The following is a 49,668-nucleotide window of genomic DNA, read 5'->3' on the forward strand; positions in this document are numbered from 1 at the left end:
AAAAAAATTGTCTGCACTACCGCAAAAAAACGTTTTTGTTCACGCGGTGCAAGGTGTAAGGAAAATTATTGACGCCGCTTTGCGGCTCACCTTGCAAACGTTCACAAAAGCCGTTTTTTTGCTCTCGTTCCGACAATTTTTTTTGTCCACTTACCAATAATGCGGAATCCCTGTGGACGCGTTACGGAAACTGATTGCCATGAGGACGCGTGCGTGCCATTGTTTTTGAACCCTGAATATAGTAATGTATTAGTGGGCGGCTAAAAAATATCTGAAAGTTTTTTAGAAGCCCTCTCTAATTCAAAAAATCAAGGAGAAAAAAAATGGCACGTCCACTGATTTGTCTTTGTCTTACCGGGGCGACACTCGAAGAAGACCTTGCAATTGCAGAGCAGTACCGTCAGTATATCGACATCGTTGAACTTCGCGTTGACTTTCTAGAAGACGATGAGCGACTTAATATCCGAAATTTTCCTTCAATGGTAAAAATCCCCTGCATACTGACGATTCGTCGTGTGATTGACGGTGGGCGTTACAGCGAAGGCGAGGCTTCCAGAACAATGCTTTTTGCGCGTGCGCTTGCATTTGCCGAGCAGAATTCCGCTAAAAACTTTGCCTACGTTGATTTTGAGGAAGATTTTAACGTTCCAAGTTTGCAGGATGCGGCAATGGCATTCGGAACAAAGATTATTCGTTCTTATCACAATATGACGGAGCCTGTGAGCAATATTGTTGAGCGTGTGAACAAAATGCGCGTTACGGGGTTCGAAATCCCTAAAATTGCATTCATGCCACACTCTTTGCAGGACGTTACCGACCTTTTGGTTGAAGCTGAAAAATTAAAAAATTCAAATCAGATTTTATGTGCCATGGGACCGCTGGGACTTCCAACAAGAATCCTTGCAGCCCGCTTCCATTCATATTTGACGTACACATCTCCGTCTGAGCTAATCGGAAATCTTGCAGAAATCGGTCATATTGACCCAAAAACTTTGGAGACGAGATATTATTTTCATTCACTTGAAGTCAGAACAAAGATTTTTGGAATCACAGGCTATCCTTTAAAAGTCACTTCAAGCCCAAAAATCCACAATGCATATTTTAAGAAAAATTGTATGAATGCGGTCTACATTCCGTTCCGTTCAGAGTCTGCGCAGGATGCGTTCCACTTTGCAAAGACTGCTGACATAAAAGGATTCAGCGTAACGATTCCGCACAAAGAAAATATAATGGCGTTCCTGGACAAAATTGACCCGAAAGCTCAGGAAATCGGAGCTTGCAACACGGTGATAAATGACGGCGGAGTTTGGACTGGTTTCAATACCGACTGTACCGGATTCCAGCGTGCGCTTCTTGAATTTACTTCTCTTTCGGACCTGAAGGGCAAGAACGTTGCGATAATCGGTGCGGGCGGGGCTTCAAAAGCGATTGCGTTCGCCGTTCACGAACTTGGGGCAAAGGCCTGCGTTTTTAACAGGACGATTCCAAAAGCTAGAAAACTTGCCGAGCAATACGGATTTGACTATGCGCCTCTTGACGCGGCTTCCCGTGAAAAGCTCAGGGAATATTCCGACATCATAATTCAGACGACTTCAAAAGGAATGGGCGCGACATCGGAATCGGACGAAACGAACGACCCGATTTGGTTCTACGAATTCTTGGGAACTGAATTGCTTTTTGACATCGTTTACGAACCTGAAGTTACGCCTGTAATGCAAAGGGCTGCGGCTTCGGGCTGTAAAGTCTGCAATGGTTTTAAAATGCTTGAGTATCAGGCAGAAGCTCAGTTTGAACTTTACAAAAAAGTTTACGAGCAGAATTAAAAATATCAGACCGAATTTTGAGTTTTCTGGCATGCGAGGAGAGCGCACTGCTGTCATGCTGAACTCGACCGCTTTCGTTTTCGCGGTCGCCTTGATTCAGCATCTACGCCCCCTGCAACGTTGGAAGAGATTCCGAAACGAGTTCGGAATGACGGGCTTTGTAAAAACTCGAAATTGAACCTAATAATTTAACGGGCATTGAGCGGAGTCGAAATGACAAGCACTGTGGTTTTGCTCCAGCTCAATCACCACAAAATTTTAAAAAAAATAGAGGACAAAATGACAAAAGACGAACAGAAAATCCTTGCGGCTAGCACTGCAATCGATACGTTGATTTCAGAAAAAAAAATATTTTCAGGCATGAAAATTGGTCTTGGAACCGGCAGTACGGCTCTTCCGGCGGTAAAGCGGCTTTCTGAGAGAATTTGTGACGGAACTTTACAAAATATAAAAGCGGTGGTTACGAGTTTTCAGACCGAAAATTATTGTAAGGAATTGGGAATTCCAGTTTTTACGTTGAACGACCGCGAAATTGGCGGCGAGCTTGACCTTACGATTGACGGAGCGGACGAGATTGACGGCGAGAATAATTTGATTAAGGGAGGCGGGGCTGCCCTTCTTCTCGAAAAAATTGTCGCTTACAACTCAAAAGCCTATGCAATCGTTGCCGATGAGTCAAAATCTGTAAAAACCGTGGGAACAAAATTCCCTTTGCCTGTAGAAATTATTGGTTCTGCACGAATTTGCGTGGAAAAGGCATTGAACAAACTTGGTGCAAAGTGCGTTCTTCGCGAAGGTGTAAGAAAATGTGGGCCGGTTATTACCGATAACGGAAATCAAATTTTGGACTGTCTTTGGGAAAATCCAGTTGACGCGCGCGAAATGGAAGACAAAATTTCAAAAATCGTGGGCGTTGTTGAAGTAGGATTTTTTACAAAACTTAAACCTGTAGTGTTTATTGCAAAATCAGACGGTTCTGTTGAAATCCGTTAGAGATTTTAGCGGATTTTAGCGTATGAAAAAAAATTCAAAAGAACTTTCCAACGGAAATCTGTTTTTTTTTATTTTTTCTCAAATCATTGTGATTTTGGCATTATTCTGCATATTTTTTGTGTCTTTCGCCCATTTTTACCGCATTGCAAAAAAAGATGCGATTTCGATTGGCGAAAAAAATCTTTATGAGGCGAGCGAAGAAATAAATGGTTTTTTGAATGGCTGTGTTGAATTCTTGAACGGCATAGAAACCTCCGTGAATCACATGGCCATAAAAAAAGTTCCTTCGGAAACTCTTCAGGAGTATTTTTCATACGTTACGGCAGAATGTAAAAATCGGCTGAACGATGCTTCTTACGGTCTTTATGGCTATATTGGCGGTGAATATTTTGACGGGCTGGACTGGATTCCAGACGAAAAATTTGTACCGACCGACCGTGAATGGTACAAGGCCGCAAAGTCGGCTGGCGGAAAAACAGTAATCTGTCAGCCGTATTTGGATGCGATGACCCACCATATTATAATTTCGGTGAGTTGCCTTTTGGCGGACGGGGAGAGCGTTCTTGCCATGGATATTTCCATGAACTCTCTTCAGGAATACGCGAAGAATCTAAACCTTGAGATGAACGGAACTGTTTTTATAGTGGACAAGTCTGGGCAGATTCTGGTTCATTCGGATTCGCTGGAGCGTGGAAAAAATTATCTTTTGCGCGGATATAATTCCGAGGAAAAAGCCCTTACAGAAAAAATCTTTTCGGCGGAAAACGGTATTTTTGAGCAAAATCATAAGGGGCGGGACTGCCTGATTATTTCCCAAAAAATTTTTGATGACTGGCGGATTGCCTTGATTGTAGATAAAATGCAGGTCTTCAGGAATTTACAGGTTACTTTTTGGCTTGCAATGGGCTCGCTCGTGTTCGTTATGATTTTTATTTTCTATCTGAGTTTTTCGAATTTTCAGACACGAAATAAAGTCAGCAAATATGCGCGCATTTTACGCGATTACAAAAATCAGCTTGAACTCAAGGTTTCTGAGCAGGTGAGCCAGCTTCATAACCAGACTCAGGCGCTCGTAAAAATTCAGGAATCTGTAATTGACGGTATGGCGACGTTGATTGAATATCGGGACGCAAATACTGGCCTGCACGTTCAGAACACAAAAAATTACGCTCTGATGATTTCTAAATATCTTTATGACCACGGTTTGCACAAAGACGAAGTTGACGAGCGTTTCTTGAGCATGATTGGCAACGCGGCTGCCATGCACGATATTGGAAAAATTTCCATAAGCGATTCTATTCTCAATAAGCGCGGAAAACTCACCGAGGAAGAATTTGAAATTATGAAGACTCATACGAGCGTTGGCTCGCTTCTCGTTCGGCAGGTTTTTGGCGACAGCATTGAGCCTGACATGCTTCGTATGTGCATTGACGTTGTGCTTTATCATCACGAAAAGTGGGACGGATGCGGCTATCCGTTCGGTTTTTCCGGCACGCAGATTCCTTTGAGTGCCAGAATTCTTGCCATTGCGGATTGTTTTGACGCCATTGCCTCAAAGCGAATTTACAAGGAGGCAGTTCCTGTTGAAGAGGTTTTTGTGATAATCGAAAAAGAGTCTGGAACCCATTTTGACCCTGAACTTGCAAAAATCTTTTTGGGAATGCGTGAAGAAATCATCGCGTACTTGCAAAAAGTCAAGGACGAGCAAAATAACGGCGCTCCAAAAGTTCAAAAATCCGCTTTGGGAAATGTCGCTCTTAATCCCAAAAAAGGCGATGCGTCAGGTGATGCGGTTTCTGTTGACGAGGTTGAAGAACTGGAGCCGGTTTAACCTTAATCGTTTTTTGTCTGGCGTGCAGACCATTTTTGCATGCTTTCCGTCATGCTGAATTTATTTCAGCATCTGGATTCAGAGATTCCGAAACAGGTTCGGAATGACGGGCGACATTTACTTGTCATTCAATATATTAGTCCTGCTGGAACCAGGGCTTGTTCGTAAGTTCAATCTGGTCTAGTTTTTCGGAAATTCGTATTTTTGTTCCTTTGAAGTTTCCAGAAAGAATTTCAAGGTCAAAAGAAATTTCTTCATTCCGGTTTATTTTATAGCTTGCTTCAAACGTGTCCTTTGGATTTCCGAGATTTACGAAAGTCAGCTTGCCTTTGTCCTTAGAAGGCGACTTTTTAGGAATGAAAATATTCCTTTCGGTCGTATTTGCCTGCATCGCAGTACCGTTCATAAACATGAACGGACTTGTGGAGCCTGAGTTGTCTGAGTTGCATGCAAAAAATGCCATTTTTGCCGGAGTGAGCTTTGTGTTTTCCTTTAGAATCAGCTTTTCGCCGTCAAAAGTGTAGTCGTAGACCGCCGGTGAGTCCATTTCGTTTTCAAACAGGTACTTGAGATGTTTTGTGCCTTCTTTTTTTAGGCTGTCAACTTTCATTACGAGCATGTTTTTTATAAGAAGCTCGCTGTGGGCCATTTCGTCATCTGATTTCTTGAGAAAATCCTGAAGTTTTTTTGAATAGTCTTCTTTTGAATCGTAAGTCAAATTCCTTGAATTTTCATCTCTGTGCGTCAGTTGCGTAAACGTTATGATATTGTATGCCGTGTTCTGCCAGTCAGGAGAATCAAAGTCAATTTCGTTTTCAAATTGCTTCGGAAGTCCTAAATTTGAAAATATTAATTTTTTCTGATATTCCTTGCTCTCGATTATCGAAAGGATTTCTTTTTTTGTGTAAAGCTTGTCGCCTTTTTCTGCAGAATCAAAAAGCCAGCTGAGACCAGCTTTTGTGTAGGTAAGGGTGAGAGTTCCGCTTTTTGCTGTGGAATTTTTGTGAAGACTGTAGGTGCATTCGGCTTCAGTCCGCCCGCCACTTGTAATCGTCAGTGTGTTTTCTAAAAAAAAGTAAGTTGCTTCTGCCGTTTGCGAATCAGCAGATTTTACTTCAAACATCTTGTTTTTAAGGACATTTTCCGGCTTTGCCGCTGCTGAAAAAACGGCGGTAAGAAAAATGAACAGACTTCCAGTCAGTCTTTTTAGTCTAAAATTTTTCATATTTTTCTCCATTACATTTTTTAGAGTTACAGATTAAAATAAAAAAAATGTAATGTCAAAATAATGCGATACCCATAACTTTCAAATAATGGTAAAATCGTAATTCTAAAATTTATGGGGAGCTCGAAAAACTCTGTTAGTTTTTCAAGGTTCCCTTATGACATTACTAAAAAACGTCAAGCGAAAAAGGAGCTGAAACTAATGGATATTAGATATTCCACTGGAAAAGAACCGTTCAAAAGAATGACTACCGAAGAAATGCGAGATGAATTTCTCGTAAAAAACATCTTTGTAAAAAATGATGTTACTGCCGTTTACAGTCATATTGACCGCATTGTGACTTTGGGGGCAATGCCTGTAGATACAAAAGTAAAACTGGACAAAAATATTGATGCGATGAAGGATTTCGGAGTTGACTTCTTTTTGCAGCGCCGCGAACTTGGAATGATTAATATCGGCGGTGACGGAATCGTTGTTGTTGACGGAAAGACTTACGAAGTAAATCACTATGATGCCCTTTACCTCGGTGCAGGTGCAAAAGATGTTACTCTTGAATCAAAAGATTCTTCAAAACCTGCAAAATTCTATATGAACTCTACGCCGGCTCACTGCACATATCCAAGTCGCGTAATCACTTACGAGCAGGCTAACCACATTCACATGGGTTCTGCCGCAGAAGCAAACGACCGCACAATCAATCAGTACATTCACCCAGATATTCTCGAAACCTGCCAGCTTTCTATGGGAATGACTCACCTTGAGACTGGTTCTGTATGGAATACAATGCCTGCTCACACCCACGAGCGCCGAATGGAAGTTTACTTCTATTTTGACTTCCCGGAGGATCAGGTTGTGTTCCACTTTATGGGCGAACCTCAGCAGACTCGACACATCGTTATGCACAACGACGAGGCCGTAATCAATCCTTCATGGTCAATTCATTCTGGTTGCGGAACTAGCAACTATACTTTCATCTGGTCTATGGGCGGAGAAAACCGAACTTACACAGATCAGGACTGGATTAAAACTCCAGATTTGAGATAGTAAGAATTGTAGTGTTCTGTCTAAAAAGGCTGTTATGCCGAATATGTTTCGGCATCAGCACTGGCTGTAACGTATGAGATTGGGCTGACTAAAAGGCTCGATTTCGAGTTTTAAAACCAAACAGAAAAATGCGGTAACGAGAAAAAAAGTAAGCGACTGTGGAGCCATTCTGAAGGTTCGCGAGCGAGTGAAACGAGCGAAGTCGGATTCCTATTACCTTCAGCTTGGCTGGGCAGGCGCGCTTTTTTTGTAGTAGACGCATTTTTTTACGTTGACTTAAAAACTCGACATTCGACCTAAAAAGTATTGTCATGCAGAACTTGTTTTTGAATGACGCTGGACAACGGACTTTTTGGACAGTCCTTTGCGTGGGTGGGAGTTTTCATGCCGAAAAACAATAGATTTCGTGGAATACATATTCGAATCGTAAGCATTGTCATGCTTTGCATCGCCTTTATTCTCTTTGCCCTCACGATTATTGGAATTTTTGATTTTGCTTACAAATATAAAAAACATATTACGACTTCTGACAATTGTGCCCTTGCGGAAAGGGCAATTGACGAATTAAAGAATGGCTCGCTGTATCTTACGGAACAGGTTCGGCTTTACGTGCTTTCGGAACAGGTAGAATATTTGAGTTTGTATTTTGAAGAATCGGACGTAAAGCAGCACAGAGAAAAGGCTATGGAAACGCTCACCTCTATTTTGGATGAGCCTGAAATAAATGTTCTGTGGCTGGCTGATTCCGCCTTAAAAAAATCCAACGACCTTATGAAGACCGAAATCCATGCGATGAAGTTGCTTGCAATCGCAGATAATGTTTCTAAAAATATCCTTCCAAAATCACTTTTGGATTTTGAACTTCCTGCCGAAGATTTGCAACTTTCTGATGCGGAAAAAAGAGAACGCGCAAAGTTGCTGATTTTTAATGGCGGCTACAGAAATTCTAGCCGGCAGATTATAAGCCAGCTTGCCCATGCTTCGGAACTTATAAAAAACTATGCGCTGAATCAAAAAAACGAGAGCCGGGAGAATTTTAATAAATCTCTCTTGGTGATGGGCATTTACATTGTTCTTTTGGTTTGCCTGATTGTGGGACTTTTCCTTTTCATTGACTTTTTGGTTTTAAAGCCAATCAGAAGCTACATAAAAAGCATTCAGTCAGATGATTTTCTTGAAGAAATCGGACCTGCCGAATTCAGGTATTTTGCGTCGGCGTTCAACGAAATCTTCCGCCTGAACAGGCAAAAAAGAATAAAATTGCAGCATCTTGCCGACCACGACAGTCTTACCGGAATTTTGAATCGCGGTGCGTATGAGAAGATTTCGAATATGCTCGAAAAGTCAGACAAGCCGCTCGCTCTGCTTTTGGTGGATGTTGACCATTTTAAATACATAAACGACACTTTTGGGCACAAGACAGGCGATATTGCCTTAAAAGAAGTTGCCGAGAATCTTTCCCACAATTTTAATTTTACTTCTTGTGAATATGCGTTCAGATATGGCGGCGACGAGTTTGCAATCCTTGTTTCTGGTGTGTCTCCCGATGACAAAGATTTAATCAGAAAAAAAATAGAAGATTTGAACGAAAAATTACAGAACCCGAAGCGAAAAAATCTTCCTCCGTTCTCTGTGAGCTGCGGAGTGGCTTTTTCCTCCCACGGATTTTACGACGCGCTTTTTTCGAACGCGGACAAGGCTCTATATTTTACAAAAAACAACGGTCGTTGCGGATGCACTTTCTTTGAGGCCGGCGAAAAATAGATTCTTTGTGTCTGTGCAGACAATTTTTTGCACCAGCAAGTTCATAATGCGAAATCCCTGGATGTTGCGTAGCCTGCTATTGACTTATCATGCTATAATGTGCTTATGAGCGAAAGAAGAAACCTGCCTATTGGCATCCAGACATTTGAGGAAATCCGCATAAAAAATTGCGTTTATATCGATAAAACTCAGTTTGTCGAAAAATTAGTGCGTGTCGGAAAACCGTATTTTCTGAGCCGACCGCGCCGGTTCGGCAAGTCACTTTTTCTTTCCACGCTAAAGAGTTATTTTGAAGGCCGCAAAGATTTGTTTGAAGGTCTTGCACTTTCTGAGACTGAGACTGAATGGAAGAAATACCCGGTTTTGTATTTTGATTTTACTGGCAAAAGTTACGACAGCGTAGAAGATTTGATTGAAAAAATCGATGACTCGCTTTTGGAATACGAGGCGATTTACGGCAAGCGTACTGAGTCAAAAGATGTTGCGATTCGCTTTAGAAACTTGATAAAGGCTGCTTTTGAAAAGACCGGGAATCAGGTCGTCGTTTTGGTGGACGAGTACGACAAGCCGCTTTTGCAGCACGTTTTGAACAGCGAAGTTGAGGACAAAATCCGCTCCGTGCTGAAAGGCTTTTACGGCAACTTGAAGAGCGAAGACCAATACATTCGCTTTGCATTCATTACGGGTGTTACCCGATTTGACAAGGTGAGCATTTTCTCGGATTTGAATAATCTGAACGACATTTCGTTGAACAGCGATTTTACTTCTGTTTGCGGAATTTCGCAGACAGAACTTGAATCAAACTTTGTACCTGAGATTGTGTTTATGGCAGAAGAAAACGAAATCTCAAAAGAAGAATGTCTTGCTGAACTCAAGAAGAATTACGACGGCTACCATTTTTCTCAAGATACAGAAACCGATGTTTACAATCCTTTCAGCTTGATGAATGCTTTTTTCAATAATTCTTTCGGTAGCTACTGGTTCTCGACAGGCACGCCGACTTTCCTCACAAAGATGATGCTCGACGTTCAGTTTGATTACGAGTCTTTGGAATACGGAATTGACGTGGATTCCCGCTCGCTCGAAGAATATCGCCTGAACTCCAGCGAGCCAGTCCCGATGCTTTACCAGACGGGCTATCTCACAATCAAGAATTACGAAAAAGAATTTGGAAGCTACACTATTGCGATTCCGAACGCGGAAGTGAAATTCGGCTTGTACAAGCGGCTTTTGCCTTTGTATGCGGGCTACCCGAACGACGACAAGAAAATCGAAATCGTGAACTTCTTAAAAGAACTCCGCGCGGGCAAGGTCAACGAGTTCATGGAGCGAATCAACAAAATATTTGCCTCGGCTCCAAAAAAGTCAAACCAGAAATGCTACGAGCTTGATTGCCAGGCTTTCGTATGGCTCATCTTCAAGCTGATGGGCGAATTCGTGCTTTGCGAGGTACAGAACGGTCGCGGCAGAAGCGACGCTGTTGTCTGGGAAAAATCAGCGATTTATATCTTTGAGTTCAAGATGGACAAGACCGCACAAGAGGCGATGAATCAAATCAACAGCAAGGATTACCCGATTGCTTACAAGAGCGACGGCCACAAAATCGTCAAGGTCGCCGTAAATTATTCCAGCCAAAAAGAGCAGCTCGACGACTGGATTATTGAGGAAGACTAAGTTTTTGTGCAAGCGATAATTGCTGAGCGATTAAAACAAATTGGCTTGAACGGCAGGGTGCGGAAAATTGAAGGTAATGAAGAAATATTATGGAGACAAGTAAAATCATTTTGGCGACTGTTTTGACACTCCTGTTTGCGTCTTGCGCAACGACAAAATCAGCGGACACAGCGCAGAAGAGCGTAACGGAGAAAATCGATTTTCTCTTGCAGGACAAAGTTCTAGAACTGAACAGCGAGGAATTAAAGCCTTTCAAAAGCGAAAGTTTTTTGAAAACACTGATTTCCAGATTTGCTCCCGAAGCAGAAATGACGAGCGCGGTTCGGGATTATCTTGAAGTCGGGAATTATGAAATTTTAAACGCGATAAAGTTTGACGGAAAGATTTTTTTGAATTATCTGCTCCGTAGTCATTGGTCGATTGCGCCAAAAAACAAAAAGTCTACGGAAGTGCTTGGGCGCGATTTGTTGCAACATCACATATTTTTCTTGTGCGATGAAAAATCGAACGAGATTCTTGCCATAAACTACATTTGCACAAATTACACTCCGATTTTGTTCCACAGATACGAGTACGGAGGCAAAAGCATTTTGTACGGAATTGGCAACAATTCTTCCTCTGGAATGGCGACCACCGATTTGTATTTTGTGGCTGTTTCGGCGGAAAATCTTGAACTGCTATTTTCTGAGCGCGTAAAGTTCTCGCAGGCGTTTTTCTCAAACGAAGTAGACGACATTGCATTTGAGCGGGATTTTTCGTTTAGCAAAAACTCTGTCGTGATAAAAGGCAAAGACTTTGATTTTAACAATCGTAAATTGGTAGATTACGAAAAGACCTATTCTTTTTAGGGCGTTAAAAAATGCCTTGGAAGAATATAAGAGGGAGTCAACAGTTTCAAAGTAATAAACAGACTGTTTCATAGTACAAAAGACTTTGTTTCACAGTATTAAAAATACTGTTTCATCCAAAGAAACTGCCACAAGTTTTGGGATATTAGAGAAGGTTGCTTTTAGACGGTATGAAAAACAACCCTCCTGTTGGTGACAGTGAAAAACTCGTAGAAATTATGGAGAACTCGCCGTATAACTAAGGGGAGGTGCTGTAGGTTTTTCAAAAGCTTTACCGTTAGGAGAGGCATCCTTAATAAAATGGGATAATCAATTTGTGAAAGGGAACAATTTCTTTACGATTCAATCGTATTGTAACCCTATTTATGACCCATTTTCAAAAACCAACACTTATAGATTTGATTTTTTGTCTACAAAAGACAGAATTTTTGAACGAACTCTAAAAAAAGCAATAAAAAAATATGGAGAAAAATAATGAAGAAAATACAAATCTTGCTTGTTTTGTTTGTAGCAACACTGCTTTTGAACGCCTGCAAGTCGAATCCTCAGTCGAATTCCCCTGACCCTATGGATTATTGGCAACTTATTAACGATATAAATAATGGAGATATAGAAGCTGTAAAGGCGATGCTGGTTGAGAAACCTGAAGTTCAATTCGTTGCGCATGAGGATCCTGAAAAGGAGTTGTATTATCCCATTTTTGCGGCCGTATATTGCAACAATGTACAGATGGTTGAGTTGCTTGCTAATGAGAGAAGTGTGAAATTAAAATCTTCTTCCGGTGAGGAGGGGATGACTGCTCTGAATACTGCAATAAGTTTGAAGCGGGATCCTAAAATAATTGAAATTCTTCTACAAAATGGGGCAGATATAGAGAATGTTTACTACGGGGAAAATATTTTTATGCTTTTTTCTCATTTTAACGGCGGGGATTACGCTACATGGAATGTTATAAAAGATTATGCGAATGAAAAAAATATGAATTTTCTTGGCAGCTATGATATAAACGCGGTAACTTTTTTGGTTTATTATCATGTTAAGCAAAACATTCTGCATAGCCCCGAATCGCAAAAAATGCTCCGTGAGTATATTGAGAAAGGTGCAAACCCAAATTACCTTATAAACCTTGGCGAAGAGTGCGCCGTTTCTATAGCCGAGGGGCTTGCCGGAGATTCGTGGTTCAATGAGTACCGGAAAATTCTGCTGGACGGTATGAAAAACAACCCTCCGGTCGGTGACAGCGAAAAACTCGTAGAAATTATGGAGAACTCGCCGTATAACTAAGGGGAGGTGCTGTGGCGCAGACGATGCTGGACTTCGACTGGAACAACGCGCGGAGGGAGAGCGGCTGGGCGGAGCTTTCAAAGCCTTCCTGGGACAAGAAGTTGAGCCTGGAATATGGATTGATCCAGGATTTTAGGAGGAGAAAATGAGCATAAATGATTTTATTGAAAAAAATAATATTGCAATATTTGTAAAGGCTGATTTAAAAACTAAAAGAATGGAAATAATTAAAAGAAATGTTGAGCTTGAATCGTATGATTTATTTCAGCAACTGATTTTATTTGGTAATACAGACAATTTATGTGCAAGTATTGATGGGCAAATTTTACCTCGAATTTGGACTCAAGGTAATACAAAATGTATTGTTTGCAAGCCAAAGCAGGAACAGCTAGTTGCATTGTTTTATGATAATAATATGAATGCTACTGATAATTATTTTCATGCAAAAAAGTTAGATTTATTGTTGAAAGAACTGGTCTGATAGATTTTCTGTTCTCGGTACTGGCGTGCAGTTCACCGAGACAATGGGGGCTGTCGCCGCACACAGCGCGATGGCCGGTCTCATGATGGCCGACCCGTCGCACAGGTCCAATGCCGGAAAGCGTTCAGGCGGGTGCGGTTCCGTCAAAATATCCTTTTATCATCATATACGCCCCTCCAACAATAATAGTATATCACACTTTGCTTTTCGCATTGAATTTTCCCCATTTTCATTGAACCAACGGCCGGAAAATTCTATAATTGCCGATGTTAAGCAGGGCGGTGTGCAGAATTTTTTTGGAATCAAGAAGGTTCTGTGCATTGCCCTTTATTTATAAGATTGGCCCAGAGAGTTTTTGGGGCAGTCTTGACTATACAATCATTTTGGGGGAATTGATATGTCTAATGTACCTGAGCTTTTTGGTAGTTTGGTTTTCAATCAGAAAGTTATGAAAGACCGATTGCCAAAAGAAACTTTTAAGGCACTGAAAAAGACTCTTGACGATGGAGTCCCGCTTCAACTTGATGTTGCGAATGTTGTTGCACATTCAATGAAAGAATGGGCAATCGAAAAAGGCGCAACACACTACGCTCATTGGTTTCAGCCGTTGACAGGAATCACTGCCGAAAAGCATGATTCTTTTATCAACCCGCAGGATGACGGTACTGTAATCATGTCTTTTTCCGGAAAGGAGCTTGTAAAAGGCGAGCCTGACGCTTCTTCTTTTCCTTCTGGCGGTCACCGGGCAACTTTTGAAGCCCGCGGATATACGGTCTGGGATCCGACTTCTTATCCGTTCATAAAAGAGCACACTCTCTGTATTCCGACCGCTTTCTGTTCTTACACTGGCGAAGCTCTCGATAAAAAAACTCCTTTGCTCCGTTCAATGGAAGTTCTTGACCAGCAGGCAAAGCGAATCCTCAAATTGTTCGGAAAGAACGTAAAGCGTGTTGTTCCTACTGTCGGTGCCGAGCAGGAATATTTTATTGTTGACCACAATCTTTGGGCGCAGCGCAAGGACCTTCGCATGACGGGACGCACTTTGTTTGGCGCAAAACCTCCGAAAGGTCAGGAAATGGACGACCAGTATTTTGCAGCTCTCAATCCGCGAATCGTAAAATATATGGAAGAACTCAACGAAGTTCTCTGGAAGTACGGTATTTATTCTAAGACCGAGCACAACGAGGTTGCTCCTGCCCAGCACGAGATGGCCCCGATTTTCTCCACCACAAATATTTCTGTTGACCAGAACCAGCTCACAATGGAAGTGATGAAAAAAGTCGCAAAACGCCAGGGGCTTGAATGCCTTCTCCACGAAAAGCCTTTTGCCGGCGTGAATGGCTCTGGAAAGCACAACAACTGGTCTATGACGACGAGCGACGGCGAGAATCTTCTTGAGCCTGGAAAAACTCCTGAGTCGAACGCGCAGTTCCTTTTGTTCCTTACGGCGATTTTGAAGGCTGTTGATGAAAATCAGGATTTGCTTCGAATCACGGTCGCATCTGCCGGAAATGACCATCGACTTGGCGCGAACGAAGCCCCGCCTGCTATCATTTCTGTTTATCTTGGAGATGAGCTTTTTAAGATTCTTGAGTCAATAAAAGACGGAAAACCTTATGCTACTGACAAACAGGCAAAAATGACAATCGGTGTTGACGTGCTTCCGTCAATTCCAAAAGATTCTACCGACCGAAACAGAACGTCTCCTTTTGCGTTTACAGGAAACAAATTCGAATTCCGTTCGGCAGGTTCCAGTCTTTCCATTGCCGGTCCGAACACGACTTTGGACGCAATCGTCGCGTACGTGCTAAAAGAATTTGCGGACGAACTTGAAAAGGCCGATGATTTTGAAGTTGCCCTTAACGCTCTCATCGTTCGTGAAGTAAAAGCTCACTGGCGAATCGTGTTTAACGGAAACGGTTACGACGAGTCTTGGCGCGAGGAGGCTCACAAACGCGGTCTTTTGGAATTGAAGACTACTCCGGACGCAGTTGCGCACTATCTTGACGAGAAAAATATAAAGCTCTTTACCGAAACGGAAGTTTACACAAAAGAGGAGATGGAATCTCACTACGAAATCAAGCTCGAAAAATATGCGCAGATTCTGAATATTGAAGTTCAGACGATGCTTGAGATGATAAACAAAGATATCTTGCCTGCGGCATATAAATACATGGCGGCTGTAAGCAAGACTGTAATCGATTTGAAGGCTGTGGTTCCTGGGGCAAAGGCTCATGCGGAGACTTCGTTGCTTTCAAAACTTGATTCTCTTGTTGATTCGCTCGCACAGAAGGCCGAGGCGCTTGCCTCAAAACATGCTGAGGCAAAGATAAAGTCTGATGTTATGGCAGTGGCCCGCACGTATGCGGATGAGGTTATTCCGCTTATGAACGAGACTCGCGCGGTTGCCGACGAGATTGAGCCGCTTTTGGGCGAGGAATACAAGCCATTCCCTGTCTATGAAGATTTGCTTTTCCGTATTTAATGAATCCTGCCGTTCCGAAGCCTATGTTTCGGAATCTGTAAATACAGCTGGGGCTGTCCAAAAAGAATAAAGGCTGTGGTTGAGCGGAGTCGAAACTGATACAAATAGTGTGATTGGCACTTAGACTTCGCTCAGTGGCCGTATGCAACAAAGTTCCTGGACGGCCACAATTTGTCACCGAATATTTAAGGCTGTCTGCTGCCGTTGATTTTGGTTGCAGGCAGCCTTATTTTTTTGAGTGGAATTTTATTTGTCGTCTTCGTCTTTTCTGTTTTCGTCAGCAGTGGCGTTGTCAATTGTTTCCACAGAATCCGGATTTATTACGAGCGGGCGCTTTTTCCACTGTAAGAAAATAATTGCGCTTCCGGCCAGGATAAGAAGGAGGGCGATTATGAAAATGACCGTTTTGAATGCCTTAAAATTCATCATAAAAAGGAATGCGGCCAATATGAAGGCTGTAAGAATTTCAATCAAGGAATTTTTGATTTGTATTCCGTTTTTATAAAGGCGCAATGTCGTAAAAATCTGCATGAACGCCGAAATCAAAAAATAAATTCCGAGTATGTACGTTACGGCGTTGAACATGGTTTCGGCAAGATAGAGCGGGGACGAGACTGCGGCAAGACCGACAATCGTGCTTAGCACACCGCGCAAAAACGTAATGTTTGTGTAAACAGTATCGCGGGTCTGGCTGTGGGCCGAAATCATTGCCGACACTCCGCTTATGATTGCGGCAATTCCAAGAATGATGATTGCGAATTTTATGAAAGCATCTTGTGCCAATAAAATCAAAATTCCGATGATTAGTGTTAGTATTCCAATTAAAAAACTATTTTTATTCATACTATAACTATATTCAACAAGTTGTGAAAAGTCCATAAAAGTTTATTTGCAGGTTGCGAGAGTCCGAATTATGGGGAAACTGATTAAAAAAATTGTCGGAAAGAGAGCGAAAAAAATGGCTTTTGTGAACGTTTGCAAGGTGAGCCGCTTTGCGGCGTCAATAATTTTCCTTACACCTTGCACCGCGTGAACAAAAACATTTTTTTGCGGTACTGCAGACAATTTTTTTTTACACCTGTAAGTTTAGAATGCGGAATCCCTGAATTTATTTGTTGGGCTAAAAAATAAAAAAAATTAGCGAAAAAACGAAAACTTCTATTGACTAATTTTTTTATAAATTATATATTGTATGAGCGTCAAGCAAATGGAGCGATGGCAGAGAGGCTGAATGCATCGGTCTTGAAAACCGACATACGGGTAACCGTATCGGGGGTTCAAATCCCTCTCGCTCCGTTAACTGCCTAACTTAAATCACTAGATTTAGAACTGGCTTTGGAAGCGTGGTAGAGCGGTAATACAACGGATTGCTAATCCGTCAGTTCCATTAGGGCTGGGCAGGTTCAACTCCTGTCGCTTCCGATAGGAGCAAGATAAACACTTGCGAATATGAGATTGTAGCTCAGTTGGATTAGAGCGCCACCCTGCGGAGGTGGAGGTCGCACGTTCGAATCGTGTCAGTCTCAAAAAATGAAAGGTCTGTCGGTTTCGGTTATCTGTTAATCGACAGGCTTTTTTATTTTAATCATTCGGTTGAAAAATCGTGCGTTCAAAAATCAATTAAATTATTTGGTTAGGCGGTACGCTTTCATGGCTTTTCAAAGTTGCGTTGGGCGTTAAATCGTTTAATTAAATTTTTAATTGACAACCGAATTTTAGAAACTTGAACTGGTGTTTTCTTTGACTTCCAAAGAAAAGAGGTTCGATTCCTTTGGTTTCTTTTTGAGCCTGAGAACTATACAACATATCCTTCAAAACCCCGCGAGAGCCGGAAGGCAGCAACGGTATGAAGCCCTTATGTGTGCTATAGTATTCTCAGGCTCTTTTTTTGTTTGAGAGAGAGTTCTGGTTTTTAGACTCATTTGTTGTTGAAGTAGTTCTTTAGGGCAGTGTAATTTTTCTGCGAGAGATTTTTTCTGTTTTTGTTCATAAAATCCCAAAAATATTCAGAGTGGCTTACGCGAATCGGAATGCTGTCTTTGTAGTCTTCCAGAATTTCAAGAATCGTGTCGTAGTTTTTGAATTCATAAAAAGCGAAACTTTCGTCGTCAAAAACAAAAATCAATCCAAGATGGTAAGTGTAATACGAATGACTTTTTGATGTGTGTTTTTCTTTTTTTATTGTAAGCTCGATTTGTCTGGAGTCTGCTATTTGAACGGATTTTTCGATTCTGTTCGGAAAGCCGTATTTGACGATTTTGTCTGGGAACAGTTCTGTTCTAAAAATGAATGTGATAGGAATCGAAATGAGAAAAAATGCCACCGCTAAGTAAATTATAGTGCCATCTAACTTTTCAAAAATCTTTTTCAGGCCGGGAATTTTGTTTTTTAAGAACAAAAATATAAATGTGGCGACGACTGCGGAAGCGACTATTGCCAGAGGCACGGAAATTGCTGCGGAATAAAAGCCGACCGCATTCGAGAGCGTATAATAAAAGTATTCTTGCAGCCTGTGATATAAAATTTTACCTCCAAAAATGATTGCGATTAGAAGAAATGCTTGTGCCCACCTTTTGATTTTGTTGTTCGGTTCCTCTGCGGATTCGTCCGACGGTTCGTTGAATTCGGTTTCGTTTTTTTTGTCAAAAAAACTTGGGTATTCCGTAAGGTAATCACCGTAATTCCGGCGGAACATCCGTTCTTTTTCGATTTTCTCGTTTGTCTTTTCGCTCATTTTTTTTAATTTCCTGTAGGTGCCGAAATAAATTCGACATGAGTTAAGGTGGCTTAGGCTATGCTTAACCACCATTTTTGTTTTGAACTTAAAAAGCTGAGTTCCCTTATTTTTCAAGCGCTCTTATTCGTTCCAAAAGCTGCGGATGGCTGTGGAAGAACGCGCTGTAAATCTTTGGGCATTCAATTTCGCTCAGATTTTCTTTGTTGAGCTTTATGAGAGCCGTGACCAGTCCTTTTCCGCTTCCGCAAATTTCTGCGCTGAATCGGTCTGCCTCAAATTCGTGCTTTCGGGAAGCGAAATTCGAAATCAAATCAAAGAGGATGCTAAAACCGCCGAATGAGCTCATAAACAAACTAAAGCCGATGACGATGATTTTGTATGTTGGTGCGCCGTTGAGCGTGAATCCGAAATTTTCGTAAAGTGCCGGCATTTTTGTAAAAAGATTTATTACGAAGAGCATTACAAAAATCAACGGAATCATCGTTGCGAGTCGTTTTACGATGTGGTGCTTCTTGTAGTGCCCAAGTTCGTGCCCAAGAACGGCTTCGATTTCTTCTGCGGTGAGCTGGTTTATGAGCGTGTCGTACAACACGACGCGTTTGCTTTTGCCGAATCCCGTAAAATATGCGTTCGAGTGCCCGCTTCGTTTTGATGCGTCCATAACGAAGAGTCCGTTTGCCTTAAAACCGCATTTTTGAAGAAGGTTTTCGAGACGCGTTTTTAGTTCGCCTTCTTGGAGCGGAGTGAATTTGTTAAAAAGTGGCGCGATAAAAATCGGGTAGATTACGGAAAGGCCCAGACTGAATGCAACGTAAACGCTTCCGAGCAAAATCCACCACCAGTTTTCGGCGTGCTTAAAAAGCGCGAGCGCGATTGCCAAAAGCGGAAGAACGAGAGCCATTGAAAGTGCGAAGCTTTTTACTGAATCAAGAATCCACATTTTTAAAGTCATCTTGCTGAAGCCGAATCGTTTTTCAATGCCGAATTCTCGGTAAAGCGAGAAAGGAAGTTTTAAAATGATGGCGGGCAGGCTCGTGAGTGCGCCGTAAATCAGAATCTGGAGGAACGCGCTTTGAGTTTTTGCGCAGGCAAAGCCGTAAACTGCCGGCAAGAATCCAGAAAAAATTATGAAAAATTCCAGCGCGGTGGTGAGCGTAAAAGAAAAAATCCAGACTTTGTATTTTGAGTCCTCGTAGCGGCAAGTTTTTTCGAGCGTCGGTGCGTCAATGAATTCTTTGAGTTCATTCGGAACGTTTCTTCCGTTCGTTTTGCGGAACCTAAAATCCGCGAATTCAAGAATCATATTCAGACAAAAGTTAAAAATCGTACCGATTACAAAAAGGCTGATAAAAATATTTGATAAATTCATGCAACGAGTTTAGCGAAAAATTATGATTTTTTGTAGCACTCGGTGCAGCCTGTAATCATCACGTGTTTTTTGCCCGTGGTGCGGTTAAAGAGGCGCGCGATTAGGTAGCCTTCGGTTGGGACTGTTTTTCCGCAGACTGGGCATTTTCGCTGTAGCCCGGCTTTGACGACAGGATAGCAGTGCGGGCAGCCGGAAACCGTCATCCGTTGGTCAGGCGTGTTCATCGGCCGGTAGATTTTTGAAATCATGTTCTCGGACTTTGCGAGCGGCGTTGAGCAGAGCGGGCAGCGGACAAATTCTGTGCCGCCGTGTTCGTTTTTCTGCGTGCGGAGTTCATTTTTTTCGCTCTTTGAGAAACTCGGAAAAAATCGGATGAACATGTAAAATGCGGCGATTATGAGGACTGCCCCCACTAACATCAGTATTAAATTATTCATTTTTTTATTATTCCCCAGATATTCTTCATTATAAAATTGTCGGTATAAAAATCTGCTCTGCCGTCCGCTACGCCGCCTAAAAAAGGAAACGCAAAATAAAGCTTGAAATCGTAAAGCTAAAATTTAGCGTTTCCGTTTATTCGTCTGCGCTATCGTCAGAGCAGATTTTTTTGTCAGTTTTCATAATGTAGAATTCCTGATTATTGCCTTTAAAAAATTTGGCTTAAATTTCTTTGTATATTATAATGAATCAATTGCAAAAAAGTGAATCTAAAACTAAATGTTTGGGGTGGAAGCGTGGAACCTATCATTCAACGCAGGATAAGTGACGTTTCGTTTGTGATTGACAAAAATCTTAATGTTCTCAGTGCAAAGAGAAGTTTTTTGCGTCTGTTCAATATTACGGACTCGCAAATTCAGCTTTCGAGTTGCATGGACGAAAACGACGCTGCTAATTTTAAGTATTTTCTGGCAAATTTTTCTGAAAAAAGTGAGACTCCGTATTTTGTGGTAACGCTTCTTCCTGTGCGCTCGCGCATAAGATGTCTGTTTTATGTGGAGAAACAAGACGAGTGCTTTCATGTGGATGTGAAGGAGCTGAATTATTCAAGGGAACTTCTTGAGAACACGTTGATTGAAAGCCGGGAGTACATTGCGCTTCTTAAAAATTTTGATGTTTATTATTTTCTGTTTGACGGAACGAAATTTTCAATAAAAAATACGAAAGACTTTAACACCGTTTTTGAATGTGCCGCCGAAAATACTGGCGAGTTTGCCGAATTTGTAAAATCGACTTTTAAAATTGATTTTTTGAACGGTGACACAAAGGCGCAGTTTGATTCGTTGCTCGTTGATATAAAAAATTTTGATGACGGAAAAAACTACCTGTTTTTGCAGACCGACAAAAAACTTCTTTCAGTTCACACAACAAAATCCTGCACCCGGAATCAAAAAGTGATTGTGGGAAACATAAGCTACGGCATAGATTCCGTTCCGAGCGAGAATTCCTACAACGAAAAAATTGATTTTTTGACGGGACTGTACAACAAAAAGGCGATTACGGATTTGGCCCACAAAAAAATCAATGAAGAAAAATATCCTTGCACGATGATTGTTATGGACGTTGACAAATTCAAGGAATGCAACGACACCTGCGGGCATGCCTTTGGCGACAAGGTTCTTTCGGCGGTTTCTACGTGTGTAAAAGACGCGATTTCTGGAATCGGTTTTGCAGGCAGAATTGGAGGCGATGAATTTCTTATAATTCTTGATAAAACGAAAGAGGACGATGTTCGAAACGTTCTTAGAAATATTCGCGTGGGGATTCAGTGGAGCATTACGCCGGCTTCGCCTGATTGCGTTGTAACGTGTTCAATGGGCGTGGCCCGCTTTCCGATGAACGCGGCGAATTATGACGAGCTTTTTAGTTTTGCGGACAAGAGCCTTTATCTTGCGAAGAACAAAGGCCGAAACTGCTACATAATCTACAAACCTGAACTTCACGACAGCGTTATGGCGCAGGACGAGAAAAATGCGTTAAAAATTTCTTCCGGTGAGTTTTATGCTTCTAGTTCAGAAAAAGAACTTGAGATTACTGAACGACTCATAAAAAACACTGTTTCGCCAGCAGAGTTAAAATCCGTTCTGGATTTGCTCGTGGATTATTTGTCGGTGCACACAATAAACGTTTACGACAGAGATTTAAAGCTTGTTTTTCAGGCCGGAAAAGAGATGCTTGATATTCGGAACGATTATTTTGATTCAAAATATTTTGCCTTTTTTAACGACTACGGATTCTGCCATCTCGACAATACGAACGTGCTGAATTCTTTGGACAAGCGAAAATTCGAAATGTTTTTGAGCGTGAATATTTCGACGACGCTTGAAGTGATTTGCAATGACGAAAATGGCGCTAGGCGTGCGTTTGTTTGTTTTGACATTTACAAGCCGGCCCGGACTTTTTCAAAAGAAAAATTGATTTTTGCATTGCTTGCCGCAAAATTGATTGCAAAACACCTCTAAAAACTCAAAAAAGCCAAAAATGTGACTGTGAGAATCTCCAAAATTTTATATAATCAAAGCTACTTAAAACTAAATGGAGTGAATCATGAAAGTACTTGTTGTTGGTTCTGGTGGACGTGAACATGCGATTGCTTACAGACTTGCTTTAAGCTCAAAAGTTGATGAAGTAATTTGCGTTCCTGGCAATGGCGGAACAGAGTTTGAGGCAAAATGCCGCAACGTGAATCCAAAGGATTTCCCGCAGTATGAAAACCTTTCGCTTTCGAATGCCGTCGTAAAAATTTCTAAGGACGAGAAAGTTGATTTTGCGGTCATTGGTCCTGAAGACCCGCTTGCCGACGGAATTTCTGACGTGCTTTGGGCAGAAGGAATTTCTGTGGTTGGTCCAAAAAGCGCTGGTGCTGCACTTGAGGCTAGCAAAGACCTTTCTAAAATCTTCATGAAAAAATACGGGGTTGCTTGTGCCGATTCGGCAACATTTACTGACAAAGACAAGGCCCTTGCTTACGTTCGCGAAAAGGGCGCTCCAATCGTAGTTAAGGCTGACGGGCTTGCAGCAGGAAAAGGTGTCGTTGTTGCAAAGACCGTTGAAGAAGCTGAAAATGCCGTAAAAATGCTTATGGAAGGCACTTCCGTTGGGGATGCCGGAAAGAAGCTCGTAATCGAAGAATATTTGCAGGGCGTGGAGATTTCCGTTTTGGCGGCAGTTTCCGTAAATCCTGAGGATTCGTCTAAAGCCTGCATCAAAGCATTTTTGCCTGCCCGCGACCACAAGCGCCTGAACGATGGTGCCCAGGGACCGAACACTGGCGGAATGGGCGCGGTTTGTCCTCTTGAAGACGTTAGTGCCGAAACGATGCGTCTTTTTGACGAAAGAATCCTCCAGCCGACTTTAAAAGGTCTTGTGGCAGAAAAAATGGATTACCGCGGATTTATTTTCTTTGGGCTTATGCTCACGAAAGACGGTCCAAAAGCACTTGAATACAACGTGCGTCTCGGTGACCCGGAAACGCAGGCCGTGCTCCCGATGATGGATTTTGATTTTGCCGATTTGTGCAAAGCCATTATGGACGGTTCTTTAAAAGATTTTGACCTGAAGTGGAAGAGCGGATTCCAGGTGGCTCCTGTAATGGTGAGCGGTGGCTATCCGTTAAAATATCCAAAAGGACTTCCTATTTCTTTTGATGAAGAAGAAATTGAAAATTCTGGCGCGAAAGTCTTTATTGCAGGAGCAATAAGAGACCGCCGTGCCAAAGAAAAAGTGCTTATTACCAATGGCGGACGAGTTCTTGCTTGTTCTGCTCACGGTGGCACTTTTGACGAGGCATGGCAAAAAGCCTATGACGCATTGCGAGGAATCTCGTTTGACGGAGCTTTCTATCGCAAGGACATAGGTTTGCCTGGTGCCGCTGAATCCAACTAATTTTTTTTCGGGAACGCTAAAACGCTATGCGTGGTGTTCCCGGTTCCTTGCGGCGGCTTTTACGCCTTCTGCAAAGAGCGTGCTCTGGTCTGAGCGGAGCGGCGTGCTGAATTCCGGCGCACCCTCGTCGTTGGAAACGCGGTAGATTTTTGTGCCGTCAGTTGAATAGGCCGGGCTGTTCTTGTCGTTGACCCACCAATCCAAAACCGCAATAATGCACAATCCGTATTTTATAAGGTTCGCGTTCGTTGCTGCCGTTTCTGTCGGCGGTCTTTTTGCGCCCAAAAGCACGTCCATGCGTTTAGAAATTGGATTCGGAATGTCAAAATTGTATTTGTCCCACGGATTTTTGATTCCGAGAACCTGTCCCTTCGTTTTTGCCGACGCATCGATATTTTTTACGAGCGCGAGGAAGAAATTGTACAAAAATTCCGTGCGGAAACAAAGCGCGCGGTACTGGCTGTCGTTTTTCGGCTTTTCAAGAAGAATCTGCGTGAACTCAAAATGAGGCAAAAAGTTGTATTTTGTCTGCCAGAGAAGCGACGTGATGATTTTTTTGCCGTACAAACTCAGCCTAAAGTCTGTGGACGTGTACTGCTGGTCAACAAACTCTTTTAGCATTTCTCCGTACTGTTTTTCAAAAAGCACTTCGCGGTAAACAGACCATTCGCTCAAAACCACCGAAAGTTTTTCGTCCGTTTCGGTGTCCTCGTTTTCTTCGGTAAAAGTAATATTTCTGAACCCCTGGAACAAATCTTCGGTGATTCGGAGGAGCGTTACCGTAATTTGAAGCGGGTTGCTCGGAGAAAGCAAGTTGTAGCCCTCTCTGAACTGGAAAAGTGGCTGAAAGTACGGGTACATGTCCGGCATTGATTTTAAGTCTGAAAATCCGGCTTTTGGGAATAATCTGTCGAGCAAGTTGATTCCAGACTGAACGATTTTCATTTTAAAATCCTTAGCCTCATTTTTCTTCCTTTCGGCCTTTTCTTTTTCGGTTTCAGTTACCTGTCTCTCTCTCTTTTCCTCTTCTGTTAAGCGCGGTTCGTTAACAGAATCCAGTTCCTCGGTATGATTCTCTTTTTTCTTGCTAGGAATGATTAGGTCGTATTTTGTTATTTCGAGGAATTTAAAAATGTTTGCTGTTTGAGTGAGAAAAAAATCCTGAAAATATTCAAAATGATTGCAGCACATGCGCATTAAAAGCGGATAGAAACCTTTTATCATTTTGCTGTAAACGAAGAACCATTCAGTTATGCAGGCTTTTACGAGCTTTTGGATTTTCTTTTTGTCGGCTTTTGGATATTTTACTAAATCTGCATAAACTTCCTTAAAGTAATTAGGAATTTTCGTTTCGCCGATGTAGTAGATTTTTAAAAGATGCTGGTAGACCGTTTTGATGAACGGAATCATCATTACGACCGTAACTTCGTCAGCTTCGTTCTGCAAACTCGTTGCGAGCGTTCTGAGTTCTTTTTGCGTCCAGCTGCCAATCAGCCGCATGAGTCGGAATTTGTCTTCGTTCGAGGTGAGTATTTTAGTCTTGTACGTTTCCGGCGAGACTTGAATTACGGCTTTTATTGCCGTAAGAAACTCGTTGTAGTGGTCCAGGCTTTTCGGAATGTCATATTCGATGAATCCTTTGCGCACTTGCTCAAGACCGTTTTTTTTGAATCTTCGGACAAAGTTGAACACTCCGTAGTTTGACTTGATTCTGTAGTCGTCGCTCATCATCGTTTTGTCCATGAGAGCGCGTTCTTTTTGCGTAAGTTCCGGGAGCGTAGGATATCGTGGTTTTTGTTCTGGAACGGCGTAGCCCATAATGTCGCCGCTGCCGGCTGATGCCGTTTTGTTTCCGGTGACCAGATCGTTGGATTTTCTGCCGCCCACGGCGGTGTGCCGCATTTCTCGGTTTCGTGGAAAAGCGTCGTAATTTATTGGCGCGGATTTTTCGGTGAAAATTTCTCCGCCGAGAATTTTTGTCATCTTCTTGGCTTCTTCTTCAGAAATTACGCCTATGTTTTTTCTCGTGTTGTCGAGCGTTCCGGGTTCCCAGACCGCTTGTGGTTTTCTTGGTTCTGTATAATCGTTTTTCATAAAAAATCCTCGATAAAACCTTCCGATAAAATTGCTGAAAAAGTTGTCAGCGGACTAAAGCCGAATCGCCTGATTCCTTGCAATTCCGTCAAAATTGTGCAGGGCGATATTTTCGTTGTCTTTTGTTTTTACTGAGCCTTCGAACGTTCCGTAGAGCGTGTGAACTTGCGAACGCGTTATGAACAGCGTCATGTCTCTAAAATGGTCGGATGCTGGCGTAAAAGTTAGGTCTACCATGTTGTCAAAATCTTGAATTACCCACTTTTTTGCGATTCCGAACGGATGAGTTATTGTTACTGGCGGAAGCGGTGTGCATTGTCCGTTCACGCAAAGAATGTTGTTGTTCAGTTTTTCTGCGTCAACTGCATTTTCCATTGTCATAAAAATCTGGAAAGAAACTTGCTTGCCGTCTATAAGTCCAGATGCCATAACGAATTCCTGTTTTACATGAAAGTTGTAATACGTGCGATTTATAGAAAAAATTGCGTGTCCGCTTATGTCTTCCATTGTGATTGGCTCGGAGAGTTTTGTTTTTCCCAATGTGAGGGAGCCTCGGATTGCTGGAGTTGCCGTGTAAGTGGCGGAGCATCGGCTTTTTGTAGGTGAAGGAATTGATGAAGTGATTTCGGTCATTCCTTGTTCTGAATAGTGTGCCACGAAGGCTGCGCGTGCAGTTGGCCTTGAAGAATCGCCCTTTAAATTGAAGATTAGCGAAATGCGGTTGCGTGCGTGATCCCAGCTGATTCTTATGTATCTGTTCTTTGAAAAACTTGCGCAAAATCCGCTTTGCAGGCTGTGCGGAATAAAACGTCTTCGCGGACCCATTATGCTTCTGTAAGTGTATTTGCGTTTGTTCTCTTTGCTCCAAAAAACGACTTCGGCATAGCCCAGAATTTTCTGGTCAAAAAAATCGATTGTTCCAATGTACGGCCCGATATTGAACATGAATACGAGCGAACTTTTTATTCTGAAATTTGTTATTATGTGTGGAAGCGGAATCCCCGCGAACGGAGCTTCGACTCCACGAATATCGAGTTTCTCTGGAAAATTTTCAAATGTACCGAAAACCGGCTTTCCATTTTGCACGAGATGTTTTGGCGGTGTAAGAATGTCACGTGTATACAAAAAATAACCCTCGAAATTTTTATTGGGAGGCTCTAAAAATATACAGATTTCTTAGAGATGCCTCGTTCCCGAATTACAAATTTAAAGTATAGCCTAAGTAGAAATTGCTTGTAAATAAGGCTGTTCTAAATCGCTTCGGAATTCATGGTGGACGTTATTTTACTGCGGTGCCGAAGCAAATAATAAAAAGATTCTTCTATATTTATCGGAAAAATACGAAAAAATTCTAAGAAAACTCTGAATTTAAAACTAAAACAAAAATTTGCCGCAGGGGAACGAAGTTGAATAAAAGGTCTAATGTCGATTTTTTTTAGTCAACTTAAAAAATCCGTCCACTACAAGAAAAGCGCGTCTGTTTTTGTCATGCCGAATTTATTTGTGAATTCTAAATTTCCGTTTTAAACTCTAAATAACTTACAAGGGGCAAAAAATCAACTTTGGCTTGTCCCGGCCTGGGAGGTACTTATGTCTGTAACTTTATATTCTCTTGGCGCGGCTCAGGAAGTAACTGGCTCTAAACATATCTTTGAAATTGACGGTCGCTCGTTTATGATTGACTGCGGAGCTTTTCAGGGAAAGCGAGCTGAATCTGACGACAAAAACCGAAATTTTGAAATTGCTGTTGATAAAATTGAATCCGTAATTTTGACTCACGCTCATTACGACCACGTTGGGCTTTTGCCAATGCTGGTAAAAAAAGGCTACAACGGAAATATTTACGCAACGCCCGCAACTCGTGACCTTGCTGACCTTATTATGATGGACAGCGCGCGAATTCAGGCCCGTGACGCGGAATATCTTCGGAAGCAGGCTCAAAAAAAAGGCGAGAAATTCGCTTGGAAGCCTCTTTTTGATGAAGGGGACTGTGTAAAGGCCACGAACCAAATAATTACGCTTTCCTACAACCGAAAAATGTATATTGCACCGGATGTGGAGCTTGAATATTTTGATGCCGGACATATTCTCGGTTCTGCGTTTGCCTACGTTACGATAAAAGGACAGCGGGACGAAAACGGAAGACCGTTGAAGAACACGACAAAAGATAAGATTTCAATCTGGAACAAACTTTTTGGCTGGAAGAAAGATGAAAAGCGTTCAACTCCAGACCGCAGAAAGGCGACTCCGGAGGAAGCTGCCGCATACAAAGGCGAGGAGCGTCGGAGCGGAAAAGACCGCCGTGCTGGCCGCATCTTGTTTTCTGGCGATTTGGGACGCAAATTAAAGCCAATAATCCGTGACCCGTCAACGAACGTGCCGGCCCCGGATTATATCGTTCTTGAAAGCACCTACGGAAACCGCAAGCACGAGGATTCTGCGGTGGCGATGGACGAACTTCGTAAGACTGTTATCCGAACAATCGAAAAGAAAGGAAAAATTATAATTCCGTCATTTGCGATTGAAAGGACTCAGGAATTGGTTTATTACTTCCATCTTTTGGTTGACAAGAAAAAAATTCCGCCGATTCCGATTTACGTTGATTCGCCGATGGCCGTTAACGCAACGAGTATTTTCCAGGTGCATCAGGAATGTTACAGTCCTGATGTGCACGAGGCTTTCTTGCAGCATCATAAAAATCCGTTTGGATTCGGCTCTCTTTCGTTCGTAAATTCTATTGAAGAATCCAAGGCTCTCAACGAAAAAGAGGGACCGATGGTAATAATCAGTGCGGACGGTATGTGCGAATGTGGCCGAATCGTTCATCATATTGCGAATAATATTTCTGACCCGCGTAACACGATTCTTATCGTTGGCTACATGGCAGAGAACACGCTCGGAAGACGAATCCGAGACGGTGCGAAAGTCGTAAAAATCATGGGGGATGAATTTGACGTTAAGGCGAACGTTGAGACAATCAATGCGTTCAGTGCCCATGCCGACTACGAGGAATGCACGAAGTGGCTCAAAACAATTGATACGAGCAGACTCAAAAAAATATTCCTGGTTCATGGCGAAAAAGAGGCCCAGACGTTCTTCCAGCAATATTTGGTAGACCACGGTTTTCCGAATGTAGAAATTATAAAATATGGTGAAACTTATTCAGTCGAATGATTGTTTTATGTTAAAATATAGAAGGATGAGCGTTCACCCTTTTTTATCTTGCCGGTAATACGACATTTAGGGAGTTAGAATATGAAAAAACTTTTTGCATTGGTTTTGTGCATGGTTGTTTCTGCATCATTGTTTGCAGCAACTTTTAAAGCAGGACAGAAACTTTACGTTTCAAAAGACGCGACATTGAAAAATGACGCATCAAAGAGAATTGGTTCGCTTGAAAAAGGCGAAGTGGTAATTGTTGTTGAAAGTGACAAGAAAAAGTCAAAAATCACTGTGGAAGACAACTCTTCTGTTTCTGGGTGGATTGAGAACAAGTATCTTACAAAGAAAAAGGTCGTAAAAAGTCACTCTGGAAAGAAAGTTACTGCAGTTGCTGATGAAATCGCACTTTCAGGAAAAGCAAGCGTAAGTTCAAAATCTCTTGAGAACGCTGATGCCACTGTTGATGGAATGGCACCTGTTTCAGAGGCTGAAGCTGATAAAAAGATTGAAGAGGTTATTCCTCCGGCCAGTGAAGCGGCCCCTGCAAACTAAGGTCGTTTTTTTAGGAAAATATCGGAATTTCCTAAAATCACTCCAAAATCCTTACTTGACTGTATAACTTTGAGAATTTATCATTAATCAAATAAATTCTTGAAAAGGGGTGTTGTAATGCCTGAAAATAAGGTTCTTCAGTTCTGTCTTGGAATTTTGGCGCTTTTAGGAATTTTCGCTGTTGGATTTGCAGTATTTTTCTTGCTTGACATAGTTCTTCTTGATGCTGATCCAATCGGAAAACTTATTTCTGGAATTGCGGGAGCAATCTCAGGAAAATAAATTGAGTAGGTTGTTTGTTTTTTATAGCCGATAGCCTGTGATAAATGCCTGATTAGTCAATTTTGGCTGTCAGGCATTTTTTTTGCGGAAAATTATTGGTATTGCCGCATGAGAGAGTGCTGCGCTCGCGGAGAGTTTGAGTGCTTTTATAATTCCGTTGACCAGCGCGTCTTCTGTAAGCGAAAAAGCTTGTAACTTAAAAAGAACTTTTCCTTGCGGCACGAGTGCCGCCGAAAGAATCACAAAAATCCAGAGAAAAATATACGGAAGAATTTTTATTGTTTGCCCCAAAAATTTTTGAGCCGCAAGCGAAATTAATAAGGTGGTGAGCAAAAAAAGAAAGTTGTCTGTTATAAAAATAAAAGACGAAATCAAGAAAATTCCGAGCAGAAATAAAATCTTGGTTTTAGAAAAGGTAAAATCCCTAAAAAACAAATATAAATCATTTTTTAAATCAGATTTTTGGGTTTTGTCAGATTGATAAAAATCTTCATTTTCTTCTTTTTTTATCTTGCTGGCCAGAAATGCCGTCAGGGTTCCCGAAAAAATTGAAAAAATGAGCATTGGCGCAAGAAGAGTTTTTGAGCCAGTGCCCAAATAAAATCTGTAAAGAAAAATCTGAATGAACGAACTTGAAGCTGCCCCAAAAATTGAGATTCCGTAGAGCGAAATGATTTTTTTTGGCAGTTTTGCGGCAATGTACATTAAGAGCGCCGAAAAAATTGACTGAATGAGCGAAATCAGAAAAAAAGGTGAAAAAAGCGTTCCCGCGGTAAGGTTTGCCGCAACAGACTTAAAAACGGCAAGAAAAAAAAATGATTTTAGTGGAAAGTTCAGCGCACAAACTACCGTCGCGTTGGAAAGTCCGAACTTAAAAAACGGAAAAACTCGCGGTAACGCCGATTCTGCCCAGGCGTAAAAAAGTGTTTTTTGAACGAGATTCGCGAGTTTGTCGTTTGTGGCGGCCTTGTTTTTATCTGGAAATTGCATCGAATTCCTCTCCGGTAAAGCTTTCGTGTTTTTTTTGTCGGATAAAAACTTTGTTTGGCAAGCAGACTATTGCACCCGGAAAATGTTGCGTCATACAGATTTTGTTTGGGCAAGGGGAACTGATGATAAAAACGTTTTTGTCGCGGATGCTAAAAACTGTTTCGCCCAATGCCCCTTGCACGCGGTAAGTTGCATCTTGCAACGTGGAAAATTCGTAATCCCTGCCGTTGGCGGTAACGAGAATTTTGTCGCCTGCCTTCAAGGATTCCTTTTTTAAAAGGCAAGCGACAGTAAAAATGATTGCAAAGACAATAAAAAAATCTAGAGGCTTAAAAGCTAACTTCAATTTTTTTCGAGTCGGATTCTTGCTGCCCGTGCGTGTCCTGCAAGGCCTTCTGCGTCGCCTAAGTGTCCGGCTGCCGTTGCGCTGGCAATTGCACCTTTGCTTCCCTGTACGGTGCGCAGTGTGGTTACAGTTTTTAAGAATACTCTTACGCTTAATCCGCCTGTAAATCTTGCGCTTCCAGAAGTTGGGAGCGTGTGGTTAAGGCCGGCTGCATAGTCTCCAAAAACTTCTGCGCTTCCGTGTCCAATAAAAAGTGAGCCGTAATTATGGCAGAGCGAGGCGATTTTGTCGCGCTCAGTGCCTTCTTCCATTGCAAGTTCCAGATGTTCCGGGGCTTTTTTGTTCGCGGCTTTGGCTGCTTGTTCCAAAGTGTCGCAGAGAATTATTCTTCCGCAATTTTTAATGCTTTGTTCGGCAGTTGCTTTTGTTGGAAGGACTGCGAGCTGCTTTTCTATTTCTTCGCTCACGGCTTTTGCAAGATTTTCGTCGTTTGTCGCCATGACAGGTTGTGCTACAACGTCGTGCTCGGCTTGTGCGAGCAAGTCTGCCGCAACCCATGCAGGGTTCGCTGAACTGTCTGCAATTATGAACACTTCGGTTGGACCTGCAACCATGTCAATTCCAACATTTCCGTATACGAGTTTTTTAGCTTCGGCAACGAATTTGTTTCCTGGACCTACGATTACGTCGGCACACGGAATTGATTCCGTTCCGAATGCCATTGCTCCGATAGCTTGCGCGCCACCGCAGGCAAAGGCTTTTGTAACACCGCAAATGTAGGCCGCAGCCATTATGTTTTCGTCAGCGTATGGCTTTCCGCCAATGAAAGGCTTTCCAGGAATTCCTGCTCCGGCTTTTTCTGCGGCGGATTTGTCGTCTGGATGCACTCGCGGCGGCGTGCAGAGCACGATTTCTTTTACGCCGGCGGCCACGGCCGGAGTTATTGTCATTACGACTGTAGAAACGAGCGGAAATCTTCCTGCAGGAACGTAAACGCCTGCTCGGCTAACAGGAATGTTTTTTTGACCGGTGAACATTCCTGGCTCAAGTTCAACTTCAAAATCATCAAAACTTTCTGCCTGTTTTTTTGCAAAACGGAGTGCCAAATCGTGAGAATAATTCAAAGCCTCATAAAGCTTCGGGTTTTCGCGCTGCATTTTTTCTGCGGCGGCCTTTAGCTCGCTGTGAGGAATTTCGAGTGAACGCGGGGCTGAAACGTCGAATTTTGCACCGTATTCGCTAAGAGCAGTGTCTCCTCGTTTTTTTACGTCAATCAGAACGTCTTTTACGATGTCGATTGAATCGCCAAAATCACGACCGTCAAAAAATTCTCTCTCGATTTCTGAATACTTTTGAATTTTTATCATTTGTTACTCCGTTTTGTTTTTTGGGAAGTCTTGATTCTATATTTTTTCGATTAATGCCACTGCGGCATCGAGATAATCTGAATTCAAATTTTCGACTTCGCCTTCATCAATTGCACGTGAAATTTCCTGACTTATCGGAATTCTGGCAAGAACTGGAATTCCGTAATCTTTTGCAATTCCGTCAATGTTGCTTTCGCCGTAAATTTTTATTTCTTTGTTGCAGTCTGGGCATTTTACGTAGCTCATGTTTTCTATAAGACCGATAATCGGAATCTTCATTGCGTTTGCCATGTTTACAGCTTTTTCTACGATTACGCGGACGAGCTGTTGCGGGCTTGAAACCACGATGATTCCGTCAACCGGAAGCGACTGAAACACCGTGAGCGGAACGTCGCCAGTTCCTGGAGGCATATCTACGAACATGTAGTCAACGTCTTTCCATACAACGTCTGTCCAGAACTGTTTTACGGCACCAGCGATTACAGGACCGCGCCACAAAACCGGGTCGGTTTCATGCTCAAGAAGAAAGTTCATGCTCATAAGCTGAATTCCTGATTTTGTAGTGACAGGATAAATCGCGCCGGTTTTGTCTCCCATTGCCTTTTCTTCAGCAACGCCGAATGTCGTCGGGATTGAAGGCCCCGTGATGTCTGCATCGAGAATTGCCGTTTTGAATCCGTGCTTGGCGAATTTTGCCGTCAAAAGTGATGTTACGAGTGATTTTCCAACACCGCCTTTTCCAGAAACGATGCCGATAACTTTTTTAACGCAGCTTCCTGAATGAAGCGGCACTTTTAAATCTTTTTTATTGCAAGCGGAAGAGCAAGTTCCGCAGTCGTGTGTACAAGTAGAATTTTCAGCCATAAAATACCTCGCTAAGAGTATACTCCAAAAAGAAGATTGTTTTAATACGATTGATAAAAAGTGGCTGTAAATTTTTAGGAGATTGGAGTGAAAAAAAAGTGCCACTACCGGGCGAATCCAATAATGGCACTTGAGGTTAAATAGTGGTCAGCTCTAAAAAATCAAAATCTGGATGATTTAGAGCCTTCCGTAGTTTATTTTTTAGGAGCTGCCATTCTGTCATTAATAGAAGAAAGGTTGTTTACCATCAAAATTGGTTGACCTGTAGCGTCCAGTGCGTCTCGCCAGAATGCACCTTCTGGGTCAACAGTGTTTCGCTTGCGGGTAACTTCCGTAATTGGGATGTAAACATATTTGTCGTGAACGAGTCCTACTACGCACTTTGTTTTTCCGGCCATTGCTGCGTGAACGGCATTGTTGCCGAGTCGTTCGCAGTAGATTGAGTCGTTTGCTGTCGTAACTGCAGAGCGAACCTGATAGCTTGGGTCAACGTACTTCAAGTTGATGTGGATTCCTTTCTTTGAAAAGTACTCATTGATTTTGTCTTTGAGATACAAACCGATGTCCGCAAGTTTTTTGTTTCCGGATGCGTCTTTTTCGTTTGTTGACTGTAAATGCTCTTGACCGGCACCTTCTGCAACGACGATTACGGCATGCTTGCTTCGTTTGATTCTTTGTTCGAGGTAAGACAAGAATCCATTCGGACCGTCCATGTCAAATGGAACTTCTGGAATAAGACAGAAGTTTGTCTCATGGCTTGCGAGTGCAGTTGCTGTTGCGATAAAGCCTGATTCACGTCCCATGAGTTTTACAAGACCAATACCGTTAATCTGTGAGTGAGCTTCCATGTGGATTGCTGTTACAGCTTCTTTTGCTTTCTGAACGGCAGTTTCAAATCCGAATGAGCGGTCAATTAACGCAAGGTCGTTATCAACTGTTTTTGGAATACCTACAACGGCAACTTTCAATCCGCGGCGTTCAACTTCGTTCGCAACGTCGAGCGCACCGCGCTGAGTTCCGTCTCCACCGATGATAAAGAGCATATTTACGCTCAAAGATTCGATTGCGTCAACGATGTCGTTTACGCGGTTTCCGCCACCACGGGTTGTTCCAAGGAACGAACCACCGATTTTGTGGATTTCGTCAACCAAATCCGGGGTAAGATCCATTGTGTTCAATCCCTGCTCCGGGAAGAAACCTTTAAAACCGAATCTGAATCCTTTGATTCTCTTTACGCCGTAGCGATAGTACAAACATCTTACAACGGCACGGATAACATCGTTCAAGCCTGGGCAAAGACCACCACAAGTACAAATACCAGCAGTTACGTGTGCTGGGTTAAAGTAGATGAATTCTCTCGGACCTGCTTTTTGAAGAAGATTTGAAGGATCAAGATTGTTGTCGCGATAATTATCTTCAAAAACATTCACAAAATTACGTACGTATGAAGAGTCCTTTACATAGTTCGCCCTAAAATCTCCATGTTGTTTAGAAAGTTCGATAGGTGAAGGAACTTTGCACTCGCCGAGTTGGTCAATCGTAAAATCGTATTTTTCTGCCATGCTAACCTCTTAAAATATAGTGAATTCAAAAATTATCTTTTAGACTCACAAATCTTTCTCAAAAAAAAATTCGAGATACCTTTAAAGTGTAAGTCCAAATTGTTCATTTTTCAAACAAAATATTCTATTTTATTCAAAAATATTAATATTTTTTACTGGATTTTAATAAAAAAGGGATTGCATTGGCTTGCAATCCCTTTACAAAGAATTTGAATTTTCAGAATGTACTGTTAGTCAGCTTTTTGGCGTGCTACGACTTTTCCTGCGACGCTAAGGACAAGCTCGCTGTCTCTTGGAGCCGAGTACGGAATCGTTACGTTTCCGCCCGTATGGTTTATGACCGCAATTTCTACCGATTTCCCGTCCGGTCTTATTGCTTCGAGTTTTACTGAAACTGGGAGCGGAAATTCTGCAAGCTGTGCGGTGAACAAGTCTGTAATGTTGTCGCCGTTCTGTACCGACGGAACTGCAAATTCACAAGAGATTCTTGAGTAATTTTTTACAGTTCCTTCTGTCTGTGACTGTTTTACGACTTTTCCTGCGTTGGCTTCGTCCGTCGCGATATTTTTTGTAAAGTCAAATACGACTCTTGAATTCTTTAATTCAGAGAGAACTTCTGCAACGTTCTTTCCTACGAGATTAGGAATTGAAGTTGTGGTTTCTTCTGGTCCTGAACTTACGATAAGCCGGATTGCGGTTGGGCTAGAAACTTTTGTTCCAGGCTCAGGAGTCTGTGCCAGAATTGTTCCCGCCGCGCTGTTGTCGATTTTGAACGACGGTTCGCCAAGCGAAAGCATTGGTCGTGATGTTTTCTTGAACATTGTGTCGAATTTTTCTTTTACGTTTTTGTAATTCATTCCGACGAAATCTTCGACTTCGTTTGCAATTGCGCCTTCGCTCACTGTAAGGTTTACGCGTTCACCCGCTTTTCGGATTGAGCCAGGTTCCGGTGACTGAGTAAGAATCGTTCCCGCGTCATCATCGCTGTTCGTGTAACGGAGCTGGATTTTTGGATAAAGTTCCTTTGCCTGCATTTCAAGAAGTGCTGTGGTGAGCTGCTTTCCGACTACGTTCGGCACCATGACCTGCTCTTCACCTTTTACGGTTGAGAAGAATACGATTGATGCAGTGACGAACATTATAATCATTGCGATTACAACAACGATGAATAAATTAAAACTGCTCGTCTGCAACGCAAGAAGATTTTCTTTTGCAAATTGTTTCCATGAGATTTTCTTCTTTTTGTTTGCGGAATATGTCCCAGTTGATGATGAATCAACAGTGGAATTTTCAACATTCTGGTTATTTGTGTCGTCCATTATTCTATTTTCCTTATTTGAGCTAATTATAGTTCAACCTGACAGTTATCTGACTAGACTAATACAGAACCAATAAAATTTCTAGCACCATTCATAAAAGACTTGTAGTCCATGGCTTTTTTTGCCTGCCATTGAAGTTCCGTGGCGATTAAAATCGAACCGTCTCCGCAAGCAATCTCGATTCCGACTGATTTTTGGTACGGAAGGACCGTGCCCGGAATTATGATTTGCGGAATTTCTTTTGTGGTGCGTTCTGAAACTTTTGCCTTTAGAATCGTAAGTTTTGTTCCATTGCACTCGGTGTACGAAAGTGGCCACGGGGTATAAGCCCGTATTTGACGGTCAATTTGAGAGGCTGATTTTTTCCAATCGATTTTTCCGTCCTCTTTTTTGATGAAAGGCGTGTACGAAGCTTCGCCGGACTGAACTTTTGCTTCTGGCAGGCAGAATTCTTCGCCGGCGTTCTCAGTTATTTTTCCAAGGACTTCAAGAAGAAGATAAGAGCCAACCTCCGTCACTTTGCTTGAAGTGCCGTCTCCGTCCATAAGACTTTGTGTTGATTCAGTTCCGTCCAAAGGAATCTCGCTGAATGCAAGAATGTCGCCTTCGTCGGTTTGGAGCGCGATTTTTTGAACTGACACGCCGAGTTTTTCGTCCCCGTTCAGAATTGCAGCCGGAACCGGCGTGCATCCGCGGTATTTTGGGAGCGCGCTCGGATGCAAATTTATTCCGCCCAAAGGGAACATTCCTAGGAATTTTGGTCCGAAAATTCTGCCGTAATCAAAACAAACCATTAAATCTGCGTTGAGAGGCGTAATCGCGTCCCTTGCTTCTGATTTTAAATGGTCAAAAGCGAATACGGGAATCTGTTTTTCGGTGGCAATCTGCGCCGTTTCTGTAGGAATGAGCTCTTTGTGCCGTCCGCGAGGACTCGGAGGGTTTGTAAGGACTCCGACAATCTCAAAATTCAATTTTTCAGATTGAGCGTGCAGATTTTTTAGCACGATTGCGGAAGAAAGCGGACTTCCTGCATACAAAATTCTCAGTTTTCTCATGTTGAACGTTCCCTCCTGACCAAAAACTATTTTGTGCTTTTTGAGGCTTTTTTGGCTTCCTGAGCGGCGATTTTTGCGGCGATTTTTGCCATCTTTTTTGCTTTTTCGGCTTCTTTCTTTGCGGCGCGTTCAAGGCGTTTTGCCATTTTTGCCGTTACGTCGGAAGCGAAATTCGGGTCTCCGCGGTCAATGTAAATGATTCCGTCAAGGTGGTCGTTCTCATGCTGGATGATTCGTGCCAAAAGTCCGTCGGCCTTGAGTGTGAAAGGTTTTCCGAATTCGTTCAGAGCCTGGACTGTTACGCTTGCAGGTCGTCTGATTTTTTCGTTGAAGCCAGGAAGCGAAAGACATCCTTCTTCGTAATCTTCAAGTTCTGGGCTTGTTGCAATAATCTGTGGGTTTACAAAAACTCGTCTAACTTCGTCGTCGCTTATTAATACAAAGAAACGCTGTGAAATTCCGACTTGCGGGGCTGCGAGTCCAACGCCGTCGGCGGCAATCATCGTTTCAAACATTTCGTCAAAAATAGCACGAAGTTCGTCAGTAACTTCTTTTACAGGTTCGCATTTTTTGCGTAAAACTTCTTCACCTAATTTGTAGATTTTCATACTCAAAATCTAACATAAATCCAAAGGAAACGCTACAAGTCGACTTTGAGAATGCAAGTTAATTTGTGCGTTTCCCGCAAGTTTTCCTGGCGGAAAACTTGCGCTCTGGTGGGTGGGCTTGCAGGTGTTCATGAAACGCGGCGGCAAGGAAAGCCGCGTTTCATGGGTGGGGTTTTGTTGCTCGCGCGGAGCTCGCAACTTTCAGTTTTGTAAGAAAAATTCACTTGTGCGTTTATGGAAACGCTGCAAGTTGGCTTTGAAAATTTAAGTTTACTTGTGCGTTTCCCGCAAGTTTTCCTAGCGGAAAACTCGCGCTCTGGTGGGACTGTTTGCATGGGCTTCCGAGTCGCCGCGACAAGCACGGCGGCGACTCGGAGGTTTGGCTTTGTGCTCGCCGCAGAGGCTCGCACTTTCGAGGGAATACTTGCAGGGAAAAAGGCGGCGGCAAGGAAAGCTGCGTTTCGTGAAGGCAGATTTGTTGCCCGCGCGCTGCGTGCAACTCTGTAAGTGAAACTTCCCCAAATCGCGATTTGTTGTACTTGTTTATTCACCTCAAATTTGTACAATCTTCCAATTGCACTTAAAATGATTGCATGAAAATTTTCTTGGCTTTGGGCTTTATGTTTTTTGTGGCGGGGGCGGTTCAGTCCTGCCAACCTTCCCAGTACGCTCACACCCGACTGTACAGTATGGTCACTCCTGTCTAGACAGTACGGTCGCACCTGACTGTCCAGGACGGTGCCACCTGACTTCCTGGAACGGTCACTTCCGACTTCCTAGGCTGGTGACTCCTGACTGTCTAGGACGGTCTCACCAGACTGTCTAGGATAGTCACACCATACTGTACAGTGTGGTCACACCTGACTGTACAGTATGGTCTCAAAAAAATCCGAAAAAAAATAACTGATTTTTGTAACTAACACTTATTTTTATCATTTACAGATAAAATCCGACAGAAAAGGAGGGCAAAAGCATGTGCCGTATGAGCGTGTGAGGCCTGCAAAAAAAGAATGGCCTGAAACTATTGGCGTAGATTCAGGCCAGAACGGCAGGAATATGGAATTCATATCCCGGACAGGTTCTAATCCTACTCCCTGCCATATTTTTTTGCAACGGCCAGAATCCAGAAGAAAAATTAAAAAACTGAATCATGCATGGCATGAGCATTTCAAAACTCGGGTGACTGTTGCCCCAAAAAAACAGAAGGACAAAAAAATATGGAAAATATATCTACATTACAAAACAGCTCTTCTATTCTCACAGTGACATTGCACGAGAACAAGCTCACAAAAGACGGAACGTATTACGCGACGGTCAGCAGGAACACCGCATCGTTCAAGAACCTGCTTTCTGAAATCGCGGAGGACAATAAGGGAATGGATCCGTATATGCTCCAGTTCGCCTCAATCCTCATGCAGAAGAAGATCCTCAAGATGCTCGAGCAGGGAAAGGCAGTGAACGTCCTTGACCTCGGAACGCTGTACATCGCTATGAAGTGCAACGCGAAGGGAAGGAGCGACGTTTCCGGCAACGGAGACTTCTATATAAAATTCATGCCGACGCCTCTGGCAAACGAGGCTCTCGCAAAGCTCGGCGTGGACAAGGTTGTCTACGCGGACGGCAATCCCGAGATAACGGAAATCCTCGACCTCTCCCCGGAGCCTGAGGAGATGGTGCTCAAAAAAGGCTTCCCGTGCCGTATCCGCGGCGCGAGGCTCAAAATCGGCGGCGAGCGTGGCGGGATATATTTCGTGCCTGTCGGCGAGGACGGGAAGACGGAGACGGACGAGGAGAAATGGACTCTGGTGAACGAAAAATCCGTATTCAGGAACATGCCAACGGAGCTGAACTTTATAGTTCCTTCCACGCTTGATGAGGGAAACTACAGGCTCGTGATAAGAACCTCGTACATTTCCAAGGACAAGACGCGGAAGAGCTTCGCCGAGTGTATGGGGGGAAGAATTTCAGTGAAGGTATAGGGAAACTGTGATTTTGGCAGGCGGCTTTCGGGAACAGATGAAGAAAGCCTGCCTGCATATTCGATAAAAATATATAGAAAAAAAGACGGGAATGTGGTAGAGTCAGAAAAAACAATTAAAAATAAAGGACACCGCACATTCCATGAAAGAACTGCTGAGAAAACTGGGCGCAACTATCACATTATGCATATACATCACGGCAATGGCACCGGCACAGGTGCTTACGGATAAAATGGGGGCCGGAAAAGCACGTCTGGACCATTATATTGACCGGGCTGAGAAAGAGAAGGATGGCCGGGCTTGGGAAGAACTTGTTGCGGAAGGGGTCTTGGAGGCCGTAAGGGCGTGGGAACGAGAGAATGCATATCTTAAAGAAAACGCTCCCGAAATGTACGAAAAAGAAAGAGAATCTGCCCTCACATACTATGAAACACTGAAAACAAAAAGGTACGTGGAATGGGCTATCGAACGCTACTCGGCGGAAAGGGAGAGCCGCGCTCTCAGTGGCCTGAAGGCCGAACTCAGGGAGGCTGCGCGGGACTTCGGGACTGCGGGCTACGACTTGCAGGAAGCTTCCCGAATCGAGGGGGACTGGGCAAAACGCGCCGAAGCCATCATAAATGATTACATAGGCGAGCAAGAGACGGAAAATTTCCTTTCAATGCCTGAGATAACGGCACGCCTTGAGGACACTGGGCTTGATGACGGCTGGATGAGGTCGTTTGCGGAGGAAACGAGAAATCTCACGGACGAAAGGATAAGAGCCGAGTCTAGGATGCTCTCCAAAAAAGAAGGAAGCAGGCTCGTTGTCAACTTCCTCAGGGACAAGGACTCGCTGCGGGCTTCCGGCACCGAAAAAGCCGCGGCGACTATTGCAAGGGATATATCCGAGAGAACGTCACGCGAGAACTCCGAGAGCATGGAGTCCGTTTTCGCGGAACTAAAGAAAAACATAGAGGGCAGGACGGACGGTGACGTGCCGGCGGGGGAACTGCTGAAAAAATTCGAGGATTCGTTCGGCAGGGGCATCGCGAAATGGGAGGATGCCGAACTGGAATTCCTCTCGGACAGGGCCGAGTGGGAGAAAAACGCCGGGGAAGCATTCGCGGAAGGGCATGAATCCTGGGAGAAGGCTTTTGAGGAGCTGAGGTCAAAACGGCAGGAATGGGAGACCGAGATCAGCGACAAGATAGCCGAACTCTCAAGGCTGGCTGCCGAGAAGAACTCCGAATTCGAGAAAGAAATAAAAAGCAGCCTTGACGCATACGCGGCAGAATTAAAAACAAATTCCGAAGTGCAGCAGCAAATATTTTCGACGTACAAGAATATATATGACACGCTGCGCACCGCACTCGCCACGTCTAAAAAAGGAATAGAAAGCATCGTCGCAACCTGGGGCTCCAAGTATAACGGGGTGTACAGCTACTGGAAAACGGAGGACACGGATTCCGAAGACTCATACCTATGCCACCTCGTCTCAGGGACGGCGACCGTGAACGTCGCGACGGCGGAAGATGACAAAAGAAAAATAAAGGACTCCATAAAGGCATATCTCATAAAAGAGAGGGACATGCTCATAAGGGAGTATGAGGCCGCCGTAGCGGAGGCAAAAGATCAGGCCGGGGAAAAAGAAAAAAAACTTAACGCTCGTCTTGAAGAATATGAGAATACGGCAGAATTGAGCGGTATATCAGGATATCATCATATCAATCCGAATATGGATGAGAACCAGCTCATTCGGATTCTTGGCAGCAGATATGTGCCGCGGAATATTCTCAGCGCATACAGAGAATACAAAGAATCCCTGTCCAAATGCGAGGCTCTCGCAAAATATTCGGACATGGGTGAGACTCTTGCAGACTATACAGAGCGGGCAATAGCATTGGTGGACAATGACGGTGACAAGGCCGAGGCGGAAAAAGTCCACAGCGGAATCGAGCAGCTTGTAAGTAGCATAAAGACCGAAACAATCCTTTCCGGCAACGGAAACTTCGTTTATGAGAAAGAGCCAAAAATCGCATTCTACACTCTTGTGGACTGGTACACCCAGACAATAAATTATGCAAGAGAGCTGGACGAGACTCAGAATTCCCTCATGAAATTCATGGGCGGAATACAGGATTCTGGCACACCGACGGAACTGGATCTTGAGATAACAAGGGCAGAGTGTCTTAAGATGCGTGCCAGCGAGGAATACGAAATAGCAAAAGCGGTGAATCTGTATGCAGAAAGGGCTGACGCTAGCCGGGAAAGCAAGGACGAGACAAATGCAAGGCTTGCTGAGAGCGTCTTAGCGTATGAAAACGCATTCGCCGCCTATGAGGAAACTGCCTCAAAATTAACTTCATACTCAAACGAAATTGAAAAGGCGAAGAGCGAAATAAGCCTGGCCGAAAGAAAACTCTCGTCGCGACAAGCCGAACTTGAACGGCTAAAAACTGAGTATGAGTCAATGGAAGCTGCGGACGACAGCTCCGACACAAAAATCATCGGTTCCATGCTTAAAAGCTACCTCGGAAGGTTTGAGTCCCTCGTAAAACAACAGCAGGAGGCGGAGTCAGGCCTGAGCTATTCCGAATCAAAAAACGAAGAAGCAGGTGAGTACACTCTCATAAAGGATGCGGAGGAGAGGGAGGCCGAAAGCGTCAGAAGCAGAATCTCCGCCGCGCAGTCCGTGGCAAGTAAGCTTTCCGGGGTGGAAGACGGCCGCTTCACGGAAATGCTCGCAAGTGAATTGCAGGATATATTGTCGGATGAGCTCCTAAAAAAACAGTATGAGGCGGCAATCGAGCTCGGGGCAAAAATCGACTCCCTAAAAAATGACTCTGCGTGCAGTCCCGAATACAGGCAGTTTTACAGGGAAATCTATATATCGGAAATAAAATCCATTCTCGAATATGCAACTTGTTTATACAGGGAACGGCTCAACGGATTGCTGGATTCCGCAGAGACGAACGCACTGCCTGAAACACAGATGTCGTACATGGAGAAGGTGCGCGCCGTTCTGCTCATAGCTCCTGAAAAGAACAAGGCTTTGCTCGATGAGATTGACTCATATCTTTGTGTGGACGCGGAAAGCGAAAGAAAGAGCCTATTGAAAAAATGGGCGGATGAGGGAAATACCGGAATCCTCAGCATTATGAACGAAGCTTATGAGTTCGAGAACGCCGAGCAGCAAAAGGCATTTGGATATCTTGAAGGCCTTTGCGCAAGAAATACTGCCCTTCAGAATGAATTTGACGAAAAACGAAAGATTTTCTTTGACAGAGGTGCAGAGCACAATGCCGGCAAAATCATCGCGGGATATAACACAGCGAAAGAAAAAATTCGTAAATTAATAGAAGAAAACAATAACTCAAGAAAATCATCTAGGCACGGATATGAAGACGTCATAGATTATATAAGTTCTCTCTACGCTGATGGAAAGAACCTGTCTCGCACGGGCCTGCGGGCACTGGAAAAATATATAGACGCATATCTGTGGGCGGAAGCCGTTAGGTATGTCCATTCAGGCACAGACGAGGACGAAACAAAAAAAAGGTACGACCAGATTCTCTCGGAGCTTACGGCGGGCGAAAATGCCGACGGTGAGATGTCTGTGTCCGATAAAAAATATATAGAATCAAGATTCCTCGAATATGCGCTACAGGAACTCTCGGCAAACAGGACCGTGTGGGCGCAGAAACTTACAGAATGCAGATTTGTTGAGAGCGGAGTCTATGCCGGTGAGACCGAGATGGCGAACGCCAGGGAACTTTTAAAGAACGTAGACTCACAGCTTTTTTCCCTCGATGCGAATTCCGTGCGTGAATGCGCTAAATTCTTTAGCGGAGCGGATTCCGCAGTGCTTTACGATAATGACGGTAAAAAAAAGGAGAGTTTCCTTAAGGCTGAGGATGATCTCTTATCATTAATAAAGACGCTGAACGCTTATGCGACAATGTTCGTGGCCAGACAGGAGGGCGACTCTGGCAAGGGAAAAATCGCCAAGCAGGCAGAGATAGAGAAGGCTGCCAAGGAACTTGCGGCGGCAAGAAAAGAATATGATGCAGGACTCGACAAACTCGCCGCGGCGGGCGAAAACTACAATCATCATGTGGAATCCATAAACAGGCAGTACGGGGAGCTGGAATCTCTGAGGCTCTCGAAGAGAATCGCACAGGCTGTGCATGACTTTGCAACATCCGTATATTTTGAGGACATTGGGAAAAACTCTGACGAGGAATACGTCACTCCAAAAGAAGCCCTCTCTAAGGCCTCTTATGCGCTCCGAAAAGCTGAGAATGCCGTAGAGACGCTGAAGAAACTCAGAAATGAGTATGAGACGGCAGGAGCCTTCGCAGAAAAAAAAGAGACTGATGAATATATTACGGCCGAAAAGGAATACTACCACAGCCTTGTACTTGAACATGAGATGTACAAAATCCTGAACGGGGCACGGGAAAATCTGAACGTTGCGGAAAGTGAGGTTTTGGCGGATTACGAAAAAATCTCCGGCGGCTCGGAATATGAAAGAAATCCCGATGAAAGGAATTCTGAAAAAATCTCGGACGGACTACGTTATGATGAGAATTCAGCCGCAAGTAGGCTGGTGGAGATTTCTGTGGAAGAGGGCGTTCCGCGCTATCGCCTGAATTATTGGGTGGAGAAAATACCCGTATACAGGGATGAGACTCAGGAAGTGACCGAAAGCTATGAGTACATAGATGATGACGGCGACACATGCACGGGACAACGCACTGTAGAAAAAACTGTAAGTGTCTTTGACCACTATGATTATAAACTGAAAGAATATGACACTGACAGAAGAAATGACGGAGAGACCGAGAAAAACTGGTATGAGAACCTTTCCCTGTCAACCAAAAACGTTACGCTCCCTGAGGTAAAAAGAAGCGTCGGGACGGAGGAAATACATAAATTTATACTGAGAATCGGCGAGAATCCCGAATATCTCAAGAAAGTTACGCTTGCCGCATATTATCTCCTTGCAAAGAGTGCGGAGGCTAAAACAATAGACAACAAGGACGGAAAATGCTTCAAGGATCCGTATTCCCGTGCTTGGACGGCGGGAGGCGGCAGAGACGGGCACAGCATAGATTTTGTGGGGTATTACAGGACCTACAGGGACGAGGCTTTGCGCGAAGCCTACGAGAGCGTGATGGCTGGCGGAACCGGTATGGAGGACACTGCCCTCTACCTGCTCGCACGGCAGGGAAAGAACATAATCGCCGGTATGGTACGGGCCGGGTACGAGGAGAACCTCCTTAAATCTGTGGCCTGCGGCAAGCTCGCAAGAAAGATGGAACGGATTGAGGACAACGAGACCTGGTTCAAGCCGTTTTTCGGCGGATACACGACTGCGAGGGGAAAATTCGCGCGGGAGTTAAAGAGGGATGCTTCCTCGGAGCGGAGCTATTCTTCTGGTGAGGCGCAGAAAAGCCTCTCAGGGCTTGAAACCGCCATAAGGAACTACAAGGACGCTGTTTCGAAGAAAGACAGTGCCCTTTCGGTGTACAACAATATCCTCTATGGCAGTGCCACTGCTCCTGACAAGGATATAGACGGCAAGTCTGCAAGAGACAGCATTGTCCGCACGATGAAGGAAAAAGGCTCTGCGCTGTTGGAGAATGAGTTGTCCGTCGTACTTGGCAGAATAGACGGGACAAAGAAATTTAAGGACGTATTCGTAGCCCTTGATGAAATGAAGAAAAACACGGCACTTTCGATGAGCGAGGCAAAGGTCGCGCTTTCGAAAAAAGCCGTGGCTGACCATAGTCTCCTTGAAGACAATGCTATGGCTTTTAGGACCCTGGCGGAAAAAACTCTTACGATTGACGATGAGTCACGAAGCCTTCTCAGAAAATATGCCATGCTGGCGGGCGATACTACGCTGAGCCTTGCGGAGAGGGCAAGTGCTTCCGCCGAGTATGACAGGATATATTCAGGAATTCTTTCCACGGCGGACGAAGATAGTAACGTGCTTTTTGATGCGGCAAAAAAAGCGTTCTCCGGGGAGAGCTACAACTCTCAGAAACTTTACGGTGCCCTTGAGGCCAATTATGCCGGCTATTTCGCTGCAGGAAGCTCTGCGGCGAAGACCGACAGAAACTCGGAGAGCGAGGGATATATTTCCGAGCTTTTCGGCATCTACGGGAATTTCCTTGCGGAGGAACTTTCTGACAGGGACACAAGAAAATATGTGGCCTACGAGATGAGCCTAAGGAACTCGCAGCTTCTCCTCAGAAAAGAGACTTCCGACTCCCTCTCCGCGCTGGCGGACCTCGCAAGAATCTCTGGCGGCGAGTGGGACAGGGCCGAGGAGCGGCTCCGCGCGCAGCAGAACGCATGGCAGAGAAATTTCCTCAAAAGGTACGGGAAGGAAAACGGCGAGTGGCAGGACAGCTATGAGGAATTCCTTCGCGAAAAGCAGGAATGGGTGACAGGCATGTATATGGCCGCCGCCTCGGACACTGCCGTGCCGGACGGGGCTTCAGAGGCGGAGAGTGCCATAGCCCGCGTGAGCGCAAGGAAGGAGAGCGGAAAGTCTTCCCTGAAAGCTGATTTTGACATTTCGGAAATACTTGGTAGCCTCCTCGGCGGGACCCGGCTTACGGAGCTCGCGGCGGATTTTGATTCCGCGGGGAAGCTCATCGGAAGCCTCCGCGGTGCCGTCGGCGCAAGAGCCATAGGCGGGAGCTGCGAAAAGGAACTGTATGCCGCCCGCGATGCGATGAACGGTGTGACGGCCAGGATGGAGGAGACCGCCTCAAGGCTCGCCGCGCTCACGGCGGTGGAGAACCTTGAGAGAAGGCGGGCCGAGGCCGGGGAGTCCGTGGACGGGGCCAACGAATATGTGGAATCCTCCATAAGGGCGATTGCCGAGAGCGACGGCTACGCCGTGAAGGACGGGAGCATAAGCCGAAAGGCCGTCGTGGACTCGACTTTCTGGAAGACAATATATGAGACTCAGACCGTGAGAGGCTACGAGCGGTTCAGGACCGCGGCCCCTGTGTTCAGCCTGTCGCTTGGCTCGATGCTCGGCATGACGGCAAGGAGCCTGACTGCGGCGCTGGCCCTTGCGGACGAGGAGCTCCGGCTGTGGAGAGAGAGGATTTTCGGTGACGGTGACGGCATTATATACGCCACTTCCGGCACGGACGGAAAGACGAGGGACACTGGCCTCGGCTTCACTTTCGGAGGAGAGTTCGGGGAGCACCTGGGCGAGCGCGGGGAGCTGGTGGAGAACCCCGACACGTCAAGGAGCAAGGAGAGCAACGTTAAGCGCGCCGGAAAGGGCGCCATCGCGCAGACGATGCTGGACTTCGACTGGAACAACGCGCGGAGGGAGAGCGGCTGGGCGGAGCTTTCCAAGCCTTCCTGGGACAAAAAACTGTGGTCGGGAACTGGCCCGTTCGGGTTCGAGCCGCCGTCGGTGCGCACGGTTGCGACGGTGGCCGCAGCCGTGGCGGCCTCTGTGGCTACGGCGGGCGCTGCGAGCGGCGTTGCGGGTGTGCTCGCCTCTGCAGCGATAAGCTCCGGAATCACGATGGGCAACGAGCTGGCCTTTGCTACGCTGGATCTTGTTGGCGGGTATAAAACAGCCTATGATATAGGGAAGTCTCTTGCCGTCTCGGCGGCCACGAACATTCTAGGCGGGGCTTCCGGCGTGGCCGGCCATGCGGCGAAGGGCATCGCCGGGGTAGGTGGCGTGGCCCTCAGGACAGGCATATCGTCCGCAAGCTCTGTATTGACCAAGGCCACCGGCAGCTTCATCTCTTCCGGGGGAGACTGGAAGGCTGTGAAGTCTGACCTCAACTCGTTCTCGGACTGGGGCGGCATAATCGCGAGCACCGCGGGTGCCGCGGTGACGAACTCGCTGGGGGAAATGAGCCTCGGAACGGGCAATATCAAGGTCACGGGCTTTAACTCCGCACAGATAGGCGAAATCTCAAGCCTCAACGGACTTTTGGGAGGCATTGCCTCCAGCGCGGTCAGCTACGGCCTCACGGGAAGCGCTACGCTCAACGTAGCCCGTCTCGGCGGAAGCGGGGTGCTGGAACTTACCCTCGGGAAGGACGGCGTGTCGTCACGGCTCGGTACCGGCGGAACGGACGTAAGCCTGGGAACTCTCAGGGCCTCCGTGGCGGGGGCCGGGAACCTGCGCGAGAACTGGCAGATAAACTCCGTCGCGGACTCGCAGTCTGTCGCGAGCGCGATGAGGAGCCTGTACGGATTCGGAGACACTGCCCAGAAGCAGCTTCTGGACGACCTCACCTCGAAGAAGGCCGTCCTCCACACTGGCGGCACCGACGGCACCGCGGAGACGAGGCTCTCCGGCGGGGTCAGACATGTATATCTTTCCTCAGAGACCGCTTCGGACTGGGCCAAGGCCGGCATAGCCCTCGGACACGAGGCGTACCGCAACGGCGTTTACGACGGTGAGGCGGGGCAGCTTGCCGAGACGGTGAGCGCGGTGTTGGGACATTCGGAATTTGTACGGAGATTAAGCCAAGATATTGCATATAAGAATATTACAGAAAATATATTATCCTCTAATGAACAGCTTCGTAAGGATGTTTTATTTTATGAACACTACATGGATGCTCTTCGTTCTGGAGACAATTCATCTGTATTGCAATCTGTAGGTGAAATTGCTTGTAATGTGATTAAAAACTATGAAATATCGGGCGATTATTGGTATTTGAAGAAAAATGGCCAATTGATAGACGATTATTGTTATGACAGAATTTCATATGAAGATAATCGCGAAACTAGATATTTTACCACAGTGAAAAAAGATTTGATGGATAGCGAATTGGCATTTGCTAGAATGTTTCCTGATATTTTTTCCGAATTACCAGAGTCGTCTGCTTTCTCAAAAGGAAATATTGATTCCTATATATCAAATGCACAAAATTTTTTAAATGGTATCGAGACAGCTATAGATGGACTTAAAAATACTGGGCTAGATAAACTTCTAAATTTTAATGAGACTAACAAAGTTATTTCACATATTGAGACAGAAAAAAATAAACTCTCAACAACAAAAGATTTTATGGAGTCTCTTTATAATAAATATAAAAAAGATTTCGAAGAGACTAACATAAATCCTTTGAGTATTGAAACAATGGAATATGCCAAAATTAATTATTTATCTACTTACTTAGAACAGCTTATGAAAAGTCATAAATCTTTTTTGAATACAAGATTATTAATAATGAATAAAGAAGTTTGTAGCATAAAAGATTGTGTTGCAGGCCTAAGGAATGTTGCAAAAGATATAGAAAAAGACAGATTTGATTTTGTTGATTTATCTCTTGTAGAGGGCTTCAGAAAAGATTTTAACATTAAAAATGGTAGTTATATTCTATCAGTGAATACAGGAAATTATTTCTTTACTCCTGCAAGAGTTAGATTTTTTGATTTTGTTTCTGGAAGGGGGATTGAAAGTAAATATACTCCAAATTCCCAAAAAATAGATTTCAATTTTTTTACAGAAAATTTTAGCTTTAATTATGGATATAGTTTTGCAGAAAATAAGCATAGCATATCTTATAAGCAAAAATTTTAAGCAGAGGTACGTATGAAAAAACTGTTTGGTGTTGTGTTGTTGGTGTTAGGAGCGTGTGTGTTTGCACAGGCTTTGACTCGTGTTGAGTTTTTTGAGAAGGTAAAAGAAAACTTTGAAATTGAGAATTATGAGAAAGTTTTAACCCTTTCGGACACGATGCTGCTGCAGAAAATGTCAAAAACTCAGGAGGCGGAGATAGATTATGTAAAAGCTCAGGCATATTATATGCTTAATAGATTTGATTTGGCTCTTGAATATGCGGAAAAAAGTCTTGCGATTCAAAAAAAATCTCCAGATGTTTACGATTTAAAAGGTCAGATTTTTATTGCCCTGTATAAAAAAAACGATGATTCGGAGAATTTAAAGAAAGCCATTGTGGCTTTTGATGAAAGTTTAAAAATTAACCAACGATTTTTGGGAAGCCACTTATATCGGGGGCTTGCAAGATATTATTTATTTTCGAGTCAGTATTCAGAG

At 44.0% G+C, this 49,668-nt stretch carries 35 protein-coding genes, 3 tRNA genes and 1 other RNA gene; 24 read left to right on the forward strand and 15 right to left on the reverse strand.

From position 1 onward, the window contains the following. The first annotated feature begins 323 nt into the window (after positions 1 to 323). From JI65_RS08155 to JI65_RS08165, 3 genes are all read left to right on the forward strand, one after another. Positions 324 to 1,823 (forward strand): type I 3-dehydroquinate dehydratase, encoded by a 1,500-nt coding sequence (locus JI65_RS08155; protein ID WP_191015053.1) that lies wholly within the window; start codon positions 324 to 326, stop codon positions 1,821 to 1,823. A gap of 279 nt (positions 1,824 to 2,102) precedes the next feature. Beyond that, positions 2,103 to 2,816, forward strand: coding sequence for a ribose-5-phosphate isomerase RpiA (gene rpiA / locus JI65_RS08160; RefSeq protein ID WP_191015055.1), 714 nt, complete (start codon positions 2,103 to 2,105; stop codon positions 2,814 to 2,816). A gap of 22 nt (positions 2,817 to 2,838) precedes the next feature. Next, entirely contained in the window at positions 2,839 to 4,647 is a 1,809-nt protein-coding gene (locus JI65_RS08165; RefSeq protein WP_191015057.1) for an HD domain-containing phosphohydrolase, read from the forward strand. Between the two features lie 136 nt (positions 4,648 to 4,783). Here the strand turns inward: JI65_RS08165 and JI65_RS08170 are convergent, their stop codons facing one another. Continuing rightward, the gene (locus JI65_RS08170; RefSeq protein ID WP_191015059.1) at positions 4,784 to 5,872 is read right to left on the reverse strand and encodes a hypothetical protein; all 1,089 of its coding nucleotides are present in this window, start codon (positions 5,870 to 5,872) and stop codon (positions 4,784 to 4,786) included. 201 nt (positions 5,873 to 6,073) lie between these two features. Here JI65_RS08170 and kduI point away from each other — a divergent pair, with 201 nt between their 5' ends. The 8 genes from kduI (at position 6,074) to JI65_RS08210 (ending at position 15,452) form a co-directional block, all read left to right on the forward strand. Continuing rightward, the gene (gene kduI / locus JI65_RS08175) at positions 6,074 to 6,916 is read left to right on the forward strand and encodes a 5-dehydro-4-deoxy-D-glucuronate isomerase (RefSeq protein ID WP_191015061.1); all 843 of its coding nucleotides are present in this window, start codon (positions 6,074 to 6,076) and stop codon (positions 6,914 to 6,916) included. A 384-nt stretch (positions 6,917 to 7,300) separates the two neighbouring features. Beyond that, positions 7,301 to 8,680, forward strand: coding sequence for a GGDEF domain-containing protein (locus tag JI65_RS08180; RefSeq protein WP_191015064.1), 1,380 nt, complete (start codon positions 7,301 to 7,303; stop codon positions 8,678 to 8,680). 105 nt (positions 8,681 to 8,785) lie between these two features. Continuing rightward, complete coding sequence (locus tag JI65_RS08185; protein ID WP_191015066.1) at positions 8,786 to 10,354, forward strand: ATP-binding protein; 1,569 nt, start codon at positions 8,786 to 8,788, stop codon at positions 10,352 to 10,354. An 89-nt stretch (positions 10,355 to 10,443) separates the two neighbouring features. After that, positions 10,444 to 11,202, forward strand: coding sequence for a hypothetical protein (locus JI65_RS08190; protein WP_191015069.1), 759 nt, complete (start codon positions 10,444 to 10,446; stop codon positions 11,200 to 11,202). Between the two features lie 567 nt (positions 11,203 to 11,769). After that, positions 11,770 to 12,486: an ankyrin repeat domain-containing protein gene (locus tag JI65_RS08195; RefSeq protein ID WP_191015071.1), complete on the forward strand. Its 717-nt coding sequence runs from the start codon at positions 11,770 to 11,772 to the stop codon at positions 12,484 to 12,486. Between the two features lie 11 nt (positions 12,487 to 12,497). Then, entirely contained in the window at positions 12,498 to 12,635 is a 138-nt protein-coding gene (locus tag JI65_RS08200) for a hypothetical protein (RefSeq protein ID WP_191015072.1), read from the forward strand. Beyond that, a complete protein-coding gene (locus JI65_RS08205) occupies positions 12,632 to 12,967 on the forward strand; it encodes a hypothetical protein (protein WP_191015073.1) in 336 nt (111 codons plus the stop codon). The genes JI65_RS08200 and JI65_RS08205 overlap by 4 nt, the downstream gene beginning before the upstream one ends. 397 nt (positions 12,968 to 13,364) lie before the next feature. Next, complete coding sequence (locus tag JI65_RS08210) at positions 13,365 to 15,452, forward strand: glutamine synthetase III family protein (RefSeq protein ID WP_191015075.1); 2,088 nt, start codon at positions 13,365 to 13,367, stop codon at positions 15,450 to 15,452. A 246-nt stretch (positions 15,453 to 15,698) separates the two neighbouring features. Here the strand turns inward: JI65_RS08210 and JI65_RS08215 are convergent, their stop codons facing one another. After that, on the reverse strand, positions 15,699 to 16,331 hold the full coding sequence (locus JI65_RS08215) for a DUF308 domain-containing protein (RefSeq protein WP_340138434.1): 633 nt from the start codon (positions 16,329 to 16,331) through the stop codon (positions 15,699 to 15,701). 330 nt (positions 16,332 to 16,661) lie between these two features. On the opposite strand from JI65_RS08215, the gene JI65_RS08220 reads away from it, so the two are divergent. The 4 genes from JI65_RS08220 (at position 16,662) to ffs (ending at position 17,336) form a co-directional block, all read left to right on the forward strand. Next, positions 16,662 to 16,748: transfer RNA gene (locus JI65_RS08220), tRNA-Ser, on the forward strand. 41 nt (positions 16,749 to 16,789) lie between these two features. Further along, positions 16,790 to 16,874: transfer RNA gene (locus JI65_RS08225), tRNA-Ser, on the forward strand. A gap of 29 nt (positions 16,875 to 16,903) precedes the next feature. After that, positions 16,904 to 16,978: transfer RNA gene (locus JI65_RS08230), tRNA-Arg, on the forward strand. A 260-nt stretch (positions 16,979 to 17,238) separates the two neighbouring features. Next, positions 17,239 to 17,336: signal recognition particle sRNA small type (gene ffs, locus JI65_RS08235), an RNA gene on the forward strand. Positions 17,337 to 17,370: 34 nt separating this feature from the next. Here ffs and JI65_RS08240 read toward each other — a convergent pair. The 3 genes from JI65_RS08240 to JI65_RS08250 form a co-directional block, all read right to left on the reverse strand. Then, positions 17,371 to 18,186, reverse strand: a complete 816-nt coding sequence (locus JI65_RS08240; RefSeq protein ID WP_191015081.1) for a hypothetical protein — start codon at positions 18,184 to 18,186, stop codon at positions 17,371 to 17,373. A gap of 106 nt (positions 18,187 to 18,292) precedes the next feature. Beyond that, positions 18,293 to 19,558: a M48 family metallopeptidase gene (locus JI65_RS08245; RefSeq protein ID WP_191015084.1), complete on the reverse strand. Its 1,266-nt coding sequence runs from the start codon at positions 19,556 to 19,558 to the stop codon at positions 18,293 to 18,295. 20 nt (positions 19,559 to 19,578) lie between these two features. After that, positions 19,579 to 19,995, reverse strand: coding sequence for a hypothetical protein (locus JI65_RS08250; RefSeq protein ID WP_191015086.1), 417 nt, complete (start codon positions 19,993 to 19,995; stop codon positions 19,579 to 19,581). A 297-nt stretch (positions 19,996 to 20,292) separates the two neighbouring features. On the opposite strand from JI65_RS08250, the gene JI65_RS08255 reads away from it, so the two are divergent. Beyond that, the gene (locus JI65_RS08255; protein WP_191015089.1) at positions 20,293 to 22,017 is read left to right on the forward strand and encodes a GGDEF domain-containing protein; all 1,725 of its coding nucleotides are present in this window, start codon (positions 20,293 to 20,295) and stop codon (positions 22,015 to 22,017) included. An 85-nt stretch (positions 22,018 to 22,102) separates the two neighbouring features. After that, entirely contained in the window at positions 22,103 to 23,440 is a 1,338-nt protein-coding gene (gene purD, locus JI65_RS08260) for a phosphoribosylamine--glycine ligase (protein ID WP_191015092.1), read from the forward strand. A gap of 24 nt (positions 23,441 to 23,464) precedes the next feature. On the opposite strand, the gene JI65_RS08265 is transcribed toward purD, so the two are convergent. Both JI65_RS08265 and JI65_RS08270 read right to left on the reverse strand, forming a co-directional pair. Then, entirely contained in the window at positions 23,465 to 25,534 is a 2,070-nt protein-coding gene (locus tag JI65_RS08265; RefSeq protein WP_191015095.1) for a hypothetical protein, read from the reverse strand. A gap of 54 nt (positions 25,535 to 25,588) precedes the next feature. Beyond that, the gene (locus tag JI65_RS08270; RefSeq protein ID WP_191015098.1) at positions 25,589 to 26,659 is read right to left on the reverse strand and encodes a DUF2804 family protein; all 1,071 of its coding nucleotides are present in this window, start codon (positions 26,657 to 26,659) and stop codon (positions 25,589 to 25,591) included. A 465-nt stretch (positions 26,660 to 27,124) separates the two neighbouring features. Here JI65_RS08270 and JI65_RS08275 point away from each other — a divergent pair, with 465 nt between their 5' ends. The 3 genes from JI65_RS08275 to JI65_RS08285 all read left to right on the forward strand — a co-directional run bounded on the left by JI65_RS08275 (position 27,125) and on the right by JI65_RS08285 (position 29,530). Further along, positions 27,125 to 28,708 carry an MBL fold metallo-hydrolase RNA specificity domain-containing protein gene (locus tag JI65_RS08275; RefSeq protein ID WP_191015100.1) on the forward strand — a complete coding sequence of 528 codons (1,584 nt, stop codon included), beginning with the start codon at positions 27,125 to 27,127 and terminating at the stop codon, positions 28,706 to 28,708. 81 nt (positions 28,709 to 28,789) lie between these two features. Next, positions 28,790 to 29,248, forward strand: a complete 459-nt coding sequence (locus tag JI65_RS08280) for an SH3 domain-containing protein (RefSeq protein ID WP_191015103.1) — start codon at positions 28,790 to 28,792, stop codon at positions 29,246 to 29,248. Between the two features lie 117 nt (positions 29,249 to 29,365). Continuing rightward, entirely contained in the window at positions 29,366 to 29,530 is a 165-nt protein-coding gene (locus JI65_RS08285) for a hypothetical protein (RefSeq protein WP_191015106.1), read from the forward strand. A gap of 69 nt (positions 29,531 to 29,599) precedes the next feature. Here the strand turns inward: JI65_RS08285 and JI65_RS08290 are convergent, their stop codons facing one another. The 8 genes from JI65_RS08290 to def all read right to left on the reverse strand — a co-directional run bounded on the left by JI65_RS08290 (position 29,600) and on the right by def (position 37,641). After that, entirely contained in the window at positions 29,600 to 30,520 is a 921-nt protein-coding gene (locus JI65_RS08290; RefSeq protein WP_191015109.1) for a Gx transporter family protein, read from the reverse strand. After that, on the reverse strand, positions 30,504 to 30,866 hold the full coding sequence (locus JI65_RS08295; protein ID WP_191015112.1) for a NusG domain II-containing protein: 363 nt from the start codon (positions 30,864 to 30,866) through the stop codon (positions 30,504 to 30,506). The genes JI65_RS08290 and JI65_RS08295 overlap by 17 nt, the downstream gene beginning before the upstream one ends. Beyond that, the gene (hisD, locus tag JI65_RS08300) at positions 30,863 to 32,233 is read right to left on the reverse strand and encodes a histidinol dehydrogenase (protein WP_191015115.1); all 1,371 of its coding nucleotides are present in this window, start codon (positions 32,231 to 32,233) and stop codon (positions 30,863 to 30,865) included. The genes JI65_RS08295 and hisD overlap by 4 nt, the downstream gene beginning before the upstream one ends. Positions 32,234 to 32,269: 36 nt before the next feature. Next, complete coding sequence (locus tag JI65_RS08305) at positions 32,270 to 33,097, reverse strand: Mrp/NBP35 family ATP-binding protein (protein ID WP_191015117.1); 828 nt, start codon at positions 33,095 to 33,097, stop codon at positions 32,270 to 32,272. 194 nt (positions 33,098 to 33,291) lie between these two features. Next, the gene (locus JI65_RS08310) at positions 33,292 to 34,659 is read right to left on the reverse strand and encodes an ATP-dependent 6-phosphofructokinase (protein ID WP_191015120.1); all 1,368 of its coding nucleotides are present in this window, start codon (positions 34,657 to 34,659) and stop codon (positions 33,292 to 33,294) included. A 230-nt stretch (positions 34,660 to 34,889) separates the two neighbouring features. Then, positions 34,890 to 35,978, reverse strand: coding sequence for a PASTA domain-containing protein (locus JI65_RS08315; protein WP_191015123.1), 1,089 nt, complete (start codon positions 35,976 to 35,978; stop codon positions 34,890 to 34,892). Between the two features lie 53 nt (positions 35,979 to 36,031). Then, a complete protein-coding gene (gene fmt / locus JI65_RS08320; RefSeq protein ID WP_191015125.1) occupies positions 36,032 to 37,033 on the reverse strand; it encodes a methionyl-tRNA formyltransferase in 1,002 nt (333 codons plus the stop codon). 26 nt (positions 37,034 to 37,059) lie between these two features. Beyond that, positions 37,060 to 37,641, reverse strand: a complete 582-nt coding sequence (gene def / locus JI65_RS08325; protein ID WP_191015127.1) for a peptide deformylase — start codon at positions 37,639 to 37,641, stop codon at positions 37,060 to 37,062. 234 nt (positions 37,642 to 37,875) lie between these two features. On the opposite strand from def, the gene JI65_RS08330 reads away from it, so the two are divergent. The 4 genes from JI65_RS08330 to JI65_RS08345 all read left to right on the forward strand — a co-directional run. Next, entirely contained in the window at positions 37,876 to 38,148 is a 273-nt protein-coding gene (locus tag JI65_RS08330) for a hypothetical protein (RefSeq protein ID WP_191015130.1), read from the forward strand. Positions 38,149 to 38,858: 710 nt separating this feature from the next. After that, entirely contained in the window at positions 38,859 to 39,620 is a 762-nt protein-coding gene (locus tag JI65_RS08335; RefSeq protein WP_191015133.1) for a DUF4469 domain-containing protein, read from the forward strand. Between the two features lie 142 nt (positions 39,621 to 39,762). After that, positions 39,763 to 49,191, forward strand: a complete 9,429-nt coding sequence (locus JI65_RS08340) for a hypothetical protein (RefSeq protein ID WP_191015135.1) — start codon at positions 39,763 to 39,765, stop codon at positions 49,189 to 49,191. A gap of 12 nt (positions 49,192 to 49,203) precedes the next feature. Next, a partial coding sequence (locus JI65_RS08345; RefSeq protein WP_197971924.1) for a tetratricopeptide repeat protein occupies positions 49,204 to 49,668 on the forward strand: 465 nt, incomplete at its 3' end.

Source organism: Treponema zioleckii, assembly GCF_014737315.1.
GTDB classification, from domain to species: Bacteria; Spirochaetota; Spirochaetia; order Treponematales; family Treponemataceae; genus Treponema_D; species Treponema_D zioleckii.

Bases quoted from the DNA above. Each gene is read 5' to 3' on its own strand.
- JI65_RS08155 (WP_191015053.1), top strand. From the start codon at position 324: ATGGCACGTCCACTGATTTGTCTTTGTCTTACCGGGGCGACACTCGAA.
- rpiA (WP_191015055.1), top strand. From the start codon at position 2,103: ATGACAAAAGACGAACAGAAAATCCTTGCGGCTAGCACTGCAATCGAT.
- JI65_RS08165 (WP_191015057.1), top strand. From the start codon at position 2,839: ATGAAAAAAAATTCAAAAGAACTTTCCAACGGAAATCTGTTTTTTTTT.
- JI65_RS08170 (WP_191015059.1), bottom strand. From the start codon at position 5,872: ATGAAAAATTTTAGACTAAAAAGACTGACTGGAAGTCTGTTCATTTTT.
- kduI (WP_191015061.1), top strand. From the start codon at position 6,074: ATGGATATTAGATATTCCACTGGAAAAGAACCGTTCAAAAGAATGACT.
- JI65_RS08180 (WP_191015064.1), top strand. From the start codon at position 7,301: ATGCCGAAAAACAATAGATTTCGTGGAATACATATTCGAATCGTAAGC.
- JI65_RS08185 (WP_191015066.1), top strand. From the start codon at position 8,786: ATGAGCGAAAGAAGAAACCTGCCTATTGGCATCCAGACATTTGAGGAA.
- JI65_RS08190 (WP_191015069.1), top strand. From the start codon at position 10,444: ATGGAGACAAGTAAAATCATTTTGGCGACTGTTTTGACACTCCTGTTT.
- JI65_RS08195 (WP_191015071.1), top strand. From the start codon at position 11,770: ATGGATTATTGGCAACTTATTAACGATATAAATAATGGAGATATAGAA.
- JI65_RS08205 (WP_191015073.1), top strand. From the start codon at position 12,632: ATGAGCATAAATGATTTTATTGAAAAAAATAATATTGCAATATTTGTA.
- JI65_RS08210 (WP_191015075.1), top strand. From the start codon at position 13,365: ATGTCTAATGTACCTGAGCTTTTTGGTAGTTTGGTTTTCAATCAGAAA.
- JI65_RS08215 (WP_340138434.1), bottom strand. From the start codon at position 16,331: ATGGACTTTTCACAACTTGTTGAATATAGTTATAGTATGAATAAAAAT.
- JI65_RS08240 (WP_191015081.1), bottom strand. From the start codon at position 18,186: ATGAGCGAAAAGACAAACGAGAAAATCGAAAAAGAACGGATGTTCCGC.
- JI65_RS08245 (WP_191015084.1), bottom strand. From the start codon at position 19,558: ATGAATTTATCAAATATTTTTATCAGCCTTTTTGTAATCGGTACGATT.
- JI65_RS08250 (WP_191015086.1), bottom strand. From the start codon at position 19,995: ATGAATAATTTAATACTGATGTTAGTGGGGGCAGTCCTCATAATCGCC.
- purD (WP_191015092.1), top strand. From the start codon at position 22,103: ATGAAAGTACTTGTTGTTGGTTCTGGTGGACGTGAACATGCGATTGCT.
- JI65_RS08265 (WP_191015095.1), bottom strand. From the start codon at position 25,534: ATGAAAAACGATTATACAGAACCAAGAAAACCACAAGCGGTCTGGGAA.
- JI65_RS08275 (WP_191015100.1), top strand. From the start codon at position 27,125: ATGTCTGTAACTTTATATTCTCTTGGCGCGGCTCAGGAAGTAACTGGC.
- JI65_RS08280 (WP_191015103.1), top strand. From the start codon at position 28,790: ATGAAAAAACTTTTTGCATTGGTTTTGTGCATGGTTGTTTCTGCATCA.
- JI65_RS08285 (WP_191015106.1), top strand. From the start codon at position 29,366: ATGCCTGAAAATAAGGTTCTTCAGTTCTGTCTTGGAATTTTGGCGCTT.
- JI65_RS08290 (WP_191015109.1), bottom strand. From the start codon at position 30,520: ATGCAATTTCCAGATAAAAACAAGGCCGCCACAAACGACAAACTCGCG.
- hisD (WP_191015115.1), bottom strand. From the start codon at position 32,233: ATGATAAAAATTCAAAAGTATTCAGAAATCGAGAGAGAATTTTTTGAC.
- JI65_RS08305 (WP_191015117.1), bottom strand. From the start codon at position 33,097: ATGGCTGAAAATTCTACTTGTACACACGACTGCGGAACTTGCTCTTCC.
- JI65_RS08310 (WP_191015120.1), bottom strand. From the start codon at position 34,659: ATGGCAGAAAAATACGATTTTACGATTGACCAACTCGGCGAGTGCAAA.
- JI65_RS08315 (WP_191015123.1), bottom strand. From the start codon at position 35,978: ATGGACGACACAAATAACCAGAATGTTGAAAATTCCACTGTTGATTCA.
- fmt (WP_191015125.1), bottom strand. From the start codon at position 37,033: ATGAGAAAACTGAGAATTTTGTATGCAGGAAGTCCGCTTTCTTCCGCA.
- def (WP_191015127.1), bottom strand. From the start codon at position 37,641: ATGAAAATCTACAAATTAGGTGAAGAAGTTTTACGCAAAAAATGCGAA.
- JI65_RS08330 (WP_191015130.1), top strand. From the start codon at position 37,876: ATGGAAACGCTGCAAGTTGGCTTTGAAAATTTAAGTTTACTTGTGCGT.
- JI65_RS08335 (WP_191015133.1), top strand. From the start codon at position 38,859: ATGGAAAATATATCTACATTACAAAACAGCTCTTCTATTCTCACAGTG.
- JI65_RS08340 (WP_191015135.1), top strand. From the start codon at position 39,763: ATGAAAGAACTGCTGAGAAAACTGGGCGCAACTATCACATTATGCATA.